This window comes from Nocardia sp. NBC_00403, assembly GCF_036046055.1.
Lineage (GTDB): Bacteria > Actinomycetota > Actinomycetes > Mycobacteriales > Mycobacteriaceae > Nocardia.
On sequence record NZ_CP107939.1, the window covers coordinates 7,687,197 to 7,743,987 of the forward strand.

Below are 56,791 nucleotides of genomic sequence, written 5' to 3' on the forward strand. Positions count from 1 at the left end.
GAAATCGACGTGGACCCCGAGACCTTCACGGTGGAAATCGGCGGAAAATCGACAGGGGACAACATGACCGAGGTGGACGGGCAGAAGATGCTCCCCAAGCAGGATCACGCCACCGCGCTGCCGATGGCCCAGCGCTACTTCCTGTTCTGACCGATGAGCCGCGCAACCCTGCTCATCCTGGCCGATGGCCGCTTCCCCGCCGGAGGACACGCGCACTCCGGCGGGATGGAAGCTGCCATTGCTCGCGCAGCGATCCGTGACGCAGACTGTCTGCAGACGTTCTGCCAGGGACGGCTGCACACCACGGGTCTGGTCGCCGCGGCCCTGGCGGCCGCGACGGCCGCCGGCGCCGACCCACTGGCACTGGACGAGGCCGCTGATGCTCGCACCCCTGTCCTCGCGTTGCGCGACATCGCCCGCAAACAGGGACGGCAGATGATGCGCGCCGCGCGTGCCGTGTGGCCGGCACCCGAACTCGACAAGCTCGCCCGGGACCGCCCGCAGGGTACTCACCAACCCGTGGTGCTGGGCTTGACTGCTCGCGTGGCCGGCCTGACGTCCCTGGACGCCGCGTACGCCGCCGCCTACGAGAGCGTCAGCGGCCCAGCCACCGCAGCGGTACGACTGCTGGGCCTGGATCCCTTCGAAGCCACCGCCGTTCTTGTCCGGCTCGCCGACGACCTGGACCAGGTCGCCGACCGTGCGGCACGAGTTGCCGACCGTGTGGCAGATGAAGGCACCGCCGTGCTGCCCGCCAACTCCGCGCCACTGCTCGACGTCACCGCCGCGCAACACGCCCAGTGGCCGGTCCGCCTGTTCGCTTCCTGACCACACCCGTTCACACCGCTGAGGAGACCTCCGTGCACCTCGACGACAGCATCCCCCACTCGCACAGCGCCTACGCCGACCGACCCGCCGATCCCACCGGACCTGACGGTTCCCGCCGGGCACTGCGGATCGGTTTGGGCGGTCCGGTCGGCTCCGGAAAAACCGCCACGGTCGCCGCGCTTTGTCGGGCCCTGCGCGACCAGCTGTCCATCGCCGTGGTCACCAACGACATCTACACCCGCGAGGACGCCGACTTCCTGCTGCGCAATGCGGTCCTGCCCGCCGAGCGCATCCAGGCCGTGGAGACAGGAGCCTGCCCACACACCGCGATCCGTGACGACATCTCCGCCAACCTCGAAGCCGTCGAGCACCTGGAGGCGACCGCCGGACCGCTCGACCTCATGCTGGTCGAATCCGGTGGCGACAACCTCACCGCCATCTTCTCCCGGGGGCTGGTCGACGCCCAGATCTTCATCATCGATGTGGCCGGCGGCGACGACATCCCCCGCAAGGGCGGCCCCGGCATCACCACCGCCGACCTCCTGGTGATCAACAAGACCGATCTGGCTCCCCACGTCGGCTCGGACCTGGAAACCATGGCCACCGACGCCAAACGTCAGCGCGGCGAACGACCCGTCGCCTTCACCTCCCTCACCGCCGATGACGGCGTTCAGCCGGTAGCCGACTGGATACGCGCACGCCTGGCCACCTGGACCGCGGCATGACCAGCACCTCGCCACACACCCAGGCCGCACCGCGCGCAGGCAGAGGTGTCCACGCCACCGCCCGCATCCGGGCGGTCGGCATCGACGGCCCGACCGCCGTGCCCTACCTGCACAACGACGGCCCCTTTCACCTGTGCCAGCTCAGCCACCGCGGCACCCAAGCACGTGTCCGCATCGTCGGCGCGATGAGCGCGCCGCTGGGCGGGGACAGACTGGCTATCCACGTCACCGCCGAAACCGGCGCCGAACTGGAGATCACCACCGCCGCCGCCACCCTCGCCCTGCGCGGCGCCACCACCGACCACGCCACCTACGACGTGACTCTCACCGTGGAAGAACAAGCGACCCTGTCCTGGCTGCCCCACCCGCTGATCAGCACCCACGGCAGCAACCTACGCCAGACCTACACCGTGGACCTCGCCCCCACCGCCCGGCTCGTCCTGCGCGAAGAACTGATCCTCGGACGAGCCCACGAAACCCCCGGCAACCTCACCAGCCACCTCACCGTGCACCGCGACGGGCGTCCACTGCTCGCCCAGCACACCGCCTTCGGCCCCGCAGCCCCCGGCTGGGACGGCCCCGCCGTCCTGGCCGGACACCGCGCCACCGGCCACGTCCTCATCGTCGACCCAGCCTTCGCCAACGCCCCACCCGCCACCCGCCTGCTCGGCAACGACCCCGCCGACGGCCAGGGCATCGTCACGCCCCTGCCCGGCCCCGCCCTACTGGCCACGGCCCTCGCTCCGACAGCCACACCCCTGCGTCGCCTGCTGGACGACGCCATCGATACGTACACACCGAGCCGCACGTAGCCGACCAGATCGCAGATCCTTACCGGGCCTGTCCAGCCTCAGGCTCCGTCCCACTTTTCGGCTCGGACCCACATGCGGTGGTGGCAAGTCCTCCGGACCGGCCCACAGTGCCCAAGGTCAGACAGCCATACCGAAATATCAACTGCCACAGAGTCATTCAACAATCCGAAACGAGGCAATCCAGGTTTCCGAATATGAGACAAAGCCGACGACCGTGCAGGCCCTGACACACGCTCCGCCTACATAAAAGCCCCACCGCGCAGTCAGGGTTCGACGAGCGAGCCGCCGACGCGGCCGACCGTAACGAAGACGACGACGATTGACCTGTCGAGACGATGCGCCGCCGCGGGTTGTCTCCCGAGCAAGTGGACGATGCCGTCCATCTCTACGGGCTGGGTTGGTCTTTGGCTCGGGTCGGTCGGCATCTGGGTGTCGAGCATTCCACGGTCCTGGCCAAGTTGCGTGAGCGTGGTGCCCCTATTCGAGACACCCACGGCCGCCCGCGCACGTGAGTCAATTGCGACGGCTGTCGCCGCCCGTGCACTCGGATAGGTCATGTTCGGCTAGCGGGAACCCCGCCGCCAACCCATTACCGCGGGCTCGATGGTCGCCACCAGAGAGATGTCCGATGGCCGGGCATCGCGCGCCGGGCCTTCCTCGGCCGGACTGCAACACAGGATTCGAGCAAGATCCAGTAGCAGGTGACAGTGAACCGATCGGCATCTGCCTCCTGGGACCACGACCGCGCGCCGACGATCACACCCGCGGGGCCACCCGAAACAGTGGGCAGCGTGGTGCGGCTGCCGCGAAGCTGTCGGGCGACTCGGAGTCGACCAGGCCATTGCGGAGGAATGCCGCTGCGCCCCGGGGGTTCTGGCGCGGGAACTCGCGCAGGATCGGGCCGCGCTCAGCCTCGGAAATCTCGATCAGATCCACGTTCCGCACCTGGCGGCCGCGGGTGAGCGTGCCGCGTCCGGCGGCCCGGGCATTGCGGACCCAATCGGCATTCGGATACGCCCGCACGAGGTACTGGATGCCGTCGATGAGCACCGGCGCCACGGGCGTGATCTGCGCCCGGCCGGTCTTTCGGCCGGGCACCGTCAGCAGATGCATCGGACCGAATGGGAGTCCGATGCGGTGTGAGAAGACGACGACTCGGTTACGGAAGCGCTGTTTCGGTGAGAGTGTGGTCATGCGGGTCTCCGGTCAATTCGTGTCGGGGATAGCGGTTGTGAAGTTGTCGATGGTGGGGCCGAACGAACTCGCCACGTCATCGATGGAGTCGGTGGCGACCGGCCCGAGTTTCATGATGTAGCGGGCCCAGGCGATGCCTACGAGCTGAGCGCCGATCATGGCGGCTCGGCGCGCGGCGGCGTCACCGAGGGGTTCAGCCTTGCCGCCTCGCCAGATCCGTTGTGTGACGAACTCATTGAGCAGGGCCGCCGCCTCGGGTGAGCTGGATGCGGCCTGCGCGAGGGCGACGAAGGCACGGCCGGGCTCCTCCGGACCGCTCTCCCATTTGTGCAGGAAGTCCGAGACGATCTCGACTCCGGCGCGCACCCGTCCCTCGGCCCTGGCCGCCGCCTGCCGCTCCTGCGTGTACAGGCCGGCCATGCTCTCGACGAACAGTTCGAGCTTGGTGCCGAAGTAGTGGTACAGCAGCGCGGTATCCACATCGGCACGCCGCGCGACTTCGGTCATCGCGGCCTTGTTGAAGCCCTGTTCGAGGAATGTGGCCCGGGCCGCGGCGAGGATCGCCTCGCGGGTGCCCTGGTCGCCGGGCCTGCGTCCGCGTCCGCGTCCCACCATCGGGATCTCCCTTCAAATATTCACACAGTATGAATTCCATGCTTAAATCAGACACTATGAATTCTATCTTGGCAACCGAACCCCACCGGCCGGGCGGGCCGGGGCCGCTGCATATGAACCGGCCGGGCCGGATCGGGGCCTGGTGTTGCGACCACCGCCGAATGGTGCTGGCAGCCTGGATCATCGGTCTGCTCGCCGCGTTCGGGGCGGCGGGCAGCCTCGGGCCGCACTTCAAAGACAATTTCGGGGGTGTCGGGCAGGCTCAGCAGGTACAGGACATCCTGCACGGGCAGTTCCCCTCGCGGTCCGGTGACAGTGCGCGGGTGGTGTTCCACTCCACCGGCCCGATCGATGCCGCCACCGACCGGATCACCGAGACACTCGATGGGATCCGACCACTGCCAACCGTGGTCTCAGTGTCGCCGCCGGTGCGGGCGGACGACGGGCGCACGGCCTTCGCGACAATCCAGTTCGACGCGGTCAGCGCCGACCTCACCCAAGCCGATGTGCAGCGGGTGATCGATACCGCGCATGCATATGCCCGGCCGGATCTGGCTGTCGCCCTGGGCGGTCAGCCGATCAGTGTCGCGGTGAAACCGAAGCCCGGACCGAGCGAAGCCATCGGCATCGGCGCGGCCATTGTCATCATGCTCATAGCGTTCGGGTCTGTGGTGGCCATGGGACTGCCGATCCTCGTCGCGCTCGTCGGGGTGGGCGCCGGGTATGCAGTGGTCGCCCTCTTCAGCCACCTGCTCGTCGAGCCCAGCTTCGGGCCGGCACTCATGGCCATGATCGGCCTGGGCGTCGGGGTCGACTACGCACTGTTCATCGTGACCAGATACCGGCAGGCGCTCACCGACGGGCTCGACTCGCGCGACGCGGTCGTCCACGCCATGTCGACCGCCGGGCGCGCTGTATTGTTCGCCGGCACCACGGTACTCATCTCGCTGTGCGGCCTGTTCCTGGTCGGTCAGCAGTTTCTCGACGGTCTCGCCGTCGGAACCATCTCGGCCGTACTGGCCGTATTGGTGGCGACCGTGACCCTGCTCCCGGCTCTGCTCGGCTTCGCGGGCCGGGCCGTCGATCGGTGGCATGTACCGGGGCTGCTCCGATCCACCACAGCGGGGGCCGAGCGTGGCCTGTGGTGGCGATGGAGCGGGGTGGTGCAGCGTCGACCGGTGTTGTGTGGGGCGGCCGCATTGCTCGCACTCCTCGTGCTGGCCGTGCCGACCTTCGGCATGCGGTTGGCCTTCAGCGATTCCGGGAACGATCCGGTCGAACTCACCACCCGCCAGGCGTACGATCTGATGTCGGATGCGTTCGGGCCGGGCTTCAACGGCCCGCTGGTGCTGGCCGCCGAATTGCCCGGCGCGGCAACCGATCGCGCGGTGCTCGCCGAGTTCGTACAGCGACTCGCGACCGTTCCTGGCGTGGCTCGGGCGGCGGATCCCACCTTCAACGCGGCCGGCGACACTGCGGTGCTTACGGTCTACCCGACCAGCGCCCCGCAGTCCGCGGACACCGCGGCGCTGGTCGAGCGGCTGCGCAGTACCGTTGTCCCGCAGTCCACGGCGGGCACCGGAGTGCGGATTCTGGTCGGCGGCCAGACGGCGGCGGGGATCGACGAGTCGGCACACCTCGGGACACGGCTGCCGTGGGTGATCGGAGTGGTGATCCTGCTGTCCTTCATCTTGCTCATGGCCGTATTCCGTTCCATCGCAATCCCATTCAAAGCGGCGGCGATGAATCTGCTGTCCATCGGCGCCGCCTACGGGGCCATTGTCGCGGTCTACCAGTGGGGCTGGCTGTCATCGGTCTTCGGTGTCACTCGGACCGGACCCATCGATCCCTGGATTCCGCTGATGATGTTCACCATCACGTTCGGATTGTCCATGGACTACGAGGTCTTCCTGCTCTCGCGCATCCAGGAGGAGTGGCGTCGACGGCAGGACAACAGCGAGGCGGTGGCACACGGAATTGCCGCGACCGGGCGGATCATTACGGCGGCCGCCGCCATCATGGTCTGTGTCTTCGGGTCTTTCGTCATCGGGGATCCGCTGCGCACCCTGAATGTCTTCGGACTGGGTCTCGCCGTCGCGATTCTGGTGGACGCGACGCTGGTGCGCATGATCGCGGTCCCCGCGATCATGCAGCTGCTCGGCCGGGCCAACTGGTGGCTGCCCGGTTGGCTGGATCGGGTCACCCCGCAGTTCACCATCGAGCGGGAGGAGTTCGCGGCCGGCAGTGGCACAGTTGACTGATGCGGATCCGAATCTTGGGGCCACTGCAGGTGGTCACCGACGACATCGTCAGCGAGATCGGGGGTGCGCGGCTGCAGACCGGCACCGAGGCGGGCGTGGCAACTCGATCAAGACCAGATCCAGGCGTTGATACAGAACTACATCGCGGGCGCGTCGACCTACGAGCTGGCCGGCAAGTTCGGTGTCGACCGCCGGACAGTCAGCGCGATCCTGCATCAACACAACATCCCGATGGGCGGCGCGGCTTGTCCCCGACTCGAGTCGACGAGGCGATCGACCTTTATGGCTCGGCTGGTCCCTGGCCCGAGTCGCCCGCCACCTCGAAGTCGACCCGGCCACAGTGCTCAACCGACTGCGCGACCACGGCGTCAGCACACGGGACACCCATGGACGAACCCGTCCATGACACTCCACAAGATCGCCAGCAGAACACGCAGCCAACCAGCCGACCGAACACCAAAGGTCCCTGATCAACGCCAGAACCATGCAGATCACCCTGCGGGAATAGAACACTAAAAGGCTGCTGAACAGCAAATATGCGAGAGAAGTGCAGATTGCTCTCGCCTGCAACTGGGCACAAACGCCCTGTTCAAATGCCACTTTCGTCTCAAAAAGTGGACGTTGGGGGACGCTACTACAACACAAACGCGCAGGCAGACACGCTGCAAGCACTGCTGTCGAAGCTGCCAAACCCCGGAGACCCAAGACCACGCGCCGCCGACCAAGTCATTCCCCGGCGCGCACACCAACTACAGCGACGACTGACCGATACAGACCGCGCCGCGATCATCGCCGCCTACGAAGCGGGCTCATCGACCAAACATCTCGCCGCCCAGTGGCAACTCGCCAAAGCCAGCGTCCTGACCATCCTCCGCACGGGCGGTGCCAACATTCGACAACAACGACGACTCACCGACGAGGAGATCAATCATGCCATCAGCAGGTATCGTGACGGCGAATCACTCCAACGCATCGGTAAGCGTCTCGGCGTCGCCCACACCACCATCCGAGCCGCCCTCGAACGACGCGGTATCCCCCGACGCGACACCCACGGCCGACAACCCTAGCCACGCGCGTGTCAACACCGGGGGACCGCTGGGCGGGTCACTGTCGCCTGCCATGGTGTAGATCCATGCTGTTGCTCCCGCCGCCAGCTCGGTTTGTGACCCCGAACACGCTACGCCCGGCCCAGCTCTGCCTGATCCACTCCGCGACCTCGGAGTGTCGGAGCCGCATGAGATCGTCCACCCTCTCTCCGGCGCAGACGACCAGCCGATCGATTCTGCGAAACTGGCCATTCACCCGGCGAATTCCGCGCCCGAGGATGAGCATGAGTCCAGCGCCCCTCCGGCCGACCCCCGCCAGGACAACCACAGCGGCTCGCAACGGCTTCCAGTCGATCGGCGATACCGAAACCGCTTGGTCGAGCATGTGGCCAACCGGTCGACGAGCCGGCGTAGTCGCGGTTCTCGATCAATTCGGTGAGTGGGGATTCGAGCAGGTCCTGATAGAAGCGGTCGTTTGTTCAACGTCACTGCTGATCAGCGCGGTGTGGTGCAGGCCGCGTGCGGTGGGTTCGGCGCGCTGGCCCGGCAAGGCGGAGGTTCGACCGACGCAGCCGCCATGGCAGCGGCTGCGTCGGTCGATGGATCTGTCGTCTCGGGCTCCGATGATGTAATGCGCGGAACGGTTCCCCTGACGGTGGGTGGGCACTGAGGGTCAGAACTGGACGCTGGCGTGCATTTCCCAGACCAGGATCTCGGCGGGCTCGCGGTGACATGCTGGCCGCCGGTAGCGGTGAAGCGCACCGTGTCGCCGGTATGCAGCGGGCCAGCACCCTCGAGTGTCACCGCGCCGCGGGCGGCCAGGAACAGGTGCAGGAACGGCGCGTCGGGCAGGTGTACCGACTGCCCTGGGGCGAGCCGCGCGGCGTACAGGGCCGCGTGCGAGTTCCGGATCCGGATCGCGGCGTGGCCGTCATGTTTGCGCATACCCGAGGCGACCGGCAGCAGACTGCCGGACAGCAGTTCCGCCTCGATCTCCAGCTGCTCGTAACCGGGGGTGATACCGGCCTCGTCCACCCACATCTGCACGAAGTGCACCGGGGCCTGGTGGACGTCGCCGCTGAGCCGCCACGAGTCGTTCTTCTCCGAGTGCAGGATGCCGGTGCCGGCGCTCATGCGCTGGGCCAGGCCGGGGTAGATCACGCCGTTGTGGCCGGTGGAGTCCTGGTGGACCAGCGAGCCCTCCAGCACCCACGTGACGATCTCCATGTCGCGGTGTAGATGGGTGTCGAACCCCCTACCGGGATCGACGATGTCGTCGTTGTTGACCAGCAGCAGCCCATGATGAGTGTTGGCCCGGTCGAAATGGTGGCCGAAGGAGAACGAGTGCTTGGAATCCAGCCAGCCGAAGTCGGACTTGAACCGGTCCTCGGCGCGGCGGATGTCGACGGTGGGAGTCAAGCCGATGGTGCTCATGAGGTGCCCTCCTCCAAGATCGGTGCCGGCCCGATCGCCGACCCACAATTTGGTTGCCATGGAAACCAATCCGCGTCGGGGCGGAACTATTTCCGCCAGCGATCGCTGAGCAACGCCACCGCATAACGCTCACCCAACCGTGCCAACAGCACTGCCGCACCCTCGACGATCCGCCCATGGTTGCGCTGCCACACCCGCATCGCCTCGTGGCCGCGTCCGTCGAATCGGTACGCCAGCGCCGCAGCCACAGCCTGGCGCCATTGTTCAAGCAGACGGTTTGGTGACCCGACGTGGGAAGTCGCTCGCGATCACCGCAGATCAGCCGCGACCGCGGCCTGTAGCTCAGCGATGGCCGCCTCGAGCGTGTCTACACGAACCGCTGCTGACGGCGCCGCGCATTCCCTCCATCCGGGCCCCGCCAGCAGCACACGCGCCCAGCCCTCGCACGGGCCGAACGCCGGAACCGCGATCGCGGTGTGGCTCGATTGCGACCACAACACCACGACCGGCCTACGATTATGCTTGGCCAGCGCATCGGCAAGGGCGGCGGCGGGCACCGACGCGCCGAGCAGCAGCACAGGCAGACCGAGTTCGGCCAAGGCGGCGCGCAACACCTCCAACGGGAGCACATGATTCTCGCCGTCGGTACAGGCCAGCACGATCGGCGGCCCATCGAACACGTTGCGCAACAACGGAATCGCCCGGTGCAGACTGGTAGTCACTGCCCAGGACAGCAGATGCTCGACATCGACTAACCCGGCTCCCCTACCCTGCTTTCCGACGATCTCGGCAAAAGCCGGGCGGCACAACCGATTCCACGTCGCCCCTACACCATGATGAGTGAGATGGGCAGTGATTATGGCAAGCAACTCGGCGGCGTCGAGCCGCTGCGCGGCGGAGATCACCGGCGCGAGGTCACCGAGCTGTGGCACCGGCACGGCCACCGCGTGGGCAGCCACCGCGGCACTGGCCGGCCTCGCGCCCGCCCGCACCAACTCGACCATCCGAACCGCAACCGCGAAGTCGGTCGGCGTATAGCGCCGATGCCGGCCCTGGCAGTGCTGCGATGGCCCGAGGCCGTATCGCTGATTCCAACTCCGCAACGTCGCCACCGGCACTCCGAGCCTGCGAGCCACCGCTCCAACGGAGTACTCGACCAGCGGCTCCGCGGGCCACTCATCACTCCTCACAGACCCACCGCACTTACCTCGATCCCCCTGCACCCCATGACCTGACCGCAGCCACTCATCGCCAGGCCTCCTCCAGTTTGTAGCGAGTCGAGGAGCGGGTCGTCGAATCTTCAGCTCGATGAGGGCGCGCTCGCGGCGGGGGTGCGTTCGGCCGTCCCGGTGATGTTGCGGGCCATGCCGCCGAACACGGCGTTGTGAAACGGCGTGATCGCCTTCCAGTAGAGGTGCCCGGCAAGTCCGTGCGGCTGGAAGATGGCGCGTTGCCGGTAGCGGGAACCCCCGCCGGGATCGGGCTCGACGCCGAGTTCGAGCCACGCCAGTCCCGGGACCCGCATTTCGGCGCGAAGCCGCAACAGGTGAGGACGGTCGATATGTTCAACGCGCCACCAGTCCAGCGCTTCGCCGACGTGCAGACGGTGTGGGTCTTTGCGGCCGCGACGTAAACCGACCCCGCCGGTGACCCGGTCGATCCAGCCGCGCAGCGACCAGGCAAGCGGAAACGAGTACCAGCCGTTCTCGCCGCCGATGGATTCGATGACCGCCCACAGGGTGTCGGGGTCGGCGTAGGTATGGCGCTCACGCATGTCCTCGTAGAGCGAGCCGCCCGACCAGGCCGGGTCAGTCGGCAGCGGATCCGAGGGCGCGCCGGATGTGCTGGCGTCCGACCAGCGGGTCGGCACCTCGGCGTTGCGGATGCGGGTCAGTGCCAGCTCCATGGCACGTTCGCAGCGGGTGAGGCCGTCGGCGGGGTCGGGGATGTACGCGGCGATGTCGTGATCGCCGCACACGACTTCGTGGACGAGAGATTCGATGAGCGGGACGGCCAAGGCGCGCGGCACCGGGGTCACCAGATTGACCCATTGCGCCGACAGCCATGGCGTGAGCACCGGGACCGGCAGCACCACCCGACGAGTCAGCCCGGCGACCACCGCGTATTTGCGCATCATGGTCAGGTAGGTCAGGACGTCGGGGCCGCCGATATCGAACGGTCGGTTGACGTCGGCGGGCAGCTCGGCGGCCCGCAGCAGGTAATACACGACGTCGCGCACGGCGATGGGTTGGATGCGGTTGCGCACCCATCGGGGGGTGATCATCGCGGGCAGGCGTTCGGACAGATAGCGCAGCATCTCGAAGCTGGCCGAGCCGGATCCGAAGATAACTGCCGCGCGCAGTTCCGCGGTGGGAACCCCGGATGCCTGCAGGATTTCTCCGACCTCGGCGCGGGAGGCGAGGTGGCGCGAGAGCTCTGTGTGTTCCGGGATGATGCCGCCGAGATAGACGATGCGCTTGACCCCGGCCGCGGCCGCCGCGGCCGCGACGGTCCGCGCGGCATGCTGGTCGATGTCGTCGAAGTCGCGGCGGGTCAACGAGTGCACCAGGTAGTAGACGACCTCCTGGTCGGCGACCGCGGCGCGCACCTCGTCGTCATCGGTGACATCGCCGCGAACCACCTCGACCCGATCCCGCCACGGCACCTCCGCCAATTTCGCCGGTGTCCGGGCCACCGCCCGGACGCGATGACCGGCCCGCGCCAGTTCGGGCACCAGGCGTCCGCCGATGTACCCGGTCGCGCCGAAAACCACACACCGCATGCTTGATCATCCTTCTTCCCGGTCACGGTGCATGAACGATGCACATCCGGCCGCACCGTTCACGCGGGTGGCATCAAGACCGCGTCGATCAGGTACACGGTGGCGTTCGCCGTCTGCACTCCGCCACAGATCACCGAGGCGTCGGCGACCTTGATGTCGTCGCCCGACCGAGTAACGCTCACGGTGGCACCTTCGACGGTCTTGTGTTCGCCCGCGATCTGGCTCGGCGTCAGCCTTCCCGGCACCGCATGATAGGTGAGAATGGTTGTCAACTTCGCCGAATCGGTTTTGAGCGAATCGATCGTCGCCGCGTCGATTTTCGCGAATGCAGCATCCACAGGCGCGAAGACGGTGAACTGACCGCCGTTGAGCGTGTCGACCAGGTTGACCTGCGGATTGAGCTGACCGGATACCGCCGCGACCAGCGTCTTCAGCAGCGGATTGTTCGATGCCGCGACAGCAACCGGCTCTTGGGCCATGCTGTCGACCGATCCGGGCCCGGTCGGCACCTGTTTCGCATAGTCAGCGCAACCGGGCCCGACCAAACCCGCCGCCGCACCGCCCGCCGCCGCCGAAGTAGGCGCGGCCGAAGTAGGCGCGGCCGAAGTGGGCGCGGCCGAAGTGGGCGCGGCCGAAGTGGGCGCGGCCGAAGTGGGCATCGCTTTCGATGTAGCGGACGACGAATCGGAGTTGTCGTCGGAGCAGGCCGAGGCGCCGAGCAAGGCTGCCGCCAAGGCCAGACCGGCCAATACCGAACGTTGGGTTTTCCTCATTGTTCTATCGCTTTCGTCGATTCGACCTCACAGAGTCGTCTGTGGTTGCGGCGGCTGGCATCGCCTACAGCGCCGCCAGCCGTGGCGAGGGTCCGAAAGTCGGGCTGCACCTGACCCGCCCTCACTGTGCTATATCAGCAATCCAGCGCGACAATCTCGAGCACCACTGAGTGTTGCACCATCTCGACTCGAATGCATCGCTTTTGCATCGAACTATCCCGGATAGTGATGCTTGCCGGGCTCGCGGGGACGACAGTCACTGCCAGGGTCATGTCGCAAACCGTCAAGTCGGTGGCAATACCGATATCCGTCGCGTCCCTGGTCAGCTCGGCGAACGAGGGTCGATCACTTCGAAACAGCGGGAAACGGCGTCAAGTACCCCCACTCCTGTGTCAGAGGCGAGCATCGGTGAGTTCGTCCGCCAGTCCGCCGACATGGCGATGGCGAGCGTGCCAACAGGAAGTTGCGCCGTCCCCGGGCGGCCCGCACGGAGACCAGATGATGCTTCCGCAAACCCATGATCGGGGGCTCGCACCTGGGATCGGGAGTCCTGTTGCTGCTCACAGCAAAACTCCGCCCTCGCCGCCCGCCGACCGACATTCCGGTCGGCCCAGACTGTCCGAGCCGACGCCACGACATGTGTCGCTGACGGGGCCCGGTGCCGTGAACGCAGACTCAGCCGCGTTCGGTCTGCGAGGTATCAGGAGGGTCGTGGAAGCTCGCAGGGGTTTCCACATGCGCCCAGCCGCCTGACCCGCCCAGCAATGCGCTCTCGACCGGGGCGTCACAAACGCGGGCGGAGCGAATCGGACCTCGCTCTGGCGCCCTGCGGCGCTCACCACTGCGAGTTGCTCAGGTCCGCACCATTCGGTAAGCCACAACCGTCCGAAAAACATGACTTCGGGGCGGGACCGATCGGCCAGGGTCACCGTGACATCGGCACCGACATACTCGCCCCATACCACCCACCACATTTGATCCCGGTCGCCTCAACCCGGCGGCGACTGGGGCAACAACGTCCCGACAGCCTCACGCCTGCGACGCCATCGGCGTACACGTCCGCCATCCAGCCCTGACGGACATGCAGGGCCATACAAATCCGACACACCTTCAGACGCCGACCCGACCGTTGAACACAACACGGCGGCCGCGACCGCATCGGTGCGCATATTCCCGAGCCCCGACAGCCGGAGAAGCCTCGGGATCAATATCAGGGGCTGCGCGACGGCTGCTCAGGATCAGCCCTCCGCTGCGTCTCACCCGACTTCGAGTCCGGATCGACCTTATCCGCGCGCTCCCACTCCTTGTCCAACTCGGTTCGCGAATCCGCCGCCTCGCTGCGATGCGCATGCGCCTGCTGGGCAAGCTGCTCCGCCTGCGCCGCCTTGACCTCACCTTCGGCCTTCGCCGCGCGGCTGCGGGCAGCGACCTCCTCCGCCCGCGCCTGCTGCTGACCGACCTCGAATTCCCGTTCCGCCGCGCGCTCACGGATACCCTCGGCCTCGACCCGCTGATGCTCGCGCCGTTGGCGCATCAACAACCAGGCCACAAGCAAAACGACCACAACCGCGACGACGATGATCACGATCACAATGGTGGTGCTCATCTTTCGACTCCTCGCACCCTCCCCTCTCTACCCTAACGCCACTCCACCACCCCCCGAACTGGGAAAATGAGCGATCAGACGACGGGGTGAATCCGGCCCGGATCTACCGCCAGCGGGGAAGGTGGGGCTACGCTGACAGCGCGGAAAGGCCACCCAGAGGACACCCCGTGATCACCGATATCGGGTGGGTTCCCGAGACTACGAAGCCAGCCGGACAATCAGCCTGGGGACCGCGCTCCCACCCCGCATTCCGTCCGTCGCACCCCAGCGGAGCTTTCACCACCGCTACCAATACGAGGCAGGCACCATGCCTGACAACAACCTGTCCCCGATGTCCTCCGGCGCTTCGTCGTCGGCGTCCAATGACAACACGTCGTCCACGGCAGGCCAGCTGGCTCAGAACAGCATTTTCGAACGATTCGCCCGCACGGGCTTCATCGTGAGCGGCATCGTGCACCTGATCATCGGCTACATCGCCATCAGGATCGCCCTCGGCGGCGCTGGTACCGCCGACCAATCCGGGGCCATGTCGGAGCTGGCCGGCAAACCGGGTGGCGTCGTTGCCCTGTGGGTCGGCGGCGTCGCGTTTGTGGTGATGGCGCTGTGGCGGCTCGCCGAAGCGGCGCTCGGCAGTTCGTCCAAGCCTGACGCCGACAGCAAGAAGTCCGCAGCGTTCGATCGCGTCAAGGCATTTGCCCTAGCAGTCGTCTATTTCGCCTTCGCTGTCTCCGCGTTCGGATTCGCCCGCGGCCGCGGCGAGTCCAGCAGCGGCCAAAGTGCGGGGATCACGGCCCGCATGATGGACACCACCACCGGCACGCTTGCCCTCGTCGCAGGCGGGTTGTTCATCATCGCGATCGGCGGCTACCACGTCTACAAAGGAGCGAGCCAGAACTTCCTCGACGACCTCGAGGGCACCACCAGCGACCTCGTGCGCAGGCTGGGCACGGTCGGCTACATCGCGAAAGGGCTGGCCATCGCCGCGGTCGGGTTGCTGGTGATCCTCGCCGTCAGTCGATCCGAGCCAAGCAAAGCCGCCGGACTCGACGGCGCCTTCAAAACCGTGGGGGCTCAACCCTACGGAGTAGTCCTCCTCGTATTGTCCGGCCTGGGCATCATCACCTACGGCCTCTACAGCTTCGCCATGGCCCGATACACCAAGATGTAGCTGGGCGCAGCCCTGAGCAGCCGCGCGGCGAAGCTTCCCCACTAGGTTGCTGTATCGGTTGCGGACCAGCCTGCCATGGCGGGACCTGCCCGAACACTCGGACCGTGGCAGACGGTGTGGAAACGCCACCGCCGCTACGCCACCGACGGCACCTGGGATCGGGTACTGACCGCGCTGGTGGCGCTGGCCTACACCACCGCTGACCTGGACTGGATCGTCTCGATCGACTCGACGATCGTGCGGGCTCACCAGCACGCCGCCGGCGCGGCGGCCGATTCGGTGACCGCGCTATGAGCCCGCCGATCACGCGATCGGGCGTTCCCGTCAGGGTTGACCAAAGTCCACCTGGCCACCGACGGCGCCGGTCTAGGCCTGGCCGTGCCGCTCACGTCCGGCCGCACCAATGACTCACCGCTGCTGCCAGCAGTGCTGGATGAGCTCGTGGTGCCGCGCCTCGAAGGCGGGCCGCCGCGCCGCAACCCGGACGTGACCATCGCTGACCGCGCCTACTCCACGGCATCGAACCGAACCCCGTTGCGGCGCAGACGCATCCACACCCCCATTCCGGAACCCTCCGACAGGTCGCCAACCGCAAACGCAAAGGCCACCACGACGGCCGGGCACCACGCTTCGACGCCGAGCTCGACAAGCGTCGCAACGTCATCGAACGCGCTTTCAACAAGACCGAGCACTGGCGCGCGGTCGCCACCCTCTACGACAAGCTCGCGACCACCTACCGTGCCGGATTCGTCCTGGCCCTCATCGTCGAATGGCTCAAATCACGGGGAGACACGGCCTAGTCGGGCGTCGCCTCTGCGCCGTTGTTTAGTGGCGCAAATACCGGCTATCCGCAAGAGGACCGGCTGGAAAACGCAGGCCGGGCACCTTCGAAGAAAGGGGCTCGCACCATGAGCGGTGTAGACAAGGCAAAGAACAAGGCCGAGAAACTCGCCGGTAAGGCCAAGGAAAAGTTCGGCGAGGCCACCGACGACAAGGACAAGAAGCACGAGGGCAAGGCCGATCAGGCCAAGTCCGACCTGAAGGATGCGGGCGAGAAGGTCAAGGACGCCTTCCGCGACTGACTCGACGCTCGCCGGCGTCGATCGCGAGCGGGTGACCCGCCGAGGTCATCCGCTCGACGCGCGCCGATTCCCGGTCTCCGCCAGCGTATTTCACCCCAAGAGGTTCGATGCGAGGCCGCATCGACCGCGCGTTGGTCTGCCCCCCCGCCGCGCTGTCATTGAGCCGAACCCAAATGGCTAGCGCTCGTCCAGAGAAGGCAACACCGTTTCATCGACGATCAGCAGCACCGCGGCAGCGACCGGGATGGCGAGCAGCGCACCGACAATCCCGAGCAAAGCGCCACCGAGCAGAACCGACACCACCGTCACGATCGCCGGCACCCGCACCGTTCTGCCGATGATTCTGGGCACGAGTACGTAGTCCTCGAACAACCGCAGGACGATAAAGAAGATGATGGTTGCCACCGTGACAGGCACCGACACGGTGAGCGCGACCAGGGCCACGATGATCCCAGCCAGGGTGGAGCCCACTACCGGGATCAAGTCGAGGACAGCGACCAGGACTGCCAGCAACAGCGGGTAGGGCACATCGAAGATCAACAGCCAGATAAAGGTCAAAACCGCGGTGATCACCGAAATGACCAAATTCCCCAAGATGTAGCCGCCGACCTTCACGAAGATCTCATCGCCGATCAGGATCGCCCGTGGGCGGCGTGAGCGCGGAAATAGCCGGTAGATCGACGCGCGAACCTGCGCGAAATTGGCCATGAAGTAGCCGGTCAGAACGGCGACGATCACTGTGCCGCTGACAATGCTGAAGACGAGCTGACCCGCACCGAGGACACCCCCGGCCAACTTCGAAGGATCGGACCCGAGCCCTTCCTGGACTCGGTCCTGGAGATGGAAGCGAGCGTCGAGCGCTTCGATGAGTGGATATCGTTGCGCAAGATGGTCGACGTAGTCCGGAGCGTTGTGAACCAGCGTGCTGCTTTGGTTGACCAGCGGAGGTATCGCGGCCGCGAGGAACCCTGCCAGCAGGCCGATCGCCACCACGAACACTGCGGCCACTGCGGCCCATCGCGGAAACCATGGTCGAACCAGCCACGACACGACAGGTTCCAGGCCTATCGCCAGGAATAATGCGATGGTGATCAGTACCAGCACTTGACTCGCGGCGAGTACTGCCTGGATCGCTGCGTAGGTCACCGCCACTCCGGCCGCGCCTGCCAAGCCGATCATGAACGGCGATCGCGCATCGAATCGTCGCCCCGGCTTACCCAGCGGATTCTGCGTCGTACTTGCCTGCGCGGCCGCAGCTTCCGCGGCGATGATCGGCCCGCCCTCGTCGGTGGTGTGGGGTTGCGCGACCAGGTCGCTGTGGACCTGCTCCGCCCCGTCGGCGGTGCGGGGGTCCTCGGTTCGGCCTGGGTCGGTGTCTTCGTTCATGGCGTGGGTCCGCGGGGATCTGCGACTGAGGCGGAGGAAATCATGTTCGTCGGCGGAAAGGGTCGTACGGTCATTGGTTGGTCGAAAAGCATCGACAAGCTCACCGACACTCGAGCGACGTCATCAGCGATCTACTGATCCGCAAGCTCGATGGGCAGGCTGCGAAGCCGGCTATTGAGCCACACTGAGCATACCGTGCACGCATATCAGGCCGATCTGTGTGCAGTGCAGCCGAACCGAAGACACCGTCGCACAATGCTGCTGAGCTGCGACTTCGATAAACAGGGGGTGTACATCCCTTGTCCTGAGGCGTCTACTGGAATATGTAGGCCATCGGGTTGATCATCGTGGCTCTGTTCCCGTGGTCGTGGTTGGGTGGGCGTAATGACTGGTGCTGACATTGCGCACACGATCGGATAGGAGCACCGGAGGGTTTCTCGGGCCCCTCGAATACAGAGAAACCAGGTAACTGGCCATGATCGTTCTCGGAGTCATCCTTCTTGTCGTTGGGTTCATATTCGGTATCCCGATCCTCTGGACCATCGGAATCGTGGTGCTCGTCATCGGGCTCGTGCTACTGCTGATGGGATCCATGGGACGCGCAGTCGGCGGCCGACGCCATTACTACTGACCCCGGGATCGCGTTCGCTATGACCCACGCGAATTACGTCGATGACGGCAACACTTCAACGCAGATGAAAGTACGCGGCCACCACGGAGCGGATCATGGTCCCTCACTACGTTCTTTTGGTTGGACAATCCCGCCGAGAAGCCGCGGCAGTGCAGCGGGAGGCTGTACCTATTCGCCTGCGGCAACTTCCGCGACACTCTGGCGCGTGCTTTCGCTGGCGTGCATCTCGTTCGCGTACAGCAGGCCGTAGGTGAAACCGTTCTCGTCGCCTGCCGTGCCCGCTGCTGTAGCGGTTCGCCACAGGAATTCGCTCGACACGATGCTGTCGTTGTAATCGCCGAGTAAGCGCTGAATCTTCTTGTAGTACTTGATATTCGACTTCGCGCGGGCGGGCTTTCGAACGGGTTTGTGTAATTCGGCGGCGTAGCGTGCACGCTTGGCGGCTTTACGCGCGCGGTGCAGCGATTCGTGTCGCTGGTTGCGCAACGCGGTCATCAACCGGCGGTCGGCCTTATCCGCGGCCCGGCGGGCCCGCTTCACGAGTTGGCATCGCCGGATCCGTCGCTCGAACGGCGGCTGTGATTTCCATGCCTGCAGGGTCGCGAGCAGTCGCAGGTAGCGGGGCGAGTTCATGGCCTCAGCGAGAGCATTGCGGCTCGGCAACTGCCGAGCCAGCAGCGTCGCATCGATCCGAGCAGCGACGGGACCCAAGATGAGTTCAGGCGGCAGGGCGTTGAGTTCATCGGCGAGGCGTCGGCGTTGGACGTGGCAATCGCGTATGTCGCCGAGCAGCGCTGCGTACCATTTCAGCTCATCGTCGATCTCGCCGACGGCACCGGAGGCCAGCAGCTTGCCGAACACGCGTAGCGTGCTGCGCAGTCGCCGCGTCGCGACGCGGGTGTCGTGGATCGGTTCCTCGCCTCGGCGTAGCCCGACGTCGCCGACGAAGATCAGGTCGATCTGCGTGGCCATGTATTCGTGCACGGCGTGTTCCGCCCGCGACTTGGTGACGGCCGGTCCGGATCGCTCCGGCAGTACATGAGACAGCTTGGAGGGGTAGCGCGACTCGCGTGCGCCGGCTTCGGTGAGCCGGTGCCGCAATATCGCGGGGACTTTGTTGGTGTGCGGGCCGAGCTCGACCTCGATCTCGCGCCAGGCAACCAGTTCGGCAGGCCGGTCAGCTGCGGTCGAGTCCACAGTGTCATCGTCGATCTCGACGATGAGTTCGCCGTCCGAACCGAAGATGCGGTGACGGCGGCGCAATGTATGAACCCTGGCGACCGCGTTCAACGGCCTACCCAGCGCGGCGCCGTTGACGACCTCGGCGAGTTCGTGCGGCAGCTCGTCCGACAGCTGGGCGGTCACTTCGACGCGACCGCTCGAGTGGGGGATCTTCAGCTGCCAGCCGGATTCGTCTTCTCCCTCACGGCGACGCAACGTCAGGTCGTGGGCGAGCAGGTCTCGCTGAGCGGTGTCGAAGTAGGTGCTGGTCAGCTCGACCGGGATCTCCTCGATGTGGCTATTCGCGACAAGGTCGTCGAGCCTCGGAAGAGTGAAGTTCCGGTCGACCGCCCATTTGCTTTCACGTTCGAGTACGTCCTTCATGAGTTACCGCATTCCCTGCAAACCGCACGTCAAACAGGGAAAAGCGATCTCGGTTGCCGCTGATCGCGCCGCAAGCTTCCCGACTAGTACGCCAGAGTTGGAATCGCGATCCGATAAGGCGTCGTTCAGTACCGCCGGACTCGCGGCATTCTCCGGTGCGACAGCCGCTGCCCGCTCATCGCATACCTCGAAGCGGCTCACCGCACACCGGTACTCGTTCTCCTTCGCGCCCTACCACGACCGGTACACGCGGTATCCAGGGCGGTCGGAGATCCTGGACTACCCGCGTCGCATCGCCACCGACCACAGGCTCGTCACGTCGCCACTCGAGCTTGCGGTTCGGGCATTCCCCGCAACAAGACTCGTTGCCACCGTAGGAGATCGCGATCGGCTTCGGGTCATCGTGGATTACTTCGGTTGTGGGTGTCGCGCGCACCGGCTACCCACGTGTGACGCTGGCTGTTTGCTCGCCGAGTCGCGGGGTAGCCGGGAACCATGAGCGACTCGGGATACGACCGGGCCCGTTCCACGGACACCGACCGACACGAGGATGCCTGCGTGATCGCTCGGGTCCTGGTCGTCGTTCCGGTTCGGGATGAAGAGCGGCTGTTGCCTGCCTGTCTGACGGCGCTGGCACGCGCGGCGGAGCGGGTGGATGTTCCGGTTCGGATCCAGCTCGTCCTGGACGCGTGTACCGACGCCTCCGCGCGGGTACCGACCTCGAACGTCGAGGTGATGGAGATCGACGAACGCAACGTCGGCGCGGCCCGTTCGCTGGGTTTCGCCGAGGCAGGCGCGACCTGTGGGGCCGAGACCTGGTTCGCCACCACCGACGCAGACTCCGAGGTCGACGGCTCGTGGTTGCGGGCGCAGCTGGGATACGCGTATAACGGCACCGATGTCGTCGCCGGGGTCGTCGGTGTGCGGAGCTGGGCGGATCACCCGGCAGCCGTCCGACGAGCCTACGAGAAGCAGTACCGCACGACCAGAGCGCACGGCCACGTGCACGGTGCGAATCTCGGTTTCCGGGCCGACGCATATTGGCGGATCGGTGGCTTTCGGCACCTGCGCACCGGTGAGGACATCGAGATGGTGGCGCGCATGATCGCGGCGGGCGGGCGGGTCACGTGGGCCGATGACGTGGTCGTCACTACCTCCGCGCGGCGAATCGGGCGTGCACCGCACGGATTCGCCGACCACTTAGGACGCATCGAACGGGCCGTGAACCCCCATCGCAAGGAGAGCCGAAGTGCCTGACATTGCCGAACAGGTCCTGCGCCGTTCCACTGGCATGGTGTCGAATGCTTTACGCGGACTGGCCGATTCGGGTCGGCTCGAGCTGCCGTATCCCGGATCGGGCCGAACTGTCGAACGCTGGCGCATGCTGGCCGCATTGGCGTTCGAGAACACGGTGGTCGGACGGCTGGCAGAAGCGCACGTTGATGCGGACGCGATACTGGCCGAGCTCGGAGGCAATGGGGTGGCCCGCGGTCAGATCTGGGGAGTGTGGGCAGCAGAGCCACCGAAGCCGGTGCTGCAGGCGCGATTCGAGGCCGGCGGTTGGACCGTGACGGGCCGCAAGCTGTGGTGTTCGGGAGCGACCATCTGTACCCATGCCCTCGTCACCGCCCGGGTGGGGAACGAGCGCAGGCTGTTCGCCGTCGACCTCGGACAGTCCTCGGTCCGCACCGTGCCGGGTACCTGGCATGCCGTAGGTATGCGGGAGTCCGATTCCGGTGCAGTCGATTTCGATGAGGCCCCGGCTGAACCCATCGGCGAACCCGGTGCCTACCTGACGCGTCCCGGCTTCTGGCACGGCGCGATCGGAGTGGCCGCCTGCTGGTACGGCAGCGCCTGCGCCATCGCCGGGATGCTGCACGACTATGTCGCCGCGGGCAAGGCCGACGAGCATGCCTCGGCGCATCTCGGCGCGGTGCTGAGCGGACTGTATGCCGCCGGGCTGTGCGTGACCGACGCCGCGCACCGGATCGACGAAGACCCCCTCGATGCGTCGGCGACGGCGCGGCTGCGCGCCAGGACCGTGCGCGCGGTGGTCGAAGACGCGGCCACCACGACCATCGACCGTGTCGGGCGCGCACTCGGCGCTGGTCCACTGTGTACGGATGCCGAGCACGCGCAGCGTGTCGCCGACCTCACCGTCTACCTCCGCCAGAGTCATGCGGAGCGAGACCTGGCCGATCTCGGCCGCGATTACGCGGAAAAGGAGTTCTCATGGTTGCCGAGCCGATGATCGATCTTGCTGTTCGCGGTACTCCGGACGATGTCTGGGCGCTGTGGCGGTGTGGTCGCCCCGAACTGTCCCTTGCCGGGTGGCGACATTTGGTTGTCGTTGCTCCGCATCCCGACGACGAGATACTCGGCGCCGGTGGTTTGATCACATTGGCGCGCTCGACCGATGTGCCGGTCACGGTGGTCACCGTGACCGACGGAGAAGCTTCACATCCCGGTTCGCCCACCTGTTCGCCGACCGAACTCGCCGATCTACGTGTCCAGGAATCTCGGCGTGCGGCAGCCGAACTGGGTTTCGGACCACCCATTCGGCTGCGAATCGGAGACGGCGCCGTAGCGGCACAGCAAGCGGCGGTGACCGATGCCCTCGCGGAGATCCTCACCGCATGTGGGCATACCGGCGCCTGGTGTGCGACGACCTGGCGGCGTGATGGTCACCCCGACCACGAAGCCGTCGGCCGGGCCGCAGCCGCGGCGTGCGCCGGCACCGCGACCCGATTGCTCGAATTTCCGGTGTGGATGTGGCACTGGGCGACACCCGAACACCCCCTGGTCCTCGTGACCCGCGTGCGGACGTTGACGCTGCCGGAGGTCGTCATCAACGCCAAGTCGCGCGCGATCGCGCACTTCCGCAGCCAGACCAGCGCCCTGTCGGACGATCCCGCCGACCAACCGATCCTGCCGCCGCACCTGCTCGACCGCTTCACCGGCGCGACAGAAACGTTCTTCGTATGAGCGAGACACGCCTGACAGCAGGCTATTTCGACGACATGTACGCCCGCGAATCCGATCCGTGGGGGTTCACCACGCGCTGGTATGAACAGCGCAAGCGGGCACTGACCATGGCGGCACTACCGAAGCCGCACTACCGCAATGCATTCGAACCCGGCTGCTCGATAGGCACCCTCTCCGCCGAACTCACCACCCGTTGCGATCGACTGGTGTGCACCGATGTTGTGGCGCAGGCGCTCGATTCGGCCAAGGCCCGGGTCGAGCGCCTGCCCTACTCCACGCGAGGCACCGTCGAATTCCGCCGCTGGGCACTCGGCGAGGAATGGGTCGACGAGCGATTCGACCTGATCGTTTTCAGTGAGGTCTGCTATTACCTCGACGCCGCGAGCCTCCGTGCAGTGTTCGACCGCGCCGTCGAACACCTCGAACCCGGCGGCACTGTGCTGTGCGTGCACTGGCGACGAAAAGTGCCGGAGTACCCGATGTCCGGTGATCAGGTCCACGCGATCGCGTGCACTACTCGCGGCTTGTCGACGCTGGCGCACTACCGGGACGAGGACATGTCCATCGATGTCTTCACGGCGGTCGATCACGAGCCGACATCCGTCGCGCAGGCCGAAGGGATCAGGTGACACACCGGCTCGGTAGCCAACCCCTGTGCTCGCTCCCCCTGCAGGTCGTGCACGAAATTTCGATACGCCACCGGCCGCTACCCAGGCGGCACTGACCGCGGCAATGGCGCGACGCCAGTAACCCCGGCCTTCCAGCCGCAGCCATTGCCTCTACACAATCATCCAATTCCCACGAATCGAACACACCGGTCGGTTGCTGGGTCGATACTGGTCGGGCACTGCTGTTACCTCAGCGCCGTCGGGCAGAGGTAATCCCGTCTGCGTAGCGATGGACTTTCCGAGCGAGGCGAGGGGTTCACGATGCCGCAGTTTCTGACCACTCCGGCTACCGACAAGCGCCTCGGCCTGGACTCCAAATATGTGGTGGTGCGCCAACTGATCGCCTTGGCCACAGCGCAGGTGCCTGGACACCCCGCGGTGGGAATCACCACCTACCGGCGGGGCGAGCTCGCTACGATCGCCGCCTCGACGCCGCGCGCGCAACAGTGCGAACACGCCCAGCTGACCTACCCGGCGGGGCCCGTATTGGAGTGTCTCGTCGCCGCGTGTCCGGTCACCGTGGCCGACCTCATAGTCGAGCACCGATGGCCGGACTGTATTGCCCGGTTGGTCATGCTGGGTGTTCGGTCACTGCATTGCCAGCCTTTGATCGCAGCTCGCGACCGCACCGCGCTCGGTGTACTCACCTTCTACTCGCCTTACCGCACCAGCTTCGGTGGCCCCACCGAACGCATCATCCAAAAGGTGGCGCTTCGGGCCGCGACCATCCTGGCCCGCGACACAGCCATCACAGCGTGAGAACCTGCGCCATGCCTTAGAGCGCATCTGAGAACTCGGCCTCAGGTGCGCTTTGAGGCTTATTCGGTCCTGATCCCTGTCTTCGGGGTCGTGTCCGGCTGTGGTGCGGCGCGTTCGACCGGTCGCGGTGAGCTGGGGCAGTGCGTTCACACGTTAGGGCGGGCTAGTTGTACTGACCATGGACGTTGGTGACGGCGTGGCGAGCTGACATGGCGAAGACCTCCGAGTGAAGTGCGAGCTGTCTAGGAACGCATTCACCTGTCGGAGGTCTTCGTGTCTCACCGTAATGCCCCGCTCACGGAGTTGGGCCGGTTGCGTCTTGCTCGTTGTGTCGTCGATGAAGGTTGGCCGCTCCGCCGGGCGGCCGAACGGTTCCAGGTCTCGGCCACCACCGCGTCGAGGTGGGCGGGTCGCTATCGCCTGCAGGGCCCGGCGGGCATGGTCGATCGGTCCTCGCGACCACATCACAGCCCGCGCCGGACACCGACTCGCACCGAACGCCGCATCATCAAAGTTCGTGTGCTGCGCCGATGGGGACCGGCCCGCATCGCCTACCTACTGGGCTTGCATCCCTCGACGGTGCACCGGGTCCTGACCCGCTACCGGCTGGCACGGCTGCGCTGGCTCGACCGCGCCACCAGCCAACCGGTACGCCGCTATGAACACGATGCCCCGGGCGATCTGATCCACATCGACGTCAAGAAACTCGGCAAGATCCCCGACGGCGGTGGCTGGCGCAAGCTCGGCCGTTCCGCTGGCAACCGAAATTCCCAGGCGCACAAGCTAACCAGGGTCAACAATGTTCACGGCAACCCGATGCACGGCTACCACTACCTGCACACTGCCCTCGATGATCATTCCCGGCTGGCCTATACCGAACTCCTCGGTGACGAGCGCAAGGAAACCGCCGCCGCGTTCTGGGCACGCGCCAACGCCTGGTTCACCGCCAACGGCATCATCACCCGAAAGGTGTTGACCGACAACGGGTCCTGCTACCGATCCCGCACCTTCGCCGAGGCCCTAGGGCCGGTGGTCCACAAACGCACCCGTCCCTACCGGCCCCAAACCAACGGCAAGGTCGAACGCTTCCACCGCACCCTGGCCGACGAGTGGGCCTATGCGCGGCTCTACCGCAGCGATGTTGAACGATGCGCAGCCTTCACCACCTGGCTCCACACCTACAATCACCACCGCGGCCACACCGCACTCGCAGGCCACCCGCCCGCTAGCCGCGTTACTAACCTCTCAGGTCAGTACAGCTAGCGCATCATCGAGCGGAACAGCGTTGCGTGCGGCGAACTTGCGGCGGGCGCGAAGTTCGGCCCGGGTCCGCGGCCGGTACTTCGGTACCCGGCCACAGCCGCACGGTTCGAAACCCTCGTAACGCAATCCGGCGCCGACCACGGCAGCGACTACCGACCAAGCCCGGGTGTCACGGCGAGTGGGCACCGCGAAATCATGCCCCGCACACAACATCGATTTACCGCATCGCGGGCAACGGTGCGCTACACCGGCAGTCGGCGGGTGCCGCTTGAACGACACACGGCACGCAACGCACACATAGTGCAGTTTGTAGTGCACGAAAGCGTAGGTACACATGAAGCGACGGTATCCCCGATTGGTCCGGCCAGGCCATCGCTTTCCACCAGCGTTGGGGAGTTCCCGTTGGCCGACCTTCTGCTCGGTCGACGCTTTGGGCCGGGGGTTCGATCTTGGTCAGGCCGGAAGGGGCGGGTCGATCGTTCGTCAGGCGTGGCGTCGCTATGGGGCACTCACCGTGCACGATGCTCCCGTCAGCGGGCTCGGTGGGTTCGTGCGCACGGATGACCTGTGCGCGCAACCTGCCCGATTCCCGGTACGGCAAATGTAGAGGGGCTCCCGGTACGACTGACGTTTCCACACTATCTGTCGTAACCCGAGAGTCCCTGTGCCAGTGTCGCTTACCTGCTCGTGTTCGTCGCGCCCGGCTCACAAGTCGCCGGTCGAGTCGCCGAAGTACTCGTTCTACCCTTCCTCGTCGCTGACCGACCCCGAGTGGACGCTGCTCGAGCCGCTGTTGCCGCTGCCAGGCAATCACGCTGGCCGCGGCGGGCGGCCGGAGAAGTGGCCGCGGCGGCTGGTGTTGGACGCGGTCTTCTACCTGGTGCGCGGCGGGATTGCCTGGGCACAGCTGCCGCACGACTTCCCGCCCGCGAAAACCGTGTATGACATCTATCGGCGGTGGACAAAAGCCGGTGTATGGCAACGCATCCACGACGTGTTGCGGGACCGGGCACGAGTGCAGGCAGGGCGTGACCCGCGGCCCACTGCCGCGGTAATCGACTCGCAGACCGTTCGTGGCGCCGACACCGTCGCCGCCGGTACGACCGGTTACGACGCGGGCAAGAAGATCAAAGGCCGCAAACGCCACATCGCCACCGCCACCAGCGGACTGCTGCTGGCTATCGTGGTGACCGCCGCCTCGATCCAGGACCGCGACGCCGCCCACCGGCTGCTGACCGCCCTGCGTGCCCGCTTCGCCACAGTGCAGGTCGTGTTCGCTGACGGCGGCTACGCCGGACGGTTGGTCGAATGGGCGAAAGCAGTTCTGGCGCTGACGATTCAGATCGTGAAACGCAGCGACACCGCGACCGGTTTCGAGGTGCTGCCCCGCCGCTGGGTTGTGGAGCGGTCGTTCGGCTGGCGGAAGGGGATTCGAGTCAACAGCGTGGCTCCCGGCCCGATCTGGACAGCGGATGAATCGCGGAACATCGGCTAGGCACCGGCTGGCGCGCGGCAAGTTCCTCCGTCACAGGGGCTCCTCAGCGCCCGGCCTCGGTGAACTCGGATATGCCCTCACCCACCCTCGCACCGTACGCCGCGGCTCGCGCTGGGTAGCTACGTCGTGGTCAGCGCAGAACTGCAGCAGCCACTGTTGCCCTTCACGGTTGGCCGCGACATAGGCGCGTAACGTCGCTTCGGAGTGTTTCTGGGCGATCCTCGAAAGATGGGTCCCCTGCAACAGGCTGAGCTTCGCGGTGGTGTTTCCGGTCGCGGCGGCGCCCAAGCTGCGCGCCTCGACCAGCGCTACCTCGGCGCCGTCGCGAGCGAGCAACAGCGCGGTGGCTACACCGGTGAGGCCGCCACCGACGACTACGTGGTCGAACCGCGATCCCGGCACCAACGTCGGGTATGTCGTCCTCGAGGGCGCTCGGTCCAGCCATAAGGAGGTCACGCCTGCCGAGTGCCCCAGCGCGCCACCACGAAACTTCGATCTCCGACCAAACCTGGAGACCCTGACAGCGAGCGCAGACTTCAGGCCACCACCATGTGGGCGAGGAGTTCGAATACCTGGACCTCGACTCGTTTCATTGGCCGTATCGCGGGGGAATGGCAGCGCTGGTCGGGTGCCCATGCACACCAGCGCGGTTGCCTGCTGTAGCGAGGTCGAGGTAGCGGTGGCCGCGGGAGGTAGTGCTCAGGGATGCTGGCGAGGGGCGGGGACGCGATCCCCCAACCTCGTTCCGTTGAGGCGGGCGGCCCGACCTCGGCATCGAAATCTCTGCGCCCCGCGTGGGCACTGAGGAGTCCTCGAGGCGGCCAGGACGCCGGTTCAACCGCGCCGTCGGCGTCACCGTGGATGGTGGTCGGCACGGGTCGAGCCACGCCGCGTTAGGTAAGACTTCCGACGCTGCCGAACCTCTGGCGCCGCCGTCGATCACGTGCCACCCGAGGACCGCTGGTCCCACGCCCGCGGGTCTAACGACCCATCCGGGTATCGCTCTACCCGGCGACGACAAGGTCAGTCAACCGCGCCAGTGACTCCTGGTTGCGTGGTCTCAACACGGTGGCCTGCACGGCGCTGGGAAGTAGTCGGCCCGGGCCCTATTTACGACACCACTACACCGGCATGATCCCTACCGGCATCGTTGCTAGATCGGACGGTGGGCGGACGGTTGGATGTGTCTCATAGTTGCCTGAAGGCGACCGGAATGCCCGCCCACGTCTCGGAGCCCTCATGCCCGCCCGGAATTCCGTAGAGCACGTCATCGGGAGGTGTTCGGCACGGCGGCCCGTCCCACAGTGATGCCGATGGATGCCTGGCGCGAGGGCGATGAGTTCGTGGCCGAGTTCGATCTGCCCGGTATCGACCCGAAGTTTCTGGACCCGGATATCGAGCGCAACGTGGTAACCGTGCGAGCCGCACACCCGGAGCTGGACTCCGGCCGGGAAATGATCGCCGCGGAACGTTCCCGTGGGGTGTTCAGCCGGCTGTTGATAAGTGTGGCCACTCCGCGACGAGATCAAATCCCGCACACGGGGTCAGATCACCGAGTTGCTGCCCACCCACGCGTGACCTTCCAGTCGGCAGCGCGAATCGGTTCCGCCTGTTTCGACAGCGGATCGGCCGCCGTTGGTCCGTCACTCCGGCGGGTGCCGATCCTTGCCCCGGCCATCTCGGAGGGTTTGCTGTAGTTCGCTGTTGATGCGCTGGGCTTCGGCGAGCTGATCTTCGAGGATGACGATGCGGCACGCGGCCTCGAGTGGGTTGCCTTCGTCGACGAGTTGCCGGACCCGAGCCGCGATACGCAATTGGTAGCGAGAGTAGCGGCGGTGGCCACCCTCGGAGCGTTGCGGGGTCAGCAGTTCAGCGGCGTCGAGACCACGCAGGAAGGCTTGAGTGACTCCGACGATTTCCGCGGCCCGGCCCATGCTGTAGGCGGGGTAGTCATCGTCATCGAGCCGGTCGGCGGGCGTGCTGTCAGGGTTCGCTTGCGGATCTTCCACTACACCTCTCGAGGATTTCATGCCTCCAGGCCCCGGCGCGTACAGCGCCAGGGCCTGGGGTCGATCTATCTGTTGTTTCAATTCCGACTATCGGCCGGCAAGGCCGGTGTCGCACACCGCGTCCGGACATGTGCACAGGGACGCGTAGTGCGTATGTGTTTGCTCGTAGACCACCTCCCGGTTCGTTGGATGCGCACCCCCGCGCCAACCAGCGACGCGGTCCCGCTCGGAAACTCGTCGAGACGCTTCCTGCGCTTACTTGCGGTGTTCTTCGTCCCCTCCGGCGGTACAACCAAACATCAACTACTTCACTTCACCCCAGCCGGAGGGGACGGCCGAACCTAACATCTTCCGGGCAGTTCATCTCTGCCACGGCCACCGGACTTCCTACTCTCTGAACAAGAGCGACAGTACAACAGTACGCATCGGTTGTCTACATTCACCACTACAGTTTTTCCCTCGCTGATCCGTAGCCCGCTCCACCATTCACGGCCGCAACCGCTCGACCGTCACGAGCGGCGACCCTCGCGTGGCGAGACCACGCCCAACAGCACTCCTCGAACTCGGCCAACAGCACGCGGGTGCATGAATAAACCCGGCGTACAGGCCTTTCCCGGCTGAGACGGCGCGCCCGAAGCAGCGCACCATCCCACAGGGTTACGCCAGGGACGAATCCTGTCGACGCTCGCTGGTTGCACACAGTCACCCCCGGTGCTATAAGAAATATGCACCCAGTGGCACAGATTATCTTGCCAGTAGATTCGAGATGAAAGGACAGTTGGAGGTGGCGACCATGTTGATGCGTACCGATCCGTTCCGGGATCTGGACCGGTTCACACAGCAGGTATTCGGCACTGCGGCACGTCCGGCGGCGATGCCGATGGATGCGTGGCGCGAAGGCGAGGAATTCGTGGTCGAGCTGGATCTACCCGGCGTCGATCCGGATTCGCTGGATCTGGATGTCGAACGCAACGTACTCACCGTGCGAGCACAGCGTCCGGAGTTGAACGCGGGCCGGGAATTGATCGCCGCGGAACGAGCACGGGGCGTGTTCAGTCGGCAGTTATTCCTCGGCGAGTCCCTCGACACCGAGGCCATCAGCGCCGACTACAACGATGGTGTGCTGCGACTTCGCATCCAGATCGCAGAGAAAGCCAAGCCACGCAAGATCAACATCGAACGCAGCAACCGACGGCAGGCGATCAACGCCTGACACGAACGAGTACGCCGGAAAAGAACAGGTACTCCGCGAGCCCGGCCATCTCGGCCGGGCTCGCTTCGTGCACGTCCCTGCCCAGCACCTCGACCGGCCGAACAACCGCTCGCTGAGACCGACCCGATCGTGTGGGATACCGGAACAACGCGACGAGCGTTCGCTGTCCTCGTTACTCCGGCCGACCATGTCGACTGCTCGGTCCACGAGCCCCCGACGTGCGGATTCTGCGGTTCATGGCATAGTTACCTGTTGAGACCGGGCGTATCGAAGTGATCTGCACGGCTCACCTACAGAGAAGAAGTTGTTAATAACATGGCTCAAGGCAGTGTGAAGTGGTTCAACGGTGAAAAAGGCTTCGGCTTTATCGCTCAAGACGGAGGCGGCCCTGACGTCTTCGTGCATTACTCGGCTATCGGCGGGGCGGGTTTCAAGTCGCTCGAAGAGGGCCAGCGCGTGGAGTTCGAGGTAGGCCAGGGCCAGAAGGGTCCGCAGGCCCAGGATGTCCGCGCTATCTGATCCAGCGTGACTTGTAAAGGCTCCGCACCATCGAGGTGCGGGGCCTTTCTCATTCGTGTAGCACCGGCGACTCCGGGATTGGTTCAGAAGCGATAGTTGGGCTACTCCGCTAAAGCGGAAGCCCGCATGAGCGCAGCGCACAAACACCCGAGGTGCCGCTGCTGTCGCGAACTGAGGAGAGCATCGTGGAGTCTGCCGAGCAAGGTAAACCGTCTGTATATCCCAAGCGCGACGATGTACCGCCTACACCGTCTCCCCCGACCCAGCCACCGCTGCCACCGCCGACCGGGGTCGCCCGCACCAGAGCGGGCAGCATCTGGGTGAGCCTGGCCGCTGGCGGCGCATTCCTTATCGTGCTCTTGATTTTCGTAGTTCAAAACACGACCAGCGTTCGGCTCGGCTTCCTCGGATGGCATTTCGCCCTGCCGATCGGGGTCGCAATCCTGGTCGCCGCCGTCGTCGGACTACTGGTCATGGCCGTGGCAGGAGGAATCCGAATCATCCAGCTCCGCCAGGCATTCAACAAGCTGGCCCGATCCCGAAAGAACAGCGCGCGCCCGCAAAAGCGGAACGCGAACACGCCGTGAACGACCGCTCATCGAGCGGCAGTGTCGCCTGAGTCGGGTTCGTCGCGCGCCGGTAGGAACGGGGTCGCATCAGGTGACCGTCCTTGCTCGATGCCGCGCCCACGCGCTAGTTCGGCATCGAACGCCGCACCCATCAGCACCGCGAGATTCGTGATCCACAACCACACCAGGAAGACCACCGCAGCGGCCAATGAGCCGTAAACCTTGTTGAACGAACCGAAATTCGCGACATAGACCGCGAATCCGGCTGAGGCAGTGGTCCAGACAACTACCGTAAGCACACTTCCCGGTGTCAGCCAACGGAACCCAGGGTGCCGAACATTCGGCGCGGCCCAGTAGAGCAGCGCGCACACCAAACTCACCAGCACAGCCAACACAGGCCACTTGAGTACATCCCAGATCCGGACACCCGCCGAGCCGACACCGAACCACGCCCCGATCTCGCGAGCCACCGCTCCGGTGGCGACCACCCCGACCGTGCACGCCGCGACGACGACCAGCAGCGCGACGGTCAATCCAAGCCGCAGTGGCAACGTCTTCCACATCGAACGGCCTTCATCGATCTCGTAGATCGAGTTCGCGGCGCGAATGAACGCGCCGACGTAGGCGGAGGCGGTCCACACCGCGACGGCAAGCCCGGCCATCGCCACGGGCCCCGACAGCGAACGTGCATTCTGCAGATTCTCGATCGCGTCGACGAGAAGGGCGATACCGCTGCCCGGTCCGAGCTGCTCAACGGTGTCGATCAGCGTATCCGTCGAGCTGGGCTCCAGCATGCCGAGAACCGCAGTGAGCACCAACAGACCCGGGAAGAGCGACAGCACGCTGTAATAGGTCAGCGCCGCAGCCCAATCCGTGAGCTTGTCCGACCAGACCGCGCCAATCGTGCGCCACAGCGCATCACGCCAGGACCTCCACCGCAGGTCCGTCGGGCCCGACACCCGCTCAACAGTCATCCACGCACCTCCCGGCCAGCACGCGGATACCCAGGCGCCGTCACCCAAAACACATGGCCGGCTACAGGTCGTGAGCCTCCGGGCCTCGATTGATCGCACTTCCTCGACAAGCCACGCCCGAGACTGGTCGCGGGCAGCGCTGGTGCACCTCGAGCGCAACCCTGAGTCCGGGCGCAAGCCACGGCGTCCAGGTCAGGAACAGCCACCCTCCCACACGTCCCCCAGCATGATGAAAACATTGGGGCGAAACCGTGGGGTAAACGTGGGGTCGGCGCAAATGAAGCAGGTCAGGACCGGCGCGATACCGGTCCTGACCTGTATTAATACGTGGATCTTGGGGGAGGTTACTACAACACGAAACGCCAGGTAGAAGCGCTGGAGGCCCTGCGTCGGAAGCTGCCGGACCCGGCCACACCCGCTCGACCGGCCGCCGCTCGGCCCAGACCTGGCCGGGCACGCCAACTCGGCGCCGATCAGATTGAAGAACTCATTGTCGGCTATATGGGTGGAGAGACGGTGTATCAGTTGGGTGTCCGGTCCGGTATCGAGCGGCGGACGGTCAGCGAGATTCTCCATCGTCACGATGTGCCGATGCGTCGTCGTGGTTTGTCTGCTGAGCAGGTTGATGAGGCTGTCCACCTTTATGGTTTGGGTTGGTCTCTTGCCAAAGTCGGTCGACACCTCGGTGTTGACGCGATGACCGTTTTGAACAAGTTCCGCGAGCGCGGGATACCCACGAGGGATGCGCAAGGACGACCGCGGGCGTAGACGGCTGCTGTCGCAGGTCGTGCGTCGGGTGGTCGGACAGCATGGGCACGAAAACGGGCCCACGGTGATCTGGCGATTTCGGCTGGTATCGCAGGTTGCCTGGGCACGTCGACGCCGCCGGATTACAGCACCTGATAAAGATTCGATGGGATCCGCACGGCCGGTGTGGTCGGCGCGAGCGGGCAGTTCAAAGCGGTCACGACACCCGGTGGCGAACGCACTGTATTGCCGATGTCCGAGCAGCCAGAGCCGTCGATAGACGGAGCCCGTGCGGCTCGCGGGTTCGCCCGTGACGACAGATTGGTCAACCTCCGGGAGCTGATTGTGCGGATCGGCGAGCACGCTGGGCCGCCACCGCAGCAGGGCCGAGGCCGAGGATGGGACCGGTCGGCGAGTGTGGATTCGGGAGGTGACGCCGGTCTGCTGCTCGAGTGTGGCGAATCCATTTGCGATCACCTGCTGCCGAATGCCGTGCCAACATCGAGGTATGACGCAAATCCCTGGAGGCAGAACACCTTTCGACGACATCTATGACCAGCCGGACCCGCGGGGGTTCTTCGGCGGTCTCGGCCGGTTCGACTACCAGACCCCGCAGCATGCCCAACGGGTATACCGCCGTCTGGCCGCGGCACGCGCACGATCGGGACCGGTGACGGTGCTGGACCTGTGCTGCTCGTACGGCATCAATGCGGCGTTGCTCAACCACCACCTGACCCTCGCCGACCTGTACGCCCGCTATACCTGCCCGGGGGTGGCCGCGCTGGACACGGCCGAACTGATCGAGTCCGACAAAGACTTCTACGCCGCTCGTCGCCGTGATGATGCCGTGCCGGTGGTCGGGCTGGATATCGCCGCTCCGGCGATCGACTACGCGCTGGCCGTGGGTCTGCTCGACGCCGGCTTCTCCGAGAATCTGGAGACCGACACCGCTTCCGCGGCCCTGCTGCGCGCGGCCGGAGCCGCCGGTTTGATCACCGTGACCGGTGGCGCGAGCTTCCTGACCGCCCGCACCATCCACCAGTTGCTGTACGCCGCAAAGGAGCCGGTGTGGGTCGCCGCGTTCGTGCTGCGCACCGGCTCCTACCAGCCCATCGCCGACGCTCTGGCCGAGCATGGGTTGGTCACCGAGGTCGATTCGGAACGCACGGTCGTTCAACGTCGATTCACCGATCCCGACGAACAGCGCTACGCCGTCGCGGCCGTCGCCGCGACCGGCGCCGACCCCACGGGAAAGGAGACCGAGGGCTACTACCATGCCGCATTGCATCTGTCCCGGCCTCGGGACCGGACCGTGCCCTACGCCGGCCTCGCCGGGCCCGAAACCAGCTGAGCGATGCCTGGATACCACGCGAGACTCACACACCCGCGGCATCCGCTCACGCCGCTGGCGCGCACCGAAGCCCGGCTGCGGCCTGCGCTCAGGGTCGACTCACCAGCGAACGCGCGCACATGGCTCCCCTCTCGTGTCAAGGCGCGGATTGGAGCTCGGGGCTATTCTGGTTGGTGGTGAGTCCGGGTTGTGGCTTGTCCGAAGGGCCGGTGTGCGGGGTCAAGCCGGTCGCGCTGGAGTCAGTAGTCGCCCCCGATTGCCCTCCCGGGCTTGCCGTTTCCCGACGTTGCTGGTCGGCGAGCATGCGTGCGTAGACGACATTCGACAGGCGTCGTTTCAATGCCCGCATCGATTCCATCGACGTCTTGCCCCCGGCCCTGCGGCGATCGAAGTAGGTGCGCCCCGCGCTGGGACGGCGTAGTTGAACGACGGCCATGATGTGCAAGACCCGGTTGATCTTCCGGTTCCCGGCGCGGGAGAGCCGATGTCGTTGCTGCTGACCAGAGGAAGCGTCCAACGGTGCAGTGCCGTTCCAGGACGCGAACCGATTCCGGTCCCGGAATCGGTGGATGTCACCGACATCGGCGAGCAGCCGAGCCGCGCCGGCCGGACCGATCCCGTTCAGATCGACCAGAGTGGATCCATGCTCGGCGACGAGCTGGCGCAGTTCTTTGTCTGCGGCCTTGATCTTGCGATCGATCGTTTCCAACTCGCCGATCAACTCCACGACCAGGCGGCGCCGGACCTTGCCCGCCGGATCGCGGGGCTTCACGGTCGCAACCAGTTTGCGGGCTTGGGTCGCGGTCAGGAACTTCTTTGCCCCACCAGGCAGCAGTTCCAGCAGCAACCGGTGCAGCCGGTTGACGGTGTCGGTGCGAGCACGGCCGAGCTCGTCGCGGCGATCGGCGAGCATGCCCAACGCGATCAGCTCCGAATCCGCTTGCACGCGGCGCAGATCCGGTGACCGCAACGCCGCCAACGCCACCGAGTGCGCATCGACGGGGTCGGTTTTGCGGCCGTTGCCGGTCGCGAACACTCGAATCTGTGCCGAGAGTTTTGCCGGCACGTCGATCACGGTTTCCCCGTCGTGGACCAGGCGGTGGGCGAGGTGTCGGCCGATGCCGTTGCAGCCCTCGATCGCCCACACCCGATCCACATATTTCATTGCTGTGGTGAGCATTTCGGCGTAGCCGGCGTTGTCGGTGCCGTATCGGCCTGTGGCCAGTATCGTGCTGGTGGGGTCGATGATCTCGATCGTGGCTGAGCGTTTGTGCGGGTCCATTCCGATGATGACTGTCACCAGTGGGTCCTTCCGGTGTCGGCGTGTGAGGTCCGTGCGGGAAGGCACCGCTACTTCGAGCTGGGCAAACCCCTCTTCAGCCATTCCCGGCACGGCACCCGGTGAGACGCAAGCCATGTGAGAGCCACACCAATGAGGCAGGTGGGCAGCCGATTAGGGAGCTTCTCACCGGGTACCTGGACCCGATCCTGGCCGGGATCAGGCCCTGGCACCAGTGTTAAGTAGCCGACTACCGTGTATCACCACCAGAGGCAACCGTTGGGTCGGTCTCGCGACATCCCCGAACTCGGCAACGCGTAGCTATCGAAGGTCGACCACCGATAGCGGCAAAGACGCGGGCCCTATCGCCGGTCAAAGCCGGAATTCGCCGAGCAGGAAGCGAATGGCACTACGTTCAGACGCCCCTCTACGGCATCTTCGGGTGTGCTTCCTTCTGGGTCCGGCGGCCGGGTGACCGTGATCGTTTTCGGGACCGGGGCCGAGGTGTCCGGCACGCCGGTAGTGGGCGGACTTCCCCGAACCCGTGACGGATCAATCAGCGTACTCGACCAGAAAGCCCACCTTCGTCTGCACGGACGGTGTCGTGTCAGCCGCGTCGCCAACTACCGAATCGCCGAGGTCGACGACGCCGCCTCGGGTTGGGGCAGCCGTCTCCTCGCCCGGAACCGTGCGCGTCTACACCCAGGACAGCGACAGGTCTCACCGCCGACGCCACCGCGATCGGCTGGGCGTCGTGTTTGACCGAAACGGCCGCTGGGGTGTGAACCGGGGGCTCATACTTGTTCGGCCGGGTCTTCACAACCAAAGCTGGCGCGGCTCAACGTTATCCGGCCAGCGTTCGCGCCGCTGATTCCTTGTTCGAGGGCACACAACCGTGGGAGGCGCAAGTGACTGAGATCGACTTGGAAGACAAGGAACTGTTCGTGCCGTTGTCGGAGATGGGCGGGGAGGAGCCCGACGAGCCGGACGCATCTCGTGGGGTGGCGTGCAGGCTGTACAACGATTTCCCCACCGGCATCACGATCGTCCGGATACGCGGCGGACAGCATAGCTACCTGTTCACTCTGAATTCCGGCTCCACCAGCGATGATTTCGAGACCACCGACGAGCTGGCCCTATCGACCGTCACCGGATTCAAGCGCCGGGCCGAGTTCCGCGGCAACGGCTGGCACTACTGGTACCAGATCAAAGTGTCTCTGTCGGCCGGTACGAACAACGTCAGCCGTTTCTTTTTTCCTAACTCATCGGCGACTGACGGGGGCGAGGTCGCGCAGGCTGGTGATGGCGCGCGAGGCCGGTAGGGGTTTGAAGTAGCGGCGTAGGTTGTCGGGCTTGCTGTGTCGGGAATCGGCCATCAGCTCCAGCGAGCAGGCTGGCTCGATCTTCGCTGAAGTGGGGTAGGCCCGAGTGCCGGATTTCCGGCTTGCGCGCCCGACAACCACCACCGAACCGTTCGTTCGGTAACGCCCAACCACGGAATCGGCGCGCGCTCGAGTGCGTCCAACCACGCATGACCAACGAATCCGAGTTCCCGCTGAATCCCGGCCCCCACACCGACGAGAGCCTGGCCGCGGAGTTTGTGCGATGGCGGGCTTGGGTTGAGCACCGAGCAGCCCTGAGCGATCAACCACCGCCACCCGGAACCGGTGCCTAGCACGACCTATCTCAGCTTCGAACGTCCGGAAATGCCGAATTTCGTGCACTCGACGTACCGTGTTCCGAGGCGGCCTTGCGGTGCCTCCAGTGACGTGCCGGATACCGCTATTGTTCGTGGGTATCGACCGGTTCAGCCTGTTCTAGCCGAGCTCTGACTGGGCCCCGATGGCAGGTCCACCGGCTATGCGAGTTGTAGTTGCTGCTCGAACTCGGTCGGTACCCATTGCTCACGGAATGCTTGCGGGGTAAGGAAACCCAGCGATCCGTGTGGCCGGTAACTGTTGTACTCGATGCGCCAGTCCTCGGCAAGGACCCGCACCTCGGTCAGGGAATGAAACACCTCGCAGGACAGGAATTCGTCGCGGAAACGCCCATTGAACGACTCGCAGACACCGTTCTGCCACGGCGATCCCGGATCGATGAACGAGGCATCGACTCCGGTGAACCGGCACCAATCCCGCATCGCGTGTGCGGTCATCTCGGTGCCGTTGTCCATGCGAATGTGCGTCGGCTTCACCCCCGGTGGCCACGATGATCTCGTGGAGCACACCGACCAGCTGATCGGCGGTACACGACCGGAATGCCCTGGTGGCCAAGGCTTCCCGTGTGAACTCGTCGATAATGTTGAGGAACCGGACTTGTCGGCCGTCGACGGTGACATCGACCTGGAAATCCAGGGCCCACATCTGATCCGGGAACGACGCCTTCAACCGCTGATTCCGCCCCGGCCCGATGCGGCGTTTCTTACGCACTCGACTCGGTCGCTTCAATCCCTCCTCACGCCAGAGTCGTTGGGTGCGTTTATGGTTGGTGACCAGACCTTCGCCGCGGCACAACGCGTGTGCCTTCCGCCAGCCCCACCGCGGATGACGCCGGGAGATCGCGCGCAGCCGCCACCTCAACGTCCGTTCGGCCTCGGCGACCGTCGGCGGCCGACGTTGCACCGACCGCGACTGCCCCACCACTCGGCAGGCGCGGCGTTGCGAAACCCGAAACCGCTGCTGCAGAACCACCACGGCCCTGCGACGGCGGTCCGGGCTCAGTAGTTTCCCCGGTTCACTTCCTTGAGCATGTCGATATCGAGGGCCTGCTCGGCGACCATCTTCTTCAACCGCGCGTTCTCGCGCTCCAGCTCCTTGAGCCGTTTCGCGTCGTCGGATTTCATGCCGCCGTACTGGGCTTGCCAGCGATGCCAGGAAGCCTCGGAAATCTCGAGGTGCTTGCACACTTCCTCGATCGAGAATTTCTCGCCGATCAGCTTCTCGCCCTCGCGCAGCTTGCGGATGATCTGCTCGGGGGTGTGTCGTCGTCGCGCCATGTCGTGATCTCGTCCTCCTGCACCCATTCTGGTGCATCAGAACTCTCACAACCGCTGGACCTGCTCAAAGGGCTCCAGTCAGTTGGGCGAGACGGCGCCGAAGCCGCCACCGGCGTACTCCAGCGATTCGCCGGTGTCGGGATAGTGCACCTGGTACAGGTCGATGTGGTCGACACCCAGCCGCCGCAGCGAGTCCTCGACCTCGCGGCGGACGCTGGCAGGCTTCATGATCCGGCGCGGTGCGGCCTGCGGGTCGTCCGGGTTCCAGACCAGCCCGGCCTTGGTGAAGATGTAGGGCCGGTCGGCCTCGGGCAGGTCGGCGATGGCCTTGCCGACCACTTCCTCCCCATGGCCCAGGCCGTAGACGAACGGAACTGTCAGTAGAACCTACGTGACTCGCTGTCCGCAGTGTCCGCTGAGAGGCGGAACTCGAGATCCTTCGTCGGGCCGGCCCAGCGTCCGCGGGCTGTCTGTCGCCGGTGGCTTACGCCTCTGCGCCGAGATCGTCGACGACGTTCACCGCTGCCCCCGACGGTAATTCTCACTTCGGTCGATAGCGAGATGCGCCATCCGGCCTGAAATACGCTGGCGGACTGACTCGTTCGTGATGAGAGCCTGTCGTTCGGTTGGGCAGCTCGGTGCGGTTCACCGGGATCAACCCGCATCCGCACTCGACGCGTACGGTTTCCCCCAGCCGAGGCCAGCAGCGTCATCGCGCGCTCGTATCACGCCCACGCCGATTCGCCGCTACCGCCGGATTCCGCGCAACTGCTCCTCATGGCGATGGCGATATCACCGATTGTTCTGTTCGCCGGGGCTTTTGGGCTGGTTGTGATACGGGCGCGACGCCGACATCTCGGCGGTTCGGTTCTCGCTCCCTTCCGGGAGATGTGGGATCCGGCGTGCGTCGAACTTACGCCTCTGGGCGGGGGGTCAGGCCTCGCGCTGTGTGTAGCCGAAGCACGTCGTCGACGATGGTGTTCACGTAGTCGGCGTCGATAGCGAGCCCGGCGAAGAGCCGGCGGAAGATGAGCGGGCCTGCCAGCTGATCGATGACCAGTGGGAGCTCGGTGTCGGGTGACAGTTCGCCGTTCGCATCGGCGGTCTCCAGGATCGTCCGGAAACCCGCCGAACCGGCTTGGTAAAGCGCCTCTTTCAGGCTCTCGAACGCTGGGTCGAACGGGGCGCGGTCCAGAACGGCACGCATACCGTGTTCACCTACCGGATCATGCAGCAGCTGCCGCAAACCGTTCAGTTCGCCCACGAGGTCGGTGCGCAGATCGCCGGACGGTGCACGCCGGACCTGGCCGATTCGCTGCACGATCGCGTCGTGGATCAGCGCCGCCACATCGGGCCAGTGCCGATACAGCGTGGTCCGGCCGATGCCACTGCGGGCCGCCACGGCCACATGGGTAACGCCACTCCAGCCCTCCTCGGCCAGCAACTCCTGGGCGGCGGTCAGCGCGGCCTGCCTGCTGCGCAGCACCCGGGGGTCCGGATCGCGCTGCGGTGCGCCTGCGGTCGCTTGCCGGACATCGTTCACCTGTCACTCCGTTCGCCGAGCGGACCGTTCCGGAACATCTTGCACCAAACCAAACTGTAGTACATTATGTTCCATATCTTTGGAACATCATGTACCGAACTGTGTGAAAGGCGAACGATCATGTACGAATTCGAAAGGGGTGGCGATGAGCACTGAAATAGGGGTTCCCATCACCGCGGCGGTCGGGACGAACCGAAAGGGCCTGGCGCTGGCGGTCATCGCGATCGCACAGCTGACGGTCGTGCTGGACGTGTCGATAGTGAACGTCGCGCTGCCATCGATCCAGCAGGACCTGGGGTTCTCCGCGACCGGCCTGGAATGGATCGTCAACGCCTACGCCCTGGCGTTTGGTGGTCTGCTCCTACTGGGAGGACGCATCGCCGACGTCTACGGCAAGCGCCGGACATTGATCGCGGGCCTGGGTCTGCTGGTGGTCGCCTCGACCGCCGGCGGTCTGGCACCGGACGCGGGATGGCTGATAGGCGCGCGAGTCGCCCAAGGCGTGGCGGGTGCGCTGATCGCGCCCGCCGCGCTGGCACTGATCGCCACGACCTTCGCCGAAGGTCACGAGCGCAACCGGGCGATGGGTGTCTATGCCGCGATGTCAGGTGCCGGTGGGGCACTCGGCAATGTGCTCGGCGGCGTGCTGACTACCGGATTGAGCTGGCGTTGGGTGCTTTTCGTCAATATACCGATCGGGATCTTCGCGGCTGTCCTGGCGCCGAGGGCCTTCCAGCGAACGGCGACGGCGGGTGGGCGCATGGACCTGGCGGGCGCGCTGACCGTCACCGCTGGTGTGTCCTCGATCGTCTACGGCCTGATGCACGCCTCCTCCGATTCCTGGGGCAGCGCAGGCACTTACGGGCCGCTGACCGGTGGCGCGGTGGCGCTGCTGACGTTCGTGCTCATCGAAGCGCGCCAGCCATCGCCACTGATGCCATTGCGCATCTGGGCCGATCGCAACCGCGCCGGCGCCTACGTGGTCATGTTGGTCGTCGGCGCCGCGACGATCGCAGTGTTCTACTTCCTCACCCTGTTCATGCAGATCGTGCTCGGATACAGCGCGCTCCGAACGGGCTTCGCATTCCTGGCGTTCGCGGTAGGCGCCGGGGCCACGGCCGGCATCAGCGGCCGGCTGGTCGGCCGGATCGGCCCGCGCCCGTTGCTAGGGGTCGGACTGCTCACCCTGGCGTCCGGATTGTTCTGGTTGTCGTTCCTCGACGCCGATGCCCGATACCTCGGCGATCTCGCGGGACCGCTCGTACTGGCGGGATGCGGGGTGGGGCTGTGCTTCGTCCCACTGACCCTGGCCGCCGTGGTGCGTGTCGACCATGACGCGGCAGGCATCTCCTCGGCACTGCTCAATACGTGCCAGCAGGTGGGCGGCGGACTCGGCTTGGCGGTGTTCGGGACCATCGCGGCAACGGCCGCCCGGCACCGGCTCGACACCGCGGTCCCGGGCCTCGGAGCGCAGGCGCACGCGGGCGGTGGTGGACCGATGCCGCCCGAGCTACGCCGGTTGATCAGCGATGCGCTCGCAGATGGTTACGGCCTCGCGTACCTGGTCGCCGCGGTGACGCTGGCCGTCGCGTGCGTGATCGGTGTCATCGCCATCCGCGAAGTCGCCGACGAGGGCGCAGCAGTTCCGATCGCCTGAAACCTCTCGAGAAAGAAGACTTTCGAATGAACCAACCCGACGTCACCATGATGATCCTGGTGCACAACGCTTTTCGTCGAGATCTGCTTCGGATGCAAGCTGCTGCCACCGAGGTGGGCGATGATCCGGCCGCGCTCACCGCGCTGCGGGCCGGGTGGCGGACATTCAGCGAGTATCTGACCATCCACCACACCTCCGAGGACGAGGTGCTGTGGCCGACGCTGCAGGCGAAGCCGGATGCGCACACCGCCCTGCTGACCCAGATGGCCCAGGAGCACGCACAACTCGATCCGCTGCTCGAACAGATAGAGCAAGACCTGGATCAGGCATCAACCACCCATCTGGTCGCCCGGCTCGAGCGGCTCGCCGAGGTGCTCATCGGCCATCTTGACCACGAGGAGGGTGCGGCCCTGCCATTGGTGCGGGAGACCCTCACTCCTCAGGAGTGGACCGCGTTCGGCAACGATCAGCGCCACCGGATCGGAATCAAAGGCGGCGCATGGTTCTTTCCGTGGCTGCTCGACGGGGCATCGCCACAAACCCGAGCATTCGCCCTCGGGCTACTCCCGCCGCCACTCCGCCTCGTCTACCGATGGGTTTGGCAGCCGCGCTACCAGCGGCATTCGCCGTGGCGACCACGACCGGTGGAACTTGCGCAGGCGGATCGGAAGACACCTGTTGCGAGTCGCTGAACGCCCAACTGGGTCGGGTTGCCTTCACGAGAGATCATCCGGGTGATGTCGTGGGCGGACACTTCACCAGAGTGGATCGACACCGCGACCCGGCACATGTCTTCCCCGGTGCGCATCTTCACGGCAGGCGGTCGGCTCGCCAGGAATTGAAGGTCCTGACGAGTGCGACGCTCGCGGCAGTCGATACCGCCACTCCAGCATTGCCCACCACGACCAAAGTGACCGTCGTGAGCGCGATGATGACCAGGGCCGCCAGCTCCAGCCAGGCATTGCTGCGAGGCTGGAGCGGCGGGCATGGTTGTCGGGTACTCGGCGGCCCTCACTGTGCCGGATCTTCCGCGCTATTTGAAGACGACGCCGCGACCGTCGAAGACTCCGCCGTGGCAGACGCCGGTGGAGGAGGCATACGGGTAGGTGTCGACGCGTCCGCCTCCCCTTTGGCAGTCGTTGATCGTGATGAGGCTCCCGGGTGTCTTGCCGATCGGGGTCGCGGTGGGAGTGGAGTCGGCCGCCGCTACTCCGGAAGCTGCGGCGACAGCGATGCCACCGGCGACGACGGCAGACCCGATGAGCGCGGTGAGTGCGTTGGACAGAGTTTTCATACGAATCTCTCCAGAGAAATCTGATTCTTTACCCGGGTGTCGGCCCGGACGAGAACTCACGGTAGGAGTCCTGACGCAGCCCGAGCCAGCCGCCTTACTCTGCGGCGTGAAAACCCTGCAGGTCAACGCCGTGATCCAGCTTCCCGGTCCGGAACCGGAGGATCGACCACTCGGTGCAATTCCGACTACTCGAATACCGGCCCCTGCCAGTCGGCGACCCCATTTGGTCGGGGCGTGAACGCTGGTCGATGAGGACAGGCGGTTGGTGGGCAACAAGGTCGCCCGGCGCCGGCGGGCATCTACAACACGTGGACCAACGACGACACCGGCGAAACGGTCGCGACTCCCGTTCCAGCCTTCCTACTGCAGGAGCTCCGCGAGGTGTCCCACTACGAAGGACCGAATCGCGTTGTGAACAGCATCGACAACGGCCGAAAGCCGGTCTACAAGGTGGTTGAGGGACAGTCGCCCGAGATCCGGCGCTAAGGAGTTCCGGCGGCGCCCCGTTGAACCGACAGAACCAGGGCGGACTGGTGAGATCGCGTATTCAACTGTCGACTTATCTATACGCAGCGGTTCGTGGTCGGGGTTAGCTACCCCGTAACGTCCCGCAGGTGACCAGGCGGGGTGACCTGCCCCACCAGTTAGGTTCCAGTTGTGGTGGCTAACTGACAGCGCGGATGTTGTTGTTGTCGAAGGATAATTCGTACTCGATCGGAGTGGAGTAGCCCAGGGCGGAGTGGCGCCGCTGGCGGTTGTGGAAGATCTCGATGTAGTCGAAGATCGCGTTGGCGAGCTCGATTCGGGTCTTCCATTTCTTGCGGTTGAGTAGCTCGATCTGCATCGAGGACCAGAAGCTTTCCATCATCGCGTTATCGAGTCCGTCGCCGACGGTGCCGAACGAGGGCAGCAGACCCGCGGAGCGGATCTTCTCGCCGAAGACCCAGGACGTGAATTGGGTGCCGTGGTCAGCATGCACGACCCCACCGGGAGCGGGATGGCGATTACGGATAGCCATGTCCAAGGCGTTGACCACCAAGGTCGCGTCCTGCTTGGAATCGATCGACCAGCCCACGATCCGACGGCTGAACGCGTCGAGAACCGCAGCGCAGTAGACCCAGCCTTCTCGCGTCCTGTGTTGCGTTATGTCAGTGACCCACAACTCATTTGGCGCCAGCCGGTGGAACTTGCGGTTAACCAGATCATCGGCAGTCGCGACGCCGCGCAGGCGTTTGACCCGCGTCGGCCCGGGCAGCCCGTAGATGCCGGCTTGGGTCATCAGAACCGACACCGTTCGCGAGCAGACCTGCACGCTCATACCGAGGGTGAGTTCGGCATGGATTCTGCGGTACCCGTAAGTGCCCCGGGAGGCGACGTGGACCTCACGGATCAGCCCGGTCAGCCACTGGCGCCGCAGCTGGGTGGGTGTGGTCGGGGTGCGTTTGTGCTTGTAGTAGTTCTGGCGAGTAATTCCGAGGATTCGGCAGCATCGGTCCACTGGGGCCCCGGCGTCGACGAGAGCGTCGATCACCGGGTAGACCCTTTTGGGCGGGGCTTGTCCTCGCCGAGGAATTTCGTTGCTTGGCGGATGATCGCCAACTCGCTTTCCAGTTCGGAGATCCGTCGCCGCGCCGCCCGTAACTGCACCGACTCGGTAGAGGAGGTACCGGGTCGCAGTCCGCGGTCGATCTCGTCTTGACGGACCCATTTTGACAGCGTCACTGGATGAATGCCTAGCTCGACGGCTGTCTGCTTGGCTTGTCTGCCTGCGCGTACCAGCGCGACTGCTCGCGCACGGAACTCGGGAGGGTAGGGGCGGGGCACGGCGTTCAGCCTTTCGTAAAGGCTGTCAGTTAGCCACTGGAACTGGAACCCAAGGGGTGGGGCAGGTCAGGTTTGACACCTATCTGTGCAGCAGTCCCGCTACCTGTTTCCAGGCGGATGCGCAGGCCGGCCAGCTGCGGCCAGACGGCTTTGGCGTGCACGTTCAGTTACAGCTCGGGTTTGGAGCCGGGTGTGTGCCGAGGGCGTGCGCACAGCGGACATCCTGCCGGACAGGCAGGTGTCGGGGTGCGGCAGGATGCGGCCTGTCGTGATCCGCTTCTCGCGATCGGCCTTCCTGCCTTGCCCGTTGCCTCCGCCTGCCTCGGAACGCGAGCGGCTGAAGAAGATGGCCTACGGCCACAAGTCCGAACACCGGCTCCGTTAGCGCGCCCAGGTTGTCCTGCACACGGCCCGGGGCCGCTCGAACGCTCGCATCGCCCGGGAGCGCGCGACGGTCTTCGGCCGCTGCGAGAAAACCACCGGCATCGACCCGTTGATGAACCTGGTCACCCAGGTCATGAGCCAGGAGCCCTACACCAGCGCGAAGCGGTGTTCTGAGTCGTCGACAACGGCTCCTCGCACCGCGGCAAGGCCGCGGCAGACCGGTTGACCGCTGCGTTCGGTGCACACCCCGTGCACGCCTCCTGGTTGAACCAGGTGGAGATCTACTCCTCCGTCGTGCAGCGCAAGGTCGTCTCACCCCACGACTTCACCGACCTTGCCCAGGTCGGGGATCGGCTCCGAGCCTTCGAAGACCGCTACAACGCCACGGCACAGCCGTTCCAGTGGAGGGTCACCACCTCCGACCTGGACGATCTGCTGGCCAGGCTCGACCGGCACGCCGCCGATCACCCAGAAGAATCCTCGTTCCGCCTCGCCGCGTGATCAACCCCGAAGGACTTCCGAACACGACCACTAAGGTTCATCGCAACCTTGGCCAACCACACCGATGACACCGTGCACGGCTACCAGCACAGCAGCATACAAACGGGTGCACGCACCTATGCCGGGGTCGCCCGTAACCGTGAACGCTTCACCCGAAGTTCCGCGGGTATCGCAGTGTTGACATACGCTGCCGAACTGCAATGGGACCGGTCGCTTTTGCAGGTAGCAGGAATACCGGTCCGGGGAGAGAATAGATGCTCGATGTTATGTGCACCGTCAGTATTGGGGTATGTCACTGACATGCGCCGTGTCCGTTCAGCGGGGTGTCCGAAGCGGGCAGTGCCGTTGTGAACGAACCCTTTGCGCCCTTTTTGTAGGAATACGGGCAGCCTCCTGAAATCTCTGCCTCGATTTCCGATTCGTGACCAGGAAACTCGATGAAACCCATGGTAACGACCAGCCCGGCATCTGTGGAGCGAGTCGACCTTGGGCCGCCGCCAGGTAGTGGAGTGTCCATGGCCGATTCCACCGCTTCGGTCACCGAAAAGCCGAGCCAGGCTGGGCCGCATCGCGGGAGCTTCGGCATCGACGTGGGCGGTAGCGGTGTGAAGGGCGGCGTCGTCGATCTCGGCACCGGGCAGTTGATCGGCGACCGCTTCAAACTCCCGACCCCGCGGCCGGCCACTCCGGAGGCTCTCGCCGACACGATCGGTGTGGTGGTGAAGCACTTCCAGTGGGACGCGCCGCTTGGCGTCACCTATCCGGGTGTGGTCAGCGGCGGCGTAGCCCGTACCGCCGCGCACCTCGACAAGTCTTGGATCGGAGTGAACGCCCAGGCGGTGATCAGTGCCGAACTCGGCGGACTGCCGGTGACCCTGCTCAATGACGCCGACGCGGCGGAATTGGCCGAAGTCGAGTTCGGTGCGGGCAAGGACAACGACGGCGTCATTGTGTTGCTGACGTTTGGCACCGGCATCGGTTCGGCGGTGATCCATAACGGGGTGTTGTTGCCCAACACTGAATTCGGTCACATCGAGGTCGGCGGTATGGAGGCCGAGCGTCGGGGCGCCGTGTCGGTCAAGGAGAGGCACGCCTGGAGCTACAAGCGGTGGGCCTCCGAGGTGACGAAGGTGCTGGTCGCCATCGAAAACGCGATCTCGCCCGACCTGTTCATCGCCGGTGGCGGGGTCAGCCGCAAGGGCGACAAATGGATTCCGTTGCTGAAGAACCGCACGCCGGTGGTGGCCGCCGCGTTGCAGAACACTGCGGGGATCGTTGGGGCAGCAGTGGCTGCGCGTGCCGATCCAACGCGCGCATCGAGCCCGCTCGGCGGTCGCGTTCATCTTCGCTCGGGTTGATCAGTGGACCCGGCCATGGTGGCGGCGGGTGTTGAACCCGAGAAAGTCACATCCCTGCCCCTGACGGTGGGTCGGCACTGAAGGTCAGAACTGGACGCTGGCGTGCATTTCCCAGACCAGGATCTCGGCGCGCTCGTTCGCGGTGACCTGCTGGCCGCCGGTAGCGGTGAAGCGGACCGCGTCGCCGGTATGCGGCGAGGCGATTTTCGGTGCCGTATGACTCCGAACAGGCCCAGTTTTGGCAATGAACCCCAGGTGAGATATCGCCCAAGAAACGCGGCGCCAGAGCCGGATACATATATCTGCACACGGCGATCGACGGCTACTCTCGACTCACCTACACCGAGGCACTACACGACAAAAAATCAGTAACAGCAAGAGGATTCATGGACTGGGCATGAGCATTCTTCCACGCTCACGGCATCGTTTTCCTCGAGCGGATCGTCACCGACAACGGTGCCTGCTACCGTGTGGCCGACTTCGCCCGCGCCCTGATCGGCGCCCATCACCAGCGAATCAAGCCCTACACCCCACGTCACAACGGGAAAGTGGAGCGCTACAACAGGATTCTGGCCGAGGAATTCCTCTACGCCCGCAAATGGACCTCTGAACACCAACGGTCGAACTCCCTCGGCGTCTGGAACATCCATTACAACTACCATCGACCGCATTCGGCCGTAGGAAACCAACCGCCAGCCACCCGACTCCACACCGGCGTCACCAACGTCATGACCTCATACACCTAGTCGACTGGGACGGTCGCCGAGCCGAATCACAACCAGCGCCGAGCCGAACTCGAAACCAAGCAAGTCCGGCTCCGAGACCAACGCCCCCGCGCCCGAGTCGCCCGACACCTCATCGTCGATCTATCACCGTACTGAACCGGCTGCGCGAACGTGGCGTCCGCACCCGCGACCCCCACGGACCATCCCGACCCTGATCATCCGAACTTGGTTGGGACAGAGTCGAATACCCCCACCGGTGGCGGGATAGCCGGTAGATTCGAAGTTTTATGGGGACGCTTGAGATCAGCGAGGTGGGGCCCGGAGATCCGGCAGTCGATGAGCTCATAAAGTTGAGCAAGCGGTACAGCCGCACGCTGGGGATGATGCCAGCGGGCGCGTTCCGGGAAGCCACACAGTGGGGCGGCCTGATTGACGCAAGGATCGACGGCGTGCTCATGGGATATGCCCTCTTTCGGCTGCCCCGCAACAATCAGGTCATGTTGTCGCACCTGTGCGTAGACTCGCTTGCACGCAAGTCGGGCGTAGCTCGCGCACTGGTGGCCGAGATTCGGGAAAAGCACTCGTCACGGTTGGGCATACTCGCCAAATGCCGAGACGACTACGAACTCAACCCCATGTGGGAGGCGTTGGGTTTCCACGCCCGTAGTCGAGCCGTCGGCCGCGGCAGAGACCGCAGCCCGATGACGGTGTGGTGGCTGGACCACGGCCACGCAGACCTTTTCAGCTTCCTCACCGAACCCGAGCTGCTGGCCGACGAGCCTGACCTGCTGGAGGCGGCGCTCGATCTGAATATCCTCATGGACCTGCACACGCGGGCAGACTCCGCCAGTTCGAAACGGTCCCGCGTGCTGATCGCCGACCACTTGGTAGGACGGCTCCGCTTGGTCGTCACGAACGCTGTCGACCGCGAATTGGCGCGCCGCCCTCAGGTCCAACGAGCCCCGATCAAGGTGGCCGCAAATCAGTACCCACGACGAACCGCAGTAGCCAGCCGAGCCGAGGACCTTTTCACGCAGCTCGTTCATGCGTCGACTACGGGCGACCAACAGCTGTCTCCCCAAGACGAAGGGGATCTGTGGCAAATTGCGGAGGCGGCGGCCGCAGGTGTCGGCGTTCTGCTGACATGGGATGACAAGCTGCGCAGGCGGTTCGGAGAACTGCGGAAGGTTATGCCAGCCTTGGCCTCCTTCCACGTCCTGGACCCAGACCACCTTGTCACCCACTTGGACAAACTCGCACAAGCGTGGGCCTACCAGCCCGCCCGGCTTCAAAACAGCGCATACGACCAGGTCCGAGCGAGCGCAGACGACGAGCACCGTCTGCTTGAATTCCTCGGCAAAACGTCCGGCGAAACACGCGGCGAACTGCGCGATCTACTGCGAGCGCTCGCGCGGGAACAGGTACCGCGGTGGCTGATTCGCACGGTCGATGAACCCGCAATCGCCTGCTATGCCGCCTATCTCGACGGACAGATCCTGCGTGTGCCGCTGATGCGGACGATCGGGCACCAGCTGTCCGACACCATCGCCCGCCAACTCCTCTGGCTGTTACGCCGAGTTGCGCAGGAGCAAGGTGCACGTGTCATCGACGTCTCCGACCGACACGTAGGTGGTGTCCTCACTCGCGCGTTGGCAACAGACCCCTTCCATCACCAAGGTGATCACTGGTACGCCTGGGTCATTCCCATGTGCGGGACAAGTCACGACATAGGCCAGGCTGCCAATGAAATCCGTCGACTGGTCAACGCGGGGCCGGGGCCGCTACTGCGGCCCGGACTTCCGTCCCGCGCGGCTGCCGAGATCGAGCGATCGCTCTGGCCAGCCAAACTCATCGACACCGCGCTGCCGCACTACGTCATTCCGATCCAGTCCCGGTGGAGCGGTGACCTGCTCGGCTACCCGATCCAGCTCACGACTCGCCCCGTCGAACTGTCGCTGGGGCGTGAACAGGTTTACTACCGAACCCACGATGCCAAGCTGACTGCCCCTGCGAGGGTGCTGTGGCGAGTCAGTCAAACGCGCCGAGCCTCTGCGGCGATTGTCGGCACGTCTCTGCTGGACGCCATCGACGTCGACAGGCCGGCACGGCTTCACGCCGCTCTCAGGCATTACGGCGTGCTCGACTTGCCAGATCTGGAGGAATTCGCAGACGGTAGACCGACCGTGCAAGCCCTCCGGTTCTCCGATACCGAGTTATTCGACAGGCCGATTTCCAACAGCACATATGACCGGCTCCGACAACAGCATGGAGGGCCGAAGGCGTTCTATGGCCCTCAGCGCGTCAATCCAGAACTCTTCGCCGCCCTTTATAGGGCCGGAAGCGCGCACCTCCAGTAACATCCAAAGATCAGGTATCGAACTCACGTTCGATACATAGTCCGTGGATAAGGTTCGAGCCATGACTGCGACACCAGCACCCGAAGGCGAACTTCTGACAGTGCAACGCCCCCTCCTGCTGTCGCTTCGCCCCAGGTTTGCGCAGGCGATCCTCGACGGCACGAAGACCGTCGAGTTGCGGCGCACCCGCGTATCGGCACTACCCGGCACGCTGCTCGTGCTCTACGCCAGCTCCCCAGTGATGGCCGTACTAGGCGTCGCGACACTGAGAGACCGGGACACCGCCAGCCCGGCGACCATATGGCGCCGATACCGCGACAGCGTGGGCCTGTCCCGAGCCGAGTTCTCCGACTATTTCGCTGGCGCTGAACACGCCACCGCACTTTCGATCGATGCTCCTCGAACGTTGCCAGAACCGCTGACCCTCAACTTGTTACGGACTTACGCCACCTTTCAACCACCCCAGAGCTACCGATATATCGCCCCCACCGATCCCTCCCCGCTCGCAGACCTTGCCGCGGCATGGGCAAACTGAGCGAACACACAGCGCATGGCCAAGCGGCGCCATCGTCCAACCGATGGTGGCGCAGTGGAGATCCGCCAGAAGGATCGACCTGGGCGGGATGACGTTGAGTGGAGACCACAGGCGAAGTGATCAATCTCGACGATAACTTCGAGGTCCTGTTCCGGCAGGTCGTGGAGAGCCCGCAGTGACGGCCACCGGGAGTTACTAGTTACCAAGGCGTGGCGGATAGCGGAAGCGAACCGTCACGCTGAACTACACCTTCTCCTGCCAGCATGCCGATCACGTAGCCCGCAGTGACTCGCGGCCACTGCACCAGCTCACCCGGCAGATAACCGACTCGGCGTTTGATCTCCACGCTGTCGGTGTGGGTGTCCAGCCCGAAGATGCTCGCTCTCCCACGATCCGGACGGGCCAGATCCATCAGCAGCCGGATCGTGGTCGTCTTCCCGGCGCCATTGGGACCGATAAAACCGAACGTTTCCCCGCGCCCGACGTTAAGCTCCAAGTCGAATAACCCGCGACCCGAGCCGAAATCTTTCGTCAGCCCGGCGCAGGCCACCACTGGTTCCGTAGCCGGGCGAGCGCCGATGGAGGAGGCCATACCCCATCGTCACAGTCAGCACTCCCGACCGACCAGAGCACTTCGGCCCGGCCTGATGAGCACCATGTCCCGACCTCGATCGCCACGCAGCACCAACGGTGGTCGCGGCCATTGTGCGCGACTATAGCGATGCTAGCGGCGGGCTGGGAACATCACGGCGACCGCGATCGGACAAGTGCTCCTAGATCATGATCGTGCCCTCACCGTTGACGCGGCAGGTTCAGGTCCAATGGAAGTGTCTGCCAAAGCCGCACGGCGACGATGAGGACCCCCACCCACAGCGTTCCCAGCGCCCATCCGGCGATGATGTCGCTGAGATAGTGGACGCCGAGGTAGACGCGGGAAAGCCCACGCCCGCAATGACTATGAGGACGGCGATCCATAGTGTCACCCGTGTGAGCCAGCAATCGGCACAGCGGCGGGTGAGCAGCCAGGCGCTGATGATGCCGATCACGCTGACGCCGATGGCATGCCCGGAAGGGAAGGAGTAGCCCTCGACAGCGACGGCTCGGTAATGCAATGGCGGACGTGGGCGGACCACGACGAGTTTGACGATCAGCACCGTGAGGCCGAATCCACCCAAAGCCAGTCCGCCGATGCCCAGCGGCACGGCACTGCGGCTCCGCCAAGCCGCAACCGCGGAAACCAGTCCCATAACGACGACAAGCACGAGCGGGCTGCCAAGCTGAGTGAGAATGCGCATGACACCGGTGAATCCAGGGTCACGATGCGTGGCAAGCCACGTCGCAACGGGTCCGTCCACGAAGGCGATACCGTCCCCGTCGAGCACATTGTCGAGAATCTCGGCGAACACCGCCGCCAGCGAGCACATCGCGGCGGCGCCGATTGCCATGGTGACCGGTGCGGCGCGGCGAGCAGGCGGCAGCCGAGCAGCCAATCGGCGCAGGTGCGTGCCCAGCCGATACATCAGTGACGCCCATGATCGCGCGCCACCGCCCACCGGGGACGGGGGTTTCGAACTGTCCAGATCGCCACGATGACAACGACTCCCATTGTTGCGGGGGGTGGCTGTACCCACCGTGCCTGTCGGTGTCCTGAGTCGGCCGCGGTGTAGCCGGAGGCGGTCTACCCGGCGAGTCGGTCATGGTCGCGAGGATGGCTTGATGCCGGATCGTGTGGATGTCGAGGCGTATTCGGGTTCGTCGGTGAGCGTGAAATAGTTTTCCTCTTCCTGTCGAAAGTGCAGCTTCAGCAGGACGTAGAGCCCATACAGGCAGGCCAGCAGATCATCGATCTGGTCGGAGCCGATGCGGCCGGTGGTACGCGCCAAGCGGAGGTGGTTACCGATTCGCATGGTGAGCCGCTGGATCTCGGCATGCGTTCGACTCATGGTGGCGGTGGCCTCGGCACTGCCGAGTGGCGTCGCCAGAGCCGGATACAGTTCGGTTTCCTCGGCCTCTTCGTGAGGCAGCAGTTCGTCGAGGAGGAACCTATAGGCGGCCTCGACCGCGGACAACGCGGTCTCCTCGCCGCTACGCTCGGCGAGGCGATCGGCGGCGGTGCGGAGCAATCCGAGTGCGTCGCGCAATGCCTCGTGTTCACCGGCGAAGCGGCGCAGCATAGCCTCGGTGTCGGGGGCGAGTTCGGTGCGCAGTGCCGGATTGCCACGCAGGGCGCGTAGCGCATTGAGGATCACTGCCACGTCGATGCCTTCCTGCAGCAGCGCACCGGCGGCGGGTGGCAGCCAGCCGGCGGCGGCGACGATCATGGCCAGCAGTGACAGACTCATGCCGACGACGGCGCTCTGCACGGCGATGCGGCGCGACCAGCGGGCGGTGTCCATGGCATCGGCGAGCCGGTCGAGACGATCGGTGGTGAGCACGATGTCGGCGGCTTCCGACGAGGCGGTCGATCCGCGCGCCCCCATCGCGACGCCGACGCTGGCCGCGGCCAGCGCCGGGGCGTCGTTGACGCCGTCACCGACCATCACCGTCACCGCGTGTTCACGTTCGCGGCGCACGGCATCGACCTTGTCGGCGGGGCTTTGCTCGGCATACACCTCGTCCAAGCCGAGTACGGTCGCGACTTCGCGTGCGGGTTCGGGCCGGTCGCCGGTGAGCATGACCAGTCGGTTCAGACCGGCCGCACGCAGTCGCCGAATGGTGCGGGGTGCGTGTCTGCGCAACGGGTCTCGCAGCAGGATCGCTGCTACGAGGTCACCGTCGACGACGATCCAGGCGATCGCGGCCGAATCCAGGCTTGCCCGGTTGACGACAGCGCGGGCCCAGCCGGCACCGATGCGCGAGTCGGGCAGCTTGCCGACGTCGACCCGGTGGCCGTCCACGGTGCCCGACACCCCGCGCCCGGCTTGCTCGGCCAGGTCGGTGGGTGCCGACAAGTCGATACCGCGCGCGAGCGCTTCGGTGACGATCGCTTCGGCCAGAACGTGGGGCGACACCTGGTCCACCGACGCGGCCAGTCGCATCATCTCCGTCGCCTCGCGGCCCGGTGCGGCTACCACTTCGACGACTTGCGGACGGCCCGTGGTGAGAGTGCCGGTCTTGTCCATCACCAAAGTGGTTGCATGGCCGAGGCTTTCCAATGCGCTACCGCCACGCACGACGACTCCCAGGCGCGAGGCCCGCGATAGTCCCGAGACGATCGCCACGGGCGCGGCCAACAGCAGCGGGCACGGTGTCGCGACCACCAGGACGGCGACCGCCCGCACCGCCGACCCGCTGATGGCGTAAGCGGCACCGGCGACCAGCAGCGCGAGCGGCAGGAACCACGCCGCGTATCGGTCGGCAAGCCGCACCACCGGTGCGTTCTCGGCGCCGGCCTGCTCGGCCAGCCGCACAATCCCGGCGTAGGTACTCTCGGCCGCCGTCGCGCTCGCACGCATCTCGAACGCATCACCGGCATTGACGACACCGCTGCGCACCGGCTCACCGACCCCACGCTCCACCTGCAGCGGTTCCCCGGTCAATACCGACTCATCCAGCACCGCAACGGTATTCAGAATCCGCCCATCGACCGGCACTATCTCACCCGCAGCGACCACAAGCACGTCATCGACCACGACCTGGCCGAGCGGAATCACCGTCACCTCATCACCGACTCGACGACGAGCCGACCGGGGTGCATGCTCCAGCAGGGCGCGCAGATCCCGTGAGGCACGCCGTTCGGCAGCGGCGTCGAGGGCTCGTCCACCGGCCAGCATGACGGCAATCAGCGCCCCAGCCAGATACTCGCCGACCCACAGCGTTCCCGCCAACGACAACACCGCGATCAGGTCGACACCGGCCCGGCCCTTCACAAGCGTGGCGATCATCCAGAACAGCGCGGGAACGAACGCCGCCACTGTCGCCGCGATCCAGAACCCGTCGGCAGCACCACGCGAACCGAACACCCACAGGACCGCGCCGATCGTCAGCGCCGCCACCGTGACCACCACCAGCACCGGTTCCAGCCAACCGCCCAGCCGTGCCACCCACGGCCGAGCCTGCCTGGTCATTCGACTCATCGCACACTCCTCCCGACCGGGTTAAACGCCGGACCGATCCCACTGCACCGCAGCAGGCATGATCGACAGCAGAGGCCGGGGTCCCTTGTGCCGATGTCTTAGGCCACCGCTGAGTCGATGGCGGCGGTCAGGGCTTGTGGCGCGTTCATCCCGGTGGCATCGCATTGTTCCGCTACGCGGGCCGACCCCAACCATTCGACAAGCACCCCACAGTGCGTCCGACTCCCGAGCAACTGCTCGCCGAGCGGTTCGCGCGCGGGGAAATCGACCAACAGCAGTACTGCGACCGCATGCACACGCTGCGCAACCCCACCGGCCCCAGCCACCCAGTTCTCGACAAGAACGGGCCCGCGATCACACCGGTCCAGACGCCGTGACCCCTCGGCAAAGGGGTACGGCCTGTTGCGGTCATCGAGGCGATGACCGGTTGCGCTTGCCGCCCTGCGACGGCAGAGCCGAGGCCCGATCCCCGCGTACGATTTCCGGTATGACCACGGCGAACCGGCAGCTCATACTGACGTGTGCGCTGCTGTTGTCGCTGGCGGTAGCGATCATGCATGCACTCACCACGCACCCACCCGGCCCAACACACAGCATGCACGGCGCACGGTCGTCCGGGCCTGCCGCATCGGTGATGTCCCCTATCGTGGACGGCACGATCCCGGCAGCGACCTGCGGACCCGACATGCGCGGCGTCCACGATCATGCGTGCGTGGCGGTCCCAGTGCCGCAGACCACGCTCACCCCGCCGGAGGTGCCCGTGTGGACGATCGAGCAATCCGGCGTTCCCGAAACTCGCACCATGATGCTGGTTCGCGCTTTCGGCGGGCGCGGACCGCCGTGGACGACTCCGTCGTTGCCGCAACTTTCGATTCTGCGGGTGTGACGGACACACCCGTCCGGTACATCAGCCGAATGGCCGGAGCGGGTCTGCTGTCCGTCCCATTTGTTGTGCGCGCCCGCGCACTCTTTCGAGGGAATCCTGTGATGACCGAACCATTTCACCGCAACCCACTCACCCGCCGAACCTTTCTCGCCGCCGCTATCAGCGGCCTGACAGTGGCGGCGTGCGGCCGATCCGACCACGGCGCCGCCGCCAACAGTTCTCCAACTCCCGTGGACCCCACTACGATCGAGGCCGCCGAAGCCCTCCGGCCACACACCGGCCGTATCGTCACCGCGGCGCTGCGACCCCAGACCACCGAGGTCGACCTCGGCGGAATCACCGCACGTACACTCGTCTATGGCAACACTGTGCCCGGGCCGCTGATCCGGGCGAACGTCGGTGACGAACTCGCTGTCACCGTCACCAACAGACTCGACCACCCGACATCGATTCACTGGCACGGCATCGCGCTGCGCAACGACATGGACGGCGCGGCACCCGCCAGCCCTGACATCAAGCCGGGCACCGATTTCATCTACCGGTTCTCCGTAGCGCATCCGGGCACCTACTGGGCCCATCCACACGCCGGGCTCGACACCGACTACGGCCTGTATCTGCCGGTGATCGTGGACGATCCCGCGGATGCGGGACGCTACGACGCCGAATGGATCGTCGTCCTCGACGACTGGACCGACGGCGTCGGCCAAAGCCCACAACAGATCCTCGACGGGCTGCGGGCATCTGGCATGTCCTCCTCGGGCATGGGCCACGGTATGCCGGGCATGAGTGGGATGGGCGGAGTCGGCACCAGCGAGCTGCTCGGCGGCGACGCCGGCGATATCGCCTACCCGCACTACCTGATCAACGGCCGCGTCCC

At 65.4% G+C, this 56,791-nt stretch carries 54 protein-coding genes and 7 pseudogenes (2 of these 61 only partly in view); 34 read left to right on the forward strand and 27 right to left on the reverse strand.

The window, feature by feature from the left end; translation table 11 throughout:
- The 4 genes in view from OHQ90_RS34430 to OHQ90_RS34445 are tightly spaced (at most 32 nt apart) and all read left to right on the forward strand, a layout consistent with a single transcriptional unit that may run on beyond the window.
- On the forward strand, window positions 1-150 hold the 3' end of the coding sequence (locus OHQ90_RS34430; RefSeq protein ID WP_327121181.1) for an urease subunit alpha. Its footprint begins 1,668 nt before the window's first position; 150 of the gene's 1,818 nt are visible here — the last part of the coding sequence; its start codon lies off the left edge, out of view; the stop codon is at window positions 148-150.
- A 3-nt stretch (window positions 151-153) separates the two neighbouring features.
- On the forward strand, window positions 154-828 hold the full coding sequence (locus OHQ90_RS34435; protein WP_328404745.1) for an urease accessory protein UreF: 675 nt from the start codon (window positions 154-156) through the stop codon (window positions 826-828).
- A 32-nt stretch (window positions 829-860) separates the two neighbouring features.
- Entirely contained in the window at window positions 861-1,553 is a 693-nt protein-coding gene (gene ureG / locus OHQ90_RS34440) for an urease accessory protein UreG (RefSeq protein WP_328404747.1), read from the forward strand.
- Entirely contained in the window at window positions 1,550-2,365 is an 816-nt protein-coding gene (locus OHQ90_RS34445; protein ID WP_328404749.1) for an urease accessory protein UreD, read from the forward strand. The genes ureG and OHQ90_RS34445 overlap by 4 nt, the downstream gene beginning before the upstream one ends.
- Before the next feature lie 263 nt (window positions 2,366-2,628).
- On the opposite strand, the gene OHQ90_RS34450 is transcribed toward OHQ90_RS34445, so the two are convergent.
- The 3 genes from OHQ90_RS34450 to OHQ90_RS34460 form a co-directional block, all read right to left on the reverse strand.
- Window positions 2,629-2,805 carry a hypothetical protein gene (locus OHQ90_RS34450; RefSeq protein WP_328404751.1) on the reverse strand — a complete coding sequence of 59 codons (177 nt, stop codon included), beginning with the start codon at window positions 2,803-2,805 and terminating at the stop codon, window positions 2,629-2,631.
- 316 nt (window positions 2,806-3,121) lie between these two features.
- Window positions 3,122-3,559 (reverse strand): nitroreductase/quinone reductase family protein, encoded by a 438-nt coding sequence (locus OHQ90_RS34455; RefSeq protein WP_328404753.1) that lies wholly within the window; start codon window positions 3,557-3,559, stop codon window positions 3,122-3,124.
- A 12-nt stretch (window positions 3,560-3,571) separates the two neighbouring features.
- Window positions 3,572-4,174: a TetR/AcrR family transcriptional regulator gene (locus tag OHQ90_RS34460; RefSeq protein ID WP_328404755.1), complete on the reverse strand. Its 603-nt coding sequence runs from the start codon at window positions 4,172-4,174 to the stop codon at window positions 3,572-3,574.
- Window positions 4,175-4,242: 68 nt separating this feature from the next.
- On the opposite strand from OHQ90_RS34460, the gene OHQ90_RS34465 reads away from it, so the two are divergent.
- Together OHQ90_RS34465 and OHQ90_RS34470 are read left to right on the forward strand one after the other, a co-directional pair.
- Window positions 4,243-6,435 carry an MMPL family transporter gene (locus OHQ90_RS34465; RefSeq protein ID WP_328404757.1) on the forward strand — a complete coding sequence of 731 codons (2,193 nt, stop codon included), beginning with the start codon at window positions 4,243-4,245 and terminating at the stop codon, window positions 6,433-6,435.
- Between the two features lie 614 nt (window positions 6,436-7,049).
- Window positions 7,050-7,502, forward strand: coding sequence for a helix-turn-helix domain-containing protein (locus OHQ90_RS34470; RefSeq protein ID WP_328404759.1), 453 nt, complete (start codon window positions 7,050-7,052; stop codon window positions 7,500-7,502).
- Window positions 7,503-7,879: 377 nt separating this feature from the next.
- Here the strand turns inward: OHQ90_RS34470 and OHQ90_RS34475 are convergent.
- From OHQ90_RS34475 to OHQ90_RS34505, 7 genes and pseudogenes are all read right to left on the reverse strand, one after another.
- A pseudogene (locus OHQ90_RS34475) lies at window positions 7,880-8,031 on the reverse strand (VOC family protein); the annotation flags it as partial.
- Between the two features lie 123 nt (window positions 8,032-8,154).
- Window positions 8,155-8,915 (reverse strand): annotated as a pseudogene (locus OHQ90_RS34480) (pirin family protein).
- Between the two features lie 86 nt (window positions 8,916-9,001).
- Window positions 9,002-9,163 (reverse strand): hypothetical protein, encoded by a 162-nt coding sequence (locus tag OHQ90_RS34485; protein ID WP_328404761.1) that lies wholly within the window; start codon window positions 9,161-9,163, stop codon window positions 9,002-9,004.
- A gap of 60 nt (window positions 9,164-9,223) precedes the next feature.
- Complete coding sequence (locus OHQ90_RS34490; RefSeq protein WP_328404763.1) at window positions 9,224-10,105, reverse strand: MerR family transcriptional regulator; 882 nt, start codon at window positions 10,103-10,105, stop codon at window positions 9,224-9,226.
- A gap of 110 nt (window positions 10,106-10,215) precedes the next feature.
- The gene (locus OHQ90_RS34495; RefSeq protein ID WP_328404765.1) at window positions 10,216-11,697 is read right to left on the reverse strand and encodes an SDR family oxidoreductase; all 1,482 of its coding nucleotides are present in this window, start codon (window positions 11,695-11,697) and stop codon (window positions 10,216-10,218) included.
- 59 nt (window positions 11,698-11,756) lie between these two features.
- Complete coding sequence (locus tag OHQ90_RS34500) at window positions 11,757-12,470, reverse strand: fasciclin domain-containing protein (protein ID WP_328404767.1); 714 nt, start codon at window positions 12,468-12,470, stop codon at window positions 11,757-11,759.
- Between the two features lie 1,210 nt (window positions 12,471-13,680).
- Window positions 13,681-14,076: a hypothetical protein gene (locus tag OHQ90_RS34505; RefSeq protein ID WP_328404769.1), complete on the reverse strand. Its 396-nt coding sequence runs from the start codon at window positions 14,074-14,076 to the stop codon at window positions 13,681-13,683.
- A gap of 331 nt (window positions 14,077-14,407) precedes the next feature.
- Between OHQ90_RS34505 and OHQ90_RS34510 the strand changes: the two genes are divergently transcribed.
- From OHQ90_RS34510 to OHQ90_RS34520, 4 genes are all read left to right on the forward strand, one after another.
- Window positions 14,408-15,244: a DUF1206 domain-containing protein gene (locus tag OHQ90_RS34510; RefSeq protein WP_328413307.1), complete on the forward strand. Its 837-nt coding sequence runs from the start codon at window positions 14,408-14,410 to the stop codon at window positions 15,242-15,244.
- A gap of 75 nt (window positions 15,245-15,319) precedes the next feature.
- A complete protein-coding gene (locus tag OHQ90_RS34515) occupies window positions 15,320-15,538 on the forward strand; it encodes a hypothetical protein (protein WP_328404771.1) in 219 nt (72 codons plus the stop codon).
- Window positions 15,539-15,622: 84 nt separating this feature from the next.
- Entirely contained in the window at window positions 15,623-16,156 is a 534-nt protein-coding gene (locus tag OHQ90_RS39660; protein WP_442941518.1) for a transposase, read from the forward strand.
- Window positions 16,153-16,326: a CsbD family protein gene (locus OHQ90_RS34520; protein WP_328404773.1), complete on the forward strand. Its 174-nt coding sequence runs from the start codon at window positions 16,153-16,155 to the stop codon at window positions 16,324-16,326. The genes OHQ90_RS39660 and OHQ90_RS34520 overlap by 4 nt, the downstream gene beginning before the upstream one ends.
- 177 nt (window positions 16,327-16,503) lie before the next feature.
- Here OHQ90_RS34520 and OHQ90_RS34525 read toward each other — a convergent pair whose 3' ends face one another.
- Window positions 16,504-17,712: an AI-2E family transporter gene (locus tag OHQ90_RS34525; RefSeq protein WP_328404775.1), complete on the reverse strand. Its 1,209-nt coding sequence runs from the start codon at window positions 17,710-17,712 to the stop codon at window positions 16,504-16,506.
- Window positions 17,713-18,187: 475 nt separating this feature from the next.
- On the opposite strand from OHQ90_RS34525, the gene OHQ90_RS34530 reads away from it, so the two are divergent.
- Complete coding sequence (locus OHQ90_RS34530; RefSeq protein WP_328404777.1) at window positions 18,188-18,343, forward strand: DUF6131 family protein; 156 nt, start codon at window positions 18,188-18,190, stop codon at window positions 18,341-18,343.
- 168 nt (window positions 18,344-18,511) lie between these two features.
- On the opposite strand, the gene OHQ90_RS34535 is transcribed toward OHQ90_RS34530, so the two are convergent.
- Window positions 18,512-19,948 carry a CYTH and CHAD domain-containing protein gene (locus tag OHQ90_RS34535; RefSeq protein ID WP_328404779.1) on the reverse strand — a complete coding sequence of 479 codons (1,437 nt, stop codon included), beginning with the start codon at window positions 19,946-19,948 and terminating at the stop codon, window positions 18,512-18,514.
- Between the two features lie 558 nt (window positions 19,949-20,506).
- On the opposite strand from OHQ90_RS34535, the gene OHQ90_RS34540 reads away from it, so the two are divergent.
- From OHQ90_RS34540 to OHQ90_RS34565, 6 genes are all read left to right on the forward strand, one after another.
- Window positions 20,507-21,205 carry a glycosyltransferase gene (locus OHQ90_RS34540; protein WP_328404781.1) on the forward strand — a complete coding sequence of 233 codons (699 nt, stop codon included), beginning with the start codon at window positions 20,507-20,509 and terminating at the stop codon, window positions 21,203-21,205.
- Between the two features lie 34 nt (window positions 21,206-21,239).
- Window positions 21,240-22,199 (forward strand): acyl-CoA dehydrogenase family protein, encoded by a 960-nt coding sequence (locus OHQ90_RS34545; RefSeq protein ID WP_328413309.1) that lies wholly within the window; start codon window positions 21,240-21,242, stop codon window positions 22,197-22,199.
- Entirely contained in the window at window positions 22,181-22,933 is a 753-nt protein-coding gene (locus OHQ90_RS34550) for a PIG-L deacetylase family protein (RefSeq protein ID WP_328404783.1), read from the forward strand. Before OHQ90_RS34545 ends, OHQ90_RS34550 begins: the two co-directional genes overlap by 19 nt.
- Window positions 22,930-23,562, forward strand: coding sequence for a class I SAM-dependent DNA methyltransferase (locus tag OHQ90_RS34555; RefSeq protein ID WP_328404785.1), 633 nt, complete (start codon window positions 22,930-22,932; stop codon window positions 23,560-23,562). Before OHQ90_RS34550 ends, OHQ90_RS34555 begins: the two co-directional genes overlap by 4 nt.
- A 300-nt stretch (window positions 23,563-23,862) precedes the next feature.
- Complete coding sequence (locus OHQ90_RS34560; protein WP_328404788.1) at window positions 23,863-24,360, forward strand: GAF domain-containing protein; 498 nt, start codon at window positions 23,863-23,865, stop codon at window positions 24,358-24,360.
- A gap of 273 nt (window positions 24,361-24,633) precedes the next feature.
- A complete protein-coding gene (locus OHQ90_RS34565) occupies window positions 24,634-25,623 on the forward strand; it encodes an IS481 family transposase (RefSeq protein ID WP_328399578.1) in 990 nt (329 codons plus the stop codon).
- Here OHQ90_RS34565 and OHQ90_RS34570 read toward each other — a convergent pair.
- Window positions 25,606-25,809 carry a hypothetical protein gene (locus OHQ90_RS34570; protein WP_328404790.1) on the reverse strand — a complete coding sequence of 68 codons (204 nt, stop codon included), beginning with the start codon at window positions 25,807-25,809 and terminating at the stop codon, window positions 25,606-25,608. The genes OHQ90_RS34565 and OHQ90_RS34570 overlap by 18 nt on opposite strands.
- A 478-nt stretch (window positions 25,810-26,287) precedes the next feature.
- On the opposite strand from OHQ90_RS34570, the gene OHQ90_RS34575 reads away from it, so the two are divergent.
- The gene (locus OHQ90_RS34575) at window positions 26,288-27,118 is read left to right on the forward strand and encodes an IS5 family transposase (RefSeq protein ID WP_328404792.1); all 831 of its coding nucleotides are present in this window, start codon (window positions 26,288-26,290) and stop codon (window positions 27,116-27,118) included.
- Window positions 27,119-27,148: 30 nt separating this feature from the next.
- Here OHQ90_RS34575 and OHQ90_RS34580 read toward each other — a convergent pair whose 3' ends face one another.
- Window positions 27,149-27,520 carry an FAD-dependent oxidoreductase gene (locus OHQ90_RS34580; protein WP_328404794.1) on the reverse strand — a complete coding sequence of 124 codons (372 nt, stop codon included), beginning with the start codon at window positions 27,518-27,520 and terminating at the stop codon, window positions 27,149-27,151.
- 875 nt (window positions 27,521-28,395) lie between these two features.
- Here OHQ90_RS34580 and OHQ90_RS39665 point away from each other — a divergent pair.
- Window positions 28,396-28,618: pseudogene (locus tag OHQ90_RS39665) on the forward strand (Hsp20 family protein); the annotation flags it as partial.
- A gap of 143 nt (window positions 28,619-28,761) precedes the next feature.
- On the opposite strand, the gene OHQ90_RS34590 reads toward OHQ90_RS39665, so the two are convergent.
- Entirely contained in the window at window positions 28,762-29,052 is a 291-nt protein-coding gene (locus OHQ90_RS34590; protein ID WP_328413311.1) for a MerR family transcriptional regulator, read from the reverse strand.
- Window positions 29,053-29,905: 853 nt separating this feature from the next.
- Between OHQ90_RS34590 and OHQ90_RS34595 the strand changes: the two genes are divergently transcribed.
- The 3 genes from OHQ90_RS34595 to OHQ90_RS34605 all read left to right on the forward strand — a co-directional run bounded on the left by OHQ90_RS34595 (window position 29,906) and on the right by OHQ90_RS34605 (window position 31,446).
- The gene (locus OHQ90_RS34595) at window positions 29,906-30,340 is read left to right on the forward strand and encodes an Hsp20/alpha crystallin family protein (protein WP_328413313.1); all 435 of its coding nucleotides are present in this window, start codon (window positions 29,906-29,908) and stop codon (window positions 30,338-30,340) included.
- Between the two features lie 315 nt (window positions 30,341-30,655).
- Window positions 30,656-30,859: a cold-shock protein gene (locus tag OHQ90_RS34600; RefSeq protein WP_328404798.1), complete on the forward strand. Its 204-nt coding sequence runs from the start codon at window positions 30,656-30,658 to the stop codon at window positions 30,857-30,859.
- A gap of 185 nt (window positions 30,860-31,044) precedes the next feature.
- Entirely contained in the window at window positions 31,045-31,446 is a 402-nt protein-coding gene (locus OHQ90_RS34605) for a LapA family protein (protein ID WP_328404800.1), read from the forward strand.
- Window positions 31,447-31,454: 8 nt separating this feature from the next.
- Here OHQ90_RS34605 and OHQ90_RS34610 read toward each other — a convergent pair whose 3' ends face one another.
- Window positions 31,455-32,402 (reverse strand): YihY/virulence factor BrkB family protein, encoded by a 948-nt coding sequence (locus OHQ90_RS34610; protein WP_328404802.1) that lies wholly within the window; start codon window positions 32,400-32,402, stop codon window positions 31,455-31,457.
- A gap of 192 nt (window positions 32,403-32,594) precedes the next feature.
- Window positions 32,595-33,512, reverse strand: a complete 918-nt coding sequence (locus OHQ90_RS34615) for a hypothetical protein (RefSeq protein WP_328404804.1) — start codon at window positions 33,510-33,512, stop codon at window positions 32,595-32,597.
- 145 nt (window positions 33,513-33,657) lie between these two features.
- Between OHQ90_RS34615 and OHQ90_RS34620 the strand changes: the two genes are divergently transcribed.
- A complete protein-coding gene (locus tag OHQ90_RS34620; protein ID WP_328400999.1) occupies window positions 33,658-34,500 on the forward strand; it encodes a hypothetical protein in 843 nt (280 codons plus the stop codon).
- Between the two features lie 136 nt (window positions 34,501-34,636).
- Here OHQ90_RS34620 and OHQ90_RS34625 read toward each other — a convergent pair whose 3' ends face one another.
- Window positions 34,637-35,800: an IS110 family transposase gene (locus OHQ90_RS34625; RefSeq protein ID WP_328400997.1), complete on the reverse strand. Its 1,164-nt coding sequence runs from the start codon at window positions 35,798-35,800 to the stop codon at window positions 34,637-34,639.
- A gap of 887 nt (window positions 35,801-36,687) precedes the next feature.
- Between OHQ90_RS34625 and OHQ90_RS34630 the strand changes: the two genes are divergently transcribed.
- Entirely contained in the window at window positions 36,688-37,101 is a 414-nt protein-coding gene (locus OHQ90_RS34630) for a hypothetical protein (protein ID WP_328404806.1), read from the forward strand.
- Between the two features lie 536 nt (window positions 37,102-37,637).
- Here the strand turns inward: OHQ90_RS34630 and OHQ90_RS34635 are convergent.
- The 3 genes and pseudogenes from OHQ90_RS34635 to OHQ90_RS34645 form a co-directional block, all read right to left on the reverse strand.
- Window positions 37,638-38,774, reverse strand: a pseudogene (locus OHQ90_RS34635) (IS3 family transposase).
- 78 nt (window positions 38,775-38,852) lie between these two features.
- The gene (locus OHQ90_RS34640) at window positions 38,853-39,113 is read right to left on the reverse strand and encodes an aldo/keto reductase (RefSeq protein WP_328404808.1); all 261 of its coding nucleotides are present in this window, start codon (window positions 39,111-39,113) and stop codon (window positions 38,853-38,855) included.
- Window positions 39,114-39,687: 574 nt separating this feature from the next.
- Window positions 39,688-40,317, reverse strand: coding sequence for a TetR/AcrR family transcriptional regulator (locus OHQ90_RS34645; RefSeq protein WP_328404810.1), 630 nt, complete (start codon window positions 40,315-40,317; stop codon window positions 39,688-39,690).
- 145 nt (window positions 40,318-40,462) lie between these two features.
- On the opposite strand from OHQ90_RS34645, the gene OHQ90_RS34650 reads away from it, so the two are divergent.
- Both OHQ90_RS34650 and OHQ90_RS34655 read left to right on the forward strand, forming a co-directional pair.
- Window positions 40,463-41,974: an MFS transporter gene (locus tag OHQ90_RS34650; protein WP_328404812.1), complete on the forward strand. Its 1,512-nt coding sequence runs from the start codon at window positions 40,463-40,465 to the stop codon at window positions 41,972-41,974.
- A gap of 26 nt (window positions 41,975-42,000) precedes the next feature.
- Window positions 42,001-42,666: a hemerythrin domain-containing protein gene (locus tag OHQ90_RS34655; protein WP_328404814.1), complete on the forward strand. Its 666-nt coding sequence runs from the start codon at window positions 42,001-42,003 to the stop codon at window positions 42,664-42,666.
- A gap of 341 nt (window positions 42,667-43,007) precedes the next feature.
- Here the strand turns inward: OHQ90_RS34655 and OHQ90_RS34660 are convergent, their stop codons facing one another.
- Window positions 43,008-43,268 (reverse strand): hypothetical protein, encoded by a 261-nt coding sequence (locus tag OHQ90_RS34660; RefSeq protein WP_328404816.1) that lies wholly within the window; start codon window positions 43,266-43,268, stop codon window positions 43,008-43,010.
- Between the two features lie 664 nt (window positions 43,269-43,932).
- A pseudogene (locus OHQ90_RS34665) lies at window positions 43,933-45,092 on the reverse strand (IS3 family transposase).
- A 606-nt stretch (window positions 45,093-45,698) separates the two neighbouring features.
- Here OHQ90_RS34665 and OHQ90_RS34670 point away from each other — a divergent pair.
- On the forward strand, window positions 45,699-45,977 hold the full coding sequence (locus tag OHQ90_RS34670; protein ID WP_328404818.1) for a hypothetical protein: 279 nt from the start codon (window positions 45,699-45,701) through the stop codon (window positions 45,975-45,977).
- 515 nt (window positions 45,978-46,492) lie between these two features.
- A complete protein-coding gene (ppgK, locus tag OHQ90_RS34675) occupies window positions 46,493-47,335 on the forward strand; it encodes a polyphosphate--glucose phosphotransferase (RefSeq protein ID WP_328404820.1) in 843 nt (280 codons plus the stop codon).
- A gap of 84 nt (window positions 47,336-47,419) precedes the next feature.
- Here ppgK and OHQ90_RS34680 read toward each other — a convergent pair.
- Window positions 47,420-47,521 (reverse strand): annotated as a pseudogene (locus tag OHQ90_RS34680) (pirin family protein); the annotation flags it as partial.
- An 83-nt stretch (window positions 47,522-47,604) separates the two neighbouring features.
- On the opposite strand from OHQ90_RS34680, the pseudogene OHQ90_RS34685 reads away from it, so the two are divergent.
- The 3 genes and pseudogenes from OHQ90_RS34685 to OHQ90_RS34695 form a co-directional block, all read left to right on the forward strand.
- Window positions 47,605-48,081 (forward strand): annotated as a pseudogene (locus tag OHQ90_RS34685) (integrase core domain-containing protein); the annotation flags it as partial.
- A 434-nt stretch (window positions 48,082-48,515) separates the two neighbouring features.
- Entirely contained in the window at window positions 48,516-50,417 is a 1,902-nt protein-coding gene (locus tag OHQ90_RS34690) for a hypothetical protein (protein ID WP_328413315.1), read from the forward strand.
- 61 nt (window positions 50,418-50,478) lie between these two features.
- Entirely contained in the window at window positions 50,479-50,952 is a 474-nt protein-coding gene (locus OHQ90_RS34695; RefSeq protein ID WP_328404822.1) for a hypothetical protein, read from the forward strand.
- Window positions 50,953-51,151: 199 nt separating this feature from the next.
- Here OHQ90_RS34695 and OHQ90_RS34700 read toward each other — a convergent pair whose 3' ends face one another.
- From OHQ90_RS34700 to OHQ90_RS34710, 3 genes are all read right to left on the reverse strand, one after another.
- Window positions 51,152-51,544 carry an ATP-binding cassette domain-containing protein gene (locus tag OHQ90_RS34700; protein ID WP_328404824.1) on the reverse strand — a complete coding sequence of 131 codons (393 nt, stop codon included), beginning with the start codon at window positions 51,542-51,544 and terminating at the stop codon, window positions 51,152-51,154.
- 200 nt (window positions 51,545-51,744) lie between these two features.
- A complete protein-coding gene (locus OHQ90_RS39670) occupies window positions 51,745-51,927 on the reverse strand; it encodes a phosphatase PAP2 family protein (RefSeq protein WP_442941246.1) in 183 nt (60 codons plus the stop codon).
- A gap of 719 nt (window positions 51,928-52,646) precedes the next feature.
- Entirely contained in the window at window positions 52,647-55,028 is a 2,382-nt protein-coding gene (locus tag OHQ90_RS34710) for a heavy metal translocating P-type ATPase (protein WP_442941247.1), read from the reverse strand.
- A gap of 212 nt (window positions 55,029-55,240) precedes the next feature.
- Here OHQ90_RS34710 and OHQ90_RS34715 point away from each other — a divergent pair, with 212 nt between their 5' ends.
- The 3 genes from OHQ90_RS34715 to OHQ90_RS34725 all read left to right on the forward strand — a co-directional run.
- Complete coding sequence (locus OHQ90_RS34715) at window positions 55,241-55,405, forward strand: hypothetical protein (protein WP_328404828.1); 165 nt, start codon at window positions 55,241-55,243, stop codon at window positions 55,403-55,405.
- A 110-nt stretch (window positions 55,406-55,515) separates the two neighbouring features.
- Complete coding sequence (locus OHQ90_RS34720) at window positions 55,516-55,914, forward strand: DUF6153 family protein (protein WP_328404830.1); 399 nt, start codon at window positions 55,516-55,518, stop codon at window positions 55,912-55,914.
- Between the two features lie 101 nt (window positions 55,915-56,015).
- Window positions 56,016-56,791, forward strand: partial view of a multicopper oxidase family protein gene (locus OHQ90_RS34725; protein ID WP_328404832.1) — the 5' portion only. Its footprint extends 745 nt past the window's final position; 776 of the gene's 1,521 nt are visible here — the first part of the coding sequence; it begins with the start codon at window positions 56,016-56,018; its stop codon lies beyond the right edge, outside the window.

Bases quoted from the DNA above. Each gene is read 5' to 3' on its own strand.
- OHQ90_RS34655 (WP_328404814.1), top strand. From the start codon at position 42,001: ATGAACCAACCCGACGTCACCATGATGATCCTGGTGCACAACGCTTTT.
- OHQ90_RS34555 (WP_328404785.1), top strand. From the start codon at position 22,930: ATGAGCGAGACACGCCTGACAGCAGGCTATTTCGACGACATGTACGCC.
- OHQ90_RS34650 (WP_328404812.1), top strand. From the start codon at position 40,463: ATGAGCACTGAAATAGGGGTTCCCATCACCGCGGCGGTCGGGACGAAC.
- OHQ90_RS34535 (WP_328404779.1), bottom strand. From the start codon at position 19,948: ATGAAGGACGTACTCGAACGTGAAAGCAAATGGGCGGTCGACCGGAAC.
- OHQ90_RS34455 (WP_328404753.1), bottom strand. From the start codon at position 3,559: ATGACCACACTCTCACCGAAACAGCGCTTCCGTAACCGAGTCGTCGTC.
- OHQ90_RS34495 (WP_328404765.1), bottom strand. From the start codon at position 11,697: ATGCGGTGTGTGGTTTTCGGCGCGACCGGGTACATCGGCGGACGCCTG.
- OHQ90_RS34710 (WP_442941247.1), bottom strand. From the start codon at position 55,028: ATGAGTCGAATGACCAGGCAGGCTCGGCCGTGGGTGGCACGGCTGGGC.
- OHQ90_RS34450 (WP_328404751.1), bottom strand. From the start codon at position 2,805: ATGCTCGACACCCAGATGCCGACCGACCCGAGCCAAAGACCAACCCAG.
- OHQ90_RS34660 (WP_328404816.1), bottom strand. From the start codon at position 43,268: ATGAAAACTCTGTCCAACGCACTCACCGCGCTCATCGGGTCTGCCGTC.
- OHQ90_RS34695 (WP_328404822.1), top strand. From the start codon at position 50,479: ATGACTGCGACACCAGCACCCGAAGGCGAACTTCTGACAGTGCAACGC.
- OHQ90_RS34505 (WP_328404769.1), bottom strand. From the start codon at position 14,076: ATGAGCACCACCATTGTGATCGTGATCATCGTCGTCGCGGTTGTGGTC.
- OHQ90_RS39670 (WP_442941246.1), bottom strand. From the start codon at position 51,927: ATGGATCGCCGTCCTCATAGTCATTGCGGGCGTGGGCTTTCCCGCGTC.
- OHQ90_RS34700 (WP_328404824.1), bottom strand. From the start codon at position 51,544: ATGGCCTCCTCCATCGGCGCTCGCCCGGCTACGGAACCAGTGGTGGCC.
- OHQ90_RS34720 (WP_328404830.1), top strand. From the start codon at position 55,516: ATGACCACGGCGAACCGGCAGCTCATACTGACGTGTGCGCTGCTGTTG.
- OHQ90_RS34500 (WP_328404767.1), bottom strand. From the start codon at position 12,470: ATGAGGAAAACCCAACGTTCGGTATTGGCCGGTCTGGCCTTGGCGGCA.
- OHQ90_RS34435 (WP_328404745.1), top strand. From the start codon at position 154: ATGAGCCGCGCAACCCTGCTCATCCTGGCCGATGGCCGCTTCCCCGCC.
- OHQ90_RS34510 (WP_328413307.1), top strand. From the start codon at position 14,408: ATGTCCTCCGGCGCTTCGTCGTCGGCGTCCAATGACAACACGTCGTCC.
- OHQ90_RS34600 (WP_328404798.1), top strand. From the start codon at position 30,656: ATGGCTCAAGGCAGTGTGAAGTGGTTCAACGGTGAAAAAGGCTTCGGC.
- OHQ90_RS34460 (WP_328404755.1), bottom strand. From the start codon at position 4,174: ATGGTGGGACGCGGACGCGGACGCAGGCCCGGCGACCAGGGCACCCGC.
- OHQ90_RS34530 (WP_328404777.1), top strand. From the start codon at position 18,188: ATGATCGTTCTCGGAGTCATCCTTCTTGTCGTTGGGTTCATATTCGGT.
- OHQ90_RS34610 (WP_328404802.1), bottom strand. From the start codon at position 32,402: ATGACTGTTGAGCGGGTGTCGGGCCCGACGGACCTGCGGTGGAGGTCC.
- OHQ90_RS34515 (WP_328404771.1), top strand. From the start codon at position 15,320: ATGGCGGGACCTGCCCGAACACTCGGACCGTGGCAGACGGTGTGGAAA.
- OHQ90_RS34545 (WP_328413309.1), top strand. From the start codon at position 21,240: ATGGTGTCGAATGCTTTACGCGGACTGGCCGATTCGGGTCGGCTCGAG.
- OHQ90_RS34690 (WP_328413315.1), top strand. From the start codon at position 48,516: ATGGGATATGCCCTCTTTCGGCTGCCCCGCAACAATCAGGTCATGTTG.
- OHQ90_RS34560 (WP_328404788.1), top strand. From the start codon at position 23,863: ATGCCGCAGTTTCTGACCACTCCGGCTACCGACAAGCGCCTCGGCCTG.
- OHQ90_RS34550 (WP_328404783.1), top strand. From the start codon at position 22,181: ATGGTTGCCGAGCCGATGATCGATCTTGCTGTTCGCGGTACTCCGGAC.
- OHQ90_RS34590 (WP_328413311.1), bottom strand. From the start codon at position 29,052: ATGGGCCGGGCCGCGGAAATCGTCGGAGTCACTCAAGCCTTCCTGCGT.
- ppgK (WP_328404820.1), top strand. From the start codon at position 46,493: ATGGCCGATTCCACCGCTTCGGTCACCGAAAAGCCGAGCCAGGCTGGG.
- OHQ90_RS34620 (WP_328400999.1), top strand. From the start codon at position 33,658: ATGACGCAAATCCCTGGAGGCAGAACACCTTTCGACGACATCTATGAC.
- OHQ90_RS34445 (WP_328404749.1), top strand. From the start codon at position 1,550: ATGACCAGCACCTCGCCACACACCCAGGCCGCACCGCGCGCAGGCAGA.
- OHQ90_RS34520 (WP_328404773.1), top strand. From the start codon at position 16,153: ATGAGCGGTGTAGACAAGGCAAAGAACAAGGCCGAGAAACTCGCCGGT.
- OHQ90_RS34525 (WP_328404775.1), bottom strand. From the start codon at position 17,712: ATGAACGAAGACACCGACCCAGGCCGAACCGAGGACCCCCGCACCGCC.